The organism is Butyricimonas muris, assembly GCF_046365375.1.
GTDB lineage: Bacteria > Bacteroidota > Bacteroidia > Bacteroidales > Marinifilaceae > Butyricimonas > Butyricimonas muris.
Map to the genome: position 1 here is coordinate 57,672 of NZ_JBKEIT010000004.1, position 57,671 is coordinate 115,342.

The following is a 57,671-nucleotide window of genomic DNA, read 5'->3' on the forward strand; positions in this document are numbered from 1 at the left end:
TCTTGGGTTGATCCTCGTAATAGTGAAGTGGTGAATGCTTCCGTGTTGATCTACCATGACGTGATTAAATTAGTGAATAACATGCGTTTCGTGCAGACCGCTCAAGTGGATGAGCGGGTACGTACGACTAAATTGCCGGAGGATGTTTTGTTCGAGAGTATGCGATATATCGTGGCTCACGAGGTCGGGCATACCTTGGGATTGATGCACAACATGGCTTCGTCGGCTTCGATTCCGGTAGAATCTTACCGGGATGCGGAATTCATGAAAAAATACGGGACTACCCCTTCTATTATGGATTATGCCCGCTTTAATTATATCGCGCAGCCGGAAGATAAAGGGGTTGCGTTGACTCCACCCGAATTGGGCGTGTATGACTATTATGCTATCGAATGGGGATACAAGCCTCTGTTGGACGCTCGTACGCCGGAAGAAGAATTGCCGGTTCTGCGGAAAATGATTTCGGATAAAATCGGAGATCCGATGTATCGTTACGGGAAACAGCAAATCGGGTACGGGACTTTTGATCCGTCGTCGTTGACGGAGGATTTGGGTGATGATGCCGTGAAAGCGGGTGAATATGGTATCCGGAATTTGAAATATATTCTCAAAAATCTCAATAACTGGATGGATAGTCAGGATAAAGATTACACTTACAGGGATAATATTTACCGTGAAATCTGTAACCAGTATTCTCAATATATCTATACCGCTCTGGTGAATGTCGGAGGATTCTATATTAATGAACATTATGTCGGTGATCCTTATAAAACTTATCAAGTTGTTCCTAAAGAGGTGCAAAGACGGGCTTTACGTTTCGTTATTAACGAGTTGAAAGACATGGAGTGGCTGGATAGTCCCGACGTGGTGAAGAATTTGGAGTTCGACGGTTCGAATGCCCGTTTATTACTGAAAGCTTTTGCCGGTTCGTTGGTAACAACCAAACGTCTGGCGCTGGGTGTGTATCGGGACCCGAAAGCGTATTCCCCGAAAGAATACTTGGATGATCTTTACAATATGATATGGGCATCGACAATCAGGGGAAAGGACCCAACCGAATCGGAACGTATCCTGCAAACTGAAATCGTGAATTCCTTGATTAGTGACGTGAATCCGGCATCGGGAAGGAAGACTATGGCAGATATGGTATTGGCTAAATCCCGTCCGGCATACAGTTGTTCTTGTGGCGGTCACGCCGGGTTGCCGGACTACCGGATTCGGGAAATGATCGAGGGGGTGTCAGAGAGGAAAGCAATGAGTATGAAAACTGCGAATTTTGATCGCTTCTCGAACGAGATGGAATTTCAACAAAACTTGAATGGCAGGTTCGGGTATGACTTTATCCAGTACGTGGCGAATGTATCGAATGATAATAATCAGCATCTTTTACATCAGATGTTATTGAAAATACAAAATCTGATGAAAGAGAACAAAAACAACGGGACTTATGAGACTCGGGGACATTATGCTTATTTGTTGTCACAGATCGAGGGATTTTTAAAGAATAAGTGATGCATTCTAAAACAAGATATATGAATAAGAATTTCCTTTTAGTTCTATTCTGTTTGTTTTCTTTTCTGTTGACGGATGTTGTGGAGGTACAAGCCGAAAGACGGAAAAAGAAAGGGAAGGATGAGTGTGTGGAGCAGAAGAAGGAGAGCAAATATGACCAGCTTTTTGAAGGGAAAAAGTACGTGACTCGCGAGGGAATGATCACGCTTCACAAATTTGAAGATAAGGTCTATTTTGAATTTCCTTTGACTCTGCTGAAAAGAGAATTTCTGTTGGGTTCGACCGTGGTGGAGATTAGTGACAACGGAAATGCCATTATCGGTCAGAAACCCACGGAGCCTTTGCATATAGCGTTTCAAAAGAGGGATAAGAAGATTGAATTGGTACAGATAAGTCTGCCGTCCGTACTTCAAGTATATAGTGATACAGATCAGGAATCGTACAATCGGGCGATTCGGAACAGTAATATTCCACCTGTGCTTAAAGCGATGGAAATCATGGCTTACAATGCGGACAGTACGGCAGTCGTGTTTGATATGACTTGGTTATTTCTAGCTGATGATGCTCGTTTGACTCCTTTTGATCCGTATAGTCGCTCTACCGGTTACGGGAAGTTGAAGCGAAGGGCTACTTTTAACCGGGAAGTTTCTTATATTGATGACATCAAGGCTTTTGAGGATAATATTGCCGTGATATCTTCACTTTCTTATGATCAAAGCCTAATGTCACCGGTAACGGGGAAGAGTGTAAAAACTGCCGTAACGGTAAAAATGAACCGTTCGATGATCCTGCTCCCGGAGAAAGATCTTATGCGCGGGCGATTGGCCGATCCAAGGGTAGGGCTTTTCTATTCCGTGAAAGAAAATATGACAACGGAAACAGACGGTTCCAGATATACTTTTTTGATGAACCGTTGGCGTGTGGAGCCTGAAGATATGGAAGCCTACAAGCGGGGTGAATTGGTGGAGCCTGTAAAACCGATCGTGTTTTACGTGGACAACGGGTTTCCGGAAGATTGGAAAGCTGCCGTGCATGCCGGGATTCGGGAATGGAACAAGGCATTTGAAGAAATCGGTTTGAAAAACGTGATGGTTAGTCGTGATTTCCCGACAGACGACCCCGAATTTGATCCGGATAACTTGAAATACAGTTGTATCCGCTATGCCCCGATCAGTATCGCTAACGGGATGGGACCCTCGTGGACAGATCCGAGAACAGGTGAGATAATTAACGCTTCTGTTTATATTTATCATGATGTCATCCGGTTGATAAACGATATGCGTTTCGTGCAGACTGCACAGGTGGACGAACGGGTAAGAACCGTGAAACTGCCTGATGACGTGCTGTATGAAAGTATGCGTTACATCGTGGCTCATGAAGTGGGACATTGTTTGGGATTGATGCACAATATGGCATCTTCTTTTTCCATTCCGGTAGATTCGCTTCGTTCTGCTACTTTTACGGCAAAATACGGGACTACACCTTCTATCATGGATTATGCCCGGTATAATTATGTGGCGCAACCGGGGGATAAAGGAGTGCGTTTAACACCGCCGGAACTGGGCGTGTATGATTATTACGCGATTAAGGTTAATTACCAGCCGGTGCCCGACGCTACGACGATGGAAGAAGAAAATAAAGTTGTACAAGACTGGATTGCTGAAAAAGCGGGTGATCCGATGTATCGTTACGGGAAACAACAAATTCGCGGTGTCTATGATCCCAGTGCTTTGACGGAAGATCTGGGTGACGATGCCGTGAAAGCGGGTGATTATGGAATGGCTAATCTAAAATATATTCTGAATCATTTGAATGAGTGGATGCAGCCGCGGGATAAGGATTATTCTTACCGGATGCATATCTATGACGAGATAGTCTACCAATGTCGGGGATATTTGTACAACGCTTACATGAATGTCGGGGGTGTTTACCTGACGGAACGTTTCGTGGGTGATCCTATGCCGAGTTTTCAAGTTGTGCCGAAAGATATTCAGAAACGTAACTTTCTTTTTCTGTTGAAACATTTGAAGAACTTGGAGTGGTTGGATGATTTCTCGTATACTGGCAATCTGCACGTGGGAGCACCAAAATCACAGGATGTTATTAATTTTTTCGCGGGGGCATTATTAAATACCAAACGGGTATCTCTTTGTGCTTATCGGGAACCGGATGCCTATACCCCGAAAGAATATTTGGATGACCTTTATGCCGGGGTGTGGGAATCGACGTTAAAGGGAAGAAAACCAAAACAATCCGAACGTTATCTGCAACAAGTTGTACTAAACGGGTTGTTTGCCCGATTGGCTCCTGCTTACAAGGCAGAGTCGGAGCGGCAGTCCCGAGAACCGATGTTTGCAGGCGAAAGGATATGTATGTCGGGCGAAAGATGCCGACATATGGAGGACGTTGCCGGATTCGGTCTGCATTATGGTGTGTATAACGTGGCTCATGATAATTCGCAACATCTCTATTACCTGTTGTTACAACGTGTTGAGAACCTGTTAAGGCAAAAAGTCGGGACAGCTGACAGGGAAACGAATCTTCATTATTCTTATCTGCTCGAGATGATTGAAGATTTTAGAAATGCCCGGTAATGAAGTTTTAATGAACGATATAATTTATAAATAGAAGATATGAATAAAGGTTTTATACTATCAATAATCCTATTGGCATTCTTTATTCAGGTGAATCCGGCGGATATAGTCGCGAAGAACCGGAAGAAGAAAGCGACGAAAGAGAACGTGCAACAAGAGCCGGAAACGAAGTACGAGAAATTGTTTAAAGGAAAGAAAATAAAAACGGTAAAAGGATTGATCACGCTTCATCAAGTCGGGGGGAAACTATATTTCGAGTATCCTTTATCCCTGTTGGGACGGGAATACTTGTTGGGAACGACTTTCGTCGAAACCAGTGACAATGGTAACGGGGCTGTCGGGCAGATGATCAACGATCCCTTGCATATCGCTTTCACGCTGCGAGATTCTACCCTGCAAATGCATGAGATTACGCGTAAGTGGGGAACGAATCCGATGCTTACCGATTCGCCCGAGGAAGGTATGCGGGAAGCTGTTCGTAAAAGTACTCAACCACCGATTCGGTATGCTTTTAAAGTAGAGGCTTATAGTCCGGACAGTACTGCCGTAGTGGTGGATATGACGGATTTTTTCTTGAAACAGAATAATGATTTGACTCCTTTTGCTGACGAGGGGAAACGTGTGGATGAACTGGGGGACGGTCAGAGAGATGTGAAGTTGAAAGAAGAGTTGACTCGTTTGGATGATATCAAGGCTTTCGAGGATAATATTTCGATTATTTCAACTGAAACCTATACTCAGAATTTGTTGGTAGACGGTCAATATCTGGTCGTGCAGGATGAACCGGTGACGGTGAAGTTAAACCGGACATTACTTATTTTACCGGGAGAGGAACAGTTGATGAGACCCCGTTTAGGGGATCCTCGCGTAAACGTGACGACGACCGAACGGGAGAATATGACGACTAAAGTCGATGGTTCCCGGGTTACGCACTATATGACACGTTGGGATATACAACCGAAAGATGTGGCGAAATATAAAAGTGGAGAATTAGTGGAACCGGAGAAGCCGATTGTGTTCTACGTGGATAATAATTTCCCCGAAGGTTGGAGCGAATATATCAAAGCCGGAATTGAAGAATGGAATAAGGCTTTCGCGGCGATCGGTTTTAAAAATGTGCTTCAAGTGAAGGCTTTCCCGGTTAATGATACGACTTTTGATCCGGATAACATGAAATTCTTGTGTATTCGTTATGCCCCGATCGGGGTGGAAAGTTTCAAGACGGCTCCTCGTTGGGTAGATCCGCGGTCGGGGCAAGTGATGAACGCGTCTATCGAGATATTCCATGATATGTTGAGGCGGGTGAACTTAAAACGTTTTGTTCAGACAGCTTCATGTGATGAGGCCGTCCGCACGATGAAATTGCCGTTGGAGAAATATGGAGAAGGTTTGAAGGGGATGATTGTACATGAAGTAGGACATATTCTGGGTTTCGCTCATAACTTGCCGGCATCTCATGCTTACCCGACCGATTCCCTGCGTTCTGCTTCTTTTACTCGGAAATACGGTATAACCCCTTCTATCATGGATAACATGGGCTATAATTATGTGGCTCAACCGGGAGACAAAGATGTTGTCTTGATTCCGGAAAGACTGGGGGTGGCAGACTATCATGCCGTGAAAGTGGCATATCAACCCGTGTTTGACGTAAAGACACTTGAAGACGAACAAAAGGTGGTAGAAAAGTGGATCGCGGAAAAGGTGGGAGATCCGATGTATCGTTTTGACCCGGAACCTTACACGTTGACGATGTTCGATCCGACTTCCTTGCCTGAAGATTTGGGTGATGACGCCATTAAAGCAAGTACTTACGGGATTCGGAATCTGAAATACCTGATGGAGAATATGAACCAATGGTTGGACAAAGAAGATATCGATTACACGTATCGTAATATGGTATATCGTTACGTGGGTTATTATTATAAGCGCTATATCTTTAACGTGTTCATGAATTTGGGAGGGTTTTATCTGAATCAGCATTATGTCGGTGATCCGGTTTCAACTTTTGTTGCTGTTCCGAAAGAGGTACAGAAGAATTCGTTGAAATTCGTGATCGGGCAATTGAAAGATATAGATTGGATAGATCGTCCGGAAGTGGTGGAGAATTTGGAATTCGACGGTTCCCGGGCTCGTCAGATACTGAAAGATTTCTTGAGTAAGGCGGATGAAGAAACAGATTTGTTCAGTACTCGCCGTATTTCACTGGTGGCTTACCGGGACAAGGGTAATTATACCCCGGAAGAGTATTTGGAAGATTTGTACAAGATGATTTGGGAGCCGACCATAAAGGGACGCAATTTGACAGAAACCGAAAGAATTTTGCAAGTGGCTTTCTTGACCAATGTGCGGAATACTGTTGATATCAATGGTAATCGTGAAAATGCTTCCCGTTATTATGCGAAGTCTCAGAACGTGTTGCATGAATCTGTCGAATCGTTGAATGGTAAACAAAGTAACCGGATGCCGGAAGTTGCCGGATTCGGAAGTCGCTGGCTGGTGGAGAATATGGCTGTCGATAATCCGAATCATTTGTGGTATAATCTTTATTTGAAAGTAATAGAACAGGTAAAAAAACGCCAAGGGTCCGGTAATGCGGATACGAAGGCTCATTACGATTATTTGATGTTTTTAATCAATCGTTCGTTGAAAGGTTGATAGTGTTAATTAGTTTGTGGTAGATTAATTCGTTTCGGGAAATTCCGGAATGGTTCTGAAGGCCGCCTAAAAAGTAAAATTTTTGGGCGGCAATCTTTTTATTTAATGATTGGATTTCTGAGCGTGTTTTGGGAAAATATTCGAGAACCCGTGGTAATCCTAACGTAATACTACCTCTACTTGCTTATAAGGCGGTTATTCTATCCTTGTGTCATCGTTAGACACCGGGGATATAAGAGTGGTGTAAGTTTTCTGTAAGTAGGTAGAGGTAGTATTACCTTGGGATTACAGTAGGTTTTAGGCGATTTGTGAGGAAACGACATGCTCTTGAAAAGTCTTTTCGGATTTTTAATTGAAAATAGAGAATTGAAAGTTAAAAATGAAGGAATTTCAGGTAGTGAATGATTGAAGAATGAGTAATGTTTCCTATATTTGTAATAGATATAATAGTATATATTAAATATCAAATTGAGATATAAAAGTTATAATAATGAAAGTTATATATGATTTTGATTTGGTTTCGATAGAAGAACTTTTGCAAATTTTAGCGCGGAATATGAAGAAGAGGCGGTTAGAGAAGAATTATTCCCGCAAACTGCTTTCGGAGATGAGTGGGGTGCCATTAGCTACAATTGTGAAATTTGAGAATGTGCATAAAATTTCATTGGAATCTTATGTAGCACTTTGTAAAGCGCTTGGATACACGGAAGAGATTAAGGCTCTGCTTGGGGAACCGAAATACAGCACGATGCAGGAACTTGATACGATAAATCAGAATAGAAACAGAAAAAGGGGACGAGATGAAATTAGTTGACAAGCTCACGGTTATGTATCGCGACAGGAAAGTAGGCGAATTGACTTTGACTCCTGACAGGAGACGTTGTGCTTTTCAATATGATAAAAATTGGTTGGTATCCGGTTTCTCCATATCTCCTTTGGACTTGCCTTTAAAGCCGGATTTATTTATCGCGTCACCTGAGCCTTTTTATGGGAATTTCGGGATATTTGAAGATAGTTTGCCTGATGGTTATGGTCGATATTTGTTAAATCGTATTCTGAGAAAAGAAAAGATTGATGATTCAACTTTAACGCCATTACAAAGATTAAGTATTGTCGGACGTACGGGCATGGGAGCCTTGTCTTATGTTCCTGAATCTTATATTGGTGAGGATAAAACATTGCCGGAATTAGATGAGTTACAAGAATTGGCGTTGGCTGTTTTAGGTGAAAAGACAGACGAGGGGGAAGAGGTTCTCTATTTTAATAGTGGTAATTCCGGGGGATGTAGACCTAAATGCTTGTATCGGGATGCGGATGGGGTTTGGCTTGTCAAATTCAGGCATATCTACGATCCCGCGGACATGGGGAAAACGGAATATAAATATAATTTGGCAGCAAGGCGATGTGGTATTGAAATACCTGATTTTAAACTTTTAGAGGGAAAGTATTTTGCATCCATGCGTTTTGATATTGAGAATGGGGAACGCTTGCACGTTGCTACGGCAGGTGCTTTATTGAATGAATCTATTTTGTTACCGAAATTGGATTACAAAATATTATTACATCTTACGGGGTATTTAACGCAAGACTCAAAAGCGGTTGATGAGATGTTTCGTCGTATGGTTTTTAATGTATTGACCTCAAATAAGGATGATCATGCGAAGAATTTTAGTTTTATATGTAGGGATGGGATTTGGACATTGGCTCCGGCATATGATTTAACTCTTTGCCGTGCAGGGTATAACGGGGAACATGCAACTTCCGTGAATAATAGCGGGAATCCGTCGTTGGAAGATATGATTGCCGTGGGAAAAAGTATCCGGATAAACGAGGAGAAGGGAATTCATATTATTCGTTCGGTCTACGAACATTGTCAAGATATTTTATCTCCTTGTTGGCAAGGTGTCATTCATGATGGAAATTGTTAACTTTTGGGAGTTTCTAAAAACTTAAAGACCGTCCTCGATAATTTAGACGGTCTTTAAGTTTCTTATTGAGCGTAGGAAGCTACGCAACTTTCTCGTGTTCCCGTGATGTCGAAAATGACTTGCAGGTGTAGAAGTTCGAATATCTTCAAAACATCCGGGGATAGGTTGCAAAGTTTCAAGTTGGAACCGACACTTTTAGCTGTTTTGAAAAGAGCGATGACCGTGCCGATACCGCTACTATCCACAAATTCAATGTGATTGAAATCGAATATCATCCGACAGTCGGGATTATTCAAATAAGGTCTTAGTTCAGACTTAACTTCTTCTGACAGCGCGAGAGTGAAACGAGTCACTTCTTCTGTAAATTCGGCGAAGGTGATACCGTTGTGTTCTGTTACTTTGATTATCATGGTTTTTCTAGTATCTAAATTAATGGGTTATTTAGCAAAAGTAATCATTTTTGCTGACAATGCAAATAAATCATCAAATGATTCGTTAAGGTATCTGTGGAAAAAAATAATATTAAATCGTTTGCAAAATTTGTTTACTTCGCTTGGATACGGGATATAAGTTTTTGGAAGAAAGGATAATATGTGTGGTTATGCATAACTTTTTTCATAAGAAGTAATATTTTTAAAGAAAGGGTGGGCGGGATGAATAAAAGTTATAACTTTGCGGAGCGTTATAGTTAATAGTATAATAATATAATGAATATTTAAGCGATAAATAATGATGAAGACTACTCCATTTACACATTTTCATGAGGCGTTGGGAGCAAGAATGGCTCCGTTTGCCGGTTACAATATGCCGATAGAATACACGGGTATCAAGGACGAGCATAATACCGTACGCGAGAAATTGGGCGTGTTCGATGTTTCTCACATGGGAGAATTTTGGGTAAAAGGTCCGAAGGCTTTCGAGTTGGTGCAGAAACTTACGTCCAATGATGTGGCCGCTCTTTCTGACGGTAAAGTGCAATACAGTTGCTTCCCGAACGAAACGGGTGGTATCGTGGACGATTTGCTGGTGTATCGTTTCAGTGCTGAAAAGTATTTGTTGGTGGTGAATGCCGCGAATATCGATAAGGATTGGGCATGGTGCACCAAATGGGCGAAAGAGTTAGGTATGAACTTGGATACGGATTTGGAGAACGCTTCCGAAAATATCTGTCAACTTGCCGTTCAAGGACCGTTAGCATTGAAAGCAATGCAAAAATTGACTTCCGCTGACGTGGTGGATATGGAATATTATACTTTCCAAGAAATTCCGTTTGCCGGGGTAGACAAAGTAATTTTTTCCACGACCGGATATACCGGAGCAGGCGGTTGTGAGATTTATGCTTACGTGAAAGACGCCGAGAAAATCTGGAATGCCGTATTCGAGGCAGGCGCAGAGTTCGGTATTAAGCCTTGTGGTTTAGGTTCTCGCGACACGTTGCGTTTGGAAGCCGGTTTCTGCTTGTACGGGCATGAAATTGATGACGAACACTCTCCGATTGAAGCCGGATTAGGTTGGATCACGAAGTTTGTACCGGGAAATGATTTCATCAACCGCGCGTATCATGAAAAAATGAAAAATGACAAGCCTGCCCGCTACATGAAACCGTTCGAGGTGCTGGATAAGGGTATCGCTCGTCAGGGATACGTGATCGAGGACGCGGAAGGAAACGAGATCGGGGTGGTTTGCTCGGGTACTGTTTCCCCGTTGACAGGCAAGTCAATCGGTACGGGATACGTGAAGAGCGGTTTCCACAAGCTGGATACCGAGATTTTCATCCGTGTAAGAAATAAAGCTTTAAAAGCGAAAATCGTCAAAACCCCGTTCTTTTAGTCGGGTGCTTTTGAGCTGAACGATAACAAAGCACCCGCAAACGGGTGCTTTTGTCTTTGAAGGTATAAAAACGTTTTCGAAAAGGCGGAAGTTGTTGATATCAAGCGAATAACGAACGCGAATAAAAATTACGGAAAAAAGTCTTTTATACCGACTTATTTTGCATCTTTGCAACGTGATTATAAACAAGATTTTAGTATTAATTATCTATTAAATATTTTAGAGATGAGAAAACACATTTTTAATGCCGGACCTTGTAAATTGCCGGATTCTACATTGGAAAATGTATCAAAAGCTGTGCTTGAGTTTGGTAACACGGGACAATCTATTTTGGAAGTGTCTCACCGTTCTTCTGATTTTCAAGCTGTGTATGACGAAGCTGTAGCTTTATTCAAAGAAGTATTGAGCATCCCGGAAGGATATTCCGTAATTTTCTTGGGTGGTGGCGCCAGCATGCAATTCTGCATGATCCCGTTCAACTTCTTCAAGAAGAAAGCTGCTTATGTGAACACCGGTACTTGGTCAACCGCTGCTATTAAGGAGGCTAAAATGTGGGGAGATGTAGAAATTGTTGCTTCTTCTGAGGCAGATGGATTTACTTATTATCCCGAATTCACGATCCCTTCAGACGTGGATTACATGCACATCACTTCCAACAACACGATCCGCGGTACGGAAATTTTCTATGATCCGACTTCTCCGGTGCCTTTAATCTGTGATATGTCATCAGACATCTGCAGCCGTCCGGTTGATGTGTCTAAATATGCTATGATCTATGGCGGTTGCCAGAAGAACCTCGGACCTGCCGGAGTTACTTTCGTGATCATCAACAATGATTTCTTGGCTAACAACGTTGTTGCAGACAGAATGATCCCGACCATGTTGAGATACAAAACTCACGTGGATAAAGAATCTATGTACAACACTCCTCCTTGCGTGAACATTTTCGGGGTAAAAGAAACCTTGAAATGGGTTAAAGAAATGGGTGGCGTGAAAGCTATGGAGAAATTGGCTATCGAGAGAGCTGATATGATCTATAACGAATTGGAAAGAAGCAAGATGTTCCGTCCGGTTGTGAAAGAAGGTTCTCGTTCAAGAATGAACATTCCTTTCTTGTTGAGAGAAGGATACGAGTCATTGGAGAAAGAATTCTTGGATTTCACTAAATCAAAGAATATCGTGGGAATCAAGGGACACCGTTCAGTAGGCGGATTCCGTGCTTCTACTTACAACGCTTGTACTATCGAGGACGTGAAAGCTTTGGTTGCTGCAATGCAAGAATTTGAAGCTGCTCACATTAAATAATTTATTGATTTACGATTTCGGATTTACGAGCATTGCTTTCGCTGTGCTCGAAATCTAAAATCGTAAATCTTTTTTTTACATCAAAAATTGAAATATCATGACTAAAGTATTAATTGCAACAGATAAACCGTTTGCTCCGGTTGCTGTAAATGGGATTCGTGAGATCGTAGAGGCTCAGGGATACGAATTGGTATTATTAGAAAAATATACTTCTCAAGACGAGTTGATCGCTGCCGTGGCTGACGTTGACGCTATGATCATCCGTTCGGACAAAGCTACAAAAGAAGTTATCGAGGCTGCCAAGAAATTGAAAGTGATCGTTCGTGCAGGTGCCGGATTTGACAATATCGACTTGGCTGCTTGTACCGCTCATAACGTGGTAGCTATGAATACCCCGGGACAAAACTCAAACGCAGTGGCTGAGTTGGCTTTCGGTATGATGGTTTACATGGCTCGTAACTTCTTCAACGGTAAATCAGGTTCTGAGTTGAAGGGGAAGAAAATCGGTATCCACGCTTATGGAAACGTGGGACAGAATGTTGGTCGTATCGCTCGCGGTTTCGGCATGGAAGTGTACGCTTTCGACCCGTTCATGACGGACGAACAAATCAAGGCTGCCGGTGCTACCCCGTTACATTCGGCTGAAGAAATGTATGGTATGTGCCAATATATCTCTTTGCATATCCCGGCAACGGAACAAACCAAGAAATCTATCAACTATGATTTGTTGAAGAATATGCCGAAGGGTGCCGTGTTGGTAAACACCGCTCGTAAAGAGGTTATCGATGAGGAAGGTTTGGGTAAATTGATGGAAGAAAGAGCTGATTTCCACTATATCACCGATATCGCTCCGGATTGCGATTGCTTCAACAAGTTTGAAGGTCGTTTCTTCGCTACCCCGAAAAAGATGGGTGCTCAGACCGAAGAGGCTAATGTGAATGCCGGATTGGCTGCCGCTCGCCAAATCGTGAACTTCATCGAGAAAGGCGACGAGAAATTCAGAGTAAACAAATAGAATTGTAAATTGTAAATTTTAGATTTTAAATTGGAACACAGCAAATTTAAAATCTAAAATCTAAAATCTAAAATCTAAAATTGTATATGGCAATAGTAAAACCATTTAAAGGATTGCGTACTCCCTCTCAAGAAATTTGCGAGGAGTTGGCTTGTCTGCCTTATGACGTGATGAACTCGGAAGAAGCAGCACAAATGGCAGCCGGTAAACCTCGTTCATTATTACATGTGACCAGAGCCGAAATCGACTGTCCCGCTGGAACGGATATTCATTCCGAAACAGTTTATAACAAGAGTGTTGAGAACTTCAATATGTTCCAAGACAAGGGATGGTTGGTACAAGATGAGGACGCAAAATTCTATATCTACGCCCAAACCATGGACGGAAGAACACAATACGGTATCGTGGGATGTGCTGCTTGCGAGGATTACGTGAACGGTATTATCAAGAAACACGAGTTGACTCGTCCCGACAAGGAAGAGGATCGTATGATTCTGACCCGTTACGTGAAAGCTAATTTGGAGCCTGTGTTCTTCGCTTACAAGGCTGTACCGGAAATCGATGCTATCGTTGAGGATATCGTGAAGAGCCGGAAAGCTGACTACGATTTCGTGGCAGAAGACGGTTTCGGTCATCATTTCTGGGCTATCAACTGCCCGGATACGAACAAACGTCTGGAAGAATTGTTCGCCACCAAAGTGCCTTACACTTATGTTGCGGACGGACACCACAGAACGGCTGCTGCCGCTCGTATCGGTGCCGAATTCAGCGCTAAGAACCCGAACCACAACGGAACAGAAGAGTATAACTTCTTCATGGCTGTTCATTTCCCGGATCATCAATTGAAAATTATCGATTACAACCGCGTGGTGAAAGATCTGAACGGTTTGACCGAGGAGCAGTTGATGGCTAAATTGGGTGAACATTTCACGGTTGAAGATATGGGTACGGAGATTTACCACCCGGCTAAATTGCATGAATTCAGCATGTATTTGGGTGGAAGATGGTATAAATTGACCGCTAAACCCGGAAGCTACGATGATAACGATCCGATCGGAGTATTGGACGTAACGATTCTTTCTAATCACGTGTTGGCTGACATCCTTGACATTCAGGATTTGCGTACTTCCAAACGGATTGATTTCGTTGGTGGTATCCGTGGGTTGGGTGAATTGAAGCGTCGTGTTGACAATGGAGAGATGAAAGTGGCTTTCGCTTTATATCCTGTGTCTATGGAGCAATTGATTAATATTGCCGATACCGGAAATATTATGCCCCCGAAGACAACTTGGTTTGAGCCGAAGTTGCGTTCAGGAATGGTAATCCATAAGATTTGATAAAATAAAAAAAAAGCGGCGGGAGCCGCTTTTTTTATGCCTTGTATTTAAGCCATTTGTAAAGTTCTTTCCACGTGACCTTTTTCCCGTACATCAGGATACCTACCCGGTATATCTTGCCCGATAGCCATGTGAAGAACAGGAAGGAAGCAACCAGTAATCCCATGGAAGTAGCGATCTCCCATGCCGGGACCCCGAACGGGATGCGCACGAGCATCACTACCGGGGAAGTGAACGGGATAAGAGAACTCCAGAATACCATGGGCGATTCGGGGCTTTTCATGGCAGCGACACCGATATAAAGGGCTACTACCAATATGATAGAGAGCGGTGTCATGAATTGTTGGGAATCGGTTTCGTTATCCACTGCTGCACCGATCGCAGCGAAGAGTGACGCGTAGAGTAAGTATCCCCCGATAAAATAGAAAAGGAATGCTGCAAGGAATTTCATGATAAATGCGGGATCGATCGTCTTTGCCAGATTCTGAATCACGGCTAACTGTTCCGTGTTTATCTCGGAACTCTGTGCGAACATCGTGAGGTCACTTGCGTTTTTCAATGCTTCCAAGTCCAAGTTGGGCATAAACAACGCTTGAAATGCGATCATAATTATTCCGCCGAGAACAATCCAGATCAGAAATTGCACAAGTCCCACGGCGGCAACACCGATGATTTTTCCCAACAAGAATTGGAATGGTTTCACGGAAGAAACGAGAACTTCAATGATACGGTTCGTCTTTTCTTCAATGACGCCTTTCATGACTTGGGAAGCGTACATGAAGACAAAGAAATAGATAATCATTCCTGCCACTAACCCGATAATGGAAGTGATTTCCGAAGAACCCTCTTTCGTATCTCCTTTATCCGTGACTAACAAGGTTCTGACTAATACAGGTGTCTTTGCCGCGTCCAATTCTTGTTCAAGGTTAGGTACCTGACTTTTGGCTATGACTTCGGCTCGCTTGATACTCTCGATATTCTGTCGTAGCTGTGCGGCCAGTTCATTTTTTAATTCCATGGGTACCTGTGATGTCGAGAATACCGGAATTTCGGCATGAGTCATAACGTTTGCCGGCACTCTGGTAATGGCGTAATAGTCATTCTTTTTCAGAAACTCGGCATAATCGCTTTCCGGTATGTCATGGTCAATGTATTGGAAAGTCGTGTTATTAATCTTCTGAAATGGGGTTTCGAGACTCGATTCGTTGATCACGGCTATCGTTCTCTTTTGCGTGTCGTCACGCAATAGCATCCACATCAGGAACGCGTAAAACAACGCGAACAGGATCGGGACGAAAATGGTAACGACCAGAAATGTTTTTTTACGTACCCTTGTGGAGAACTCCCGGCTTATGATGATGAATATCTTGTTCATTTTAATTGAAAATTGAAAATTGAAAATGAAGAATCATTCACAAGCTTCAATTTGAATTATTATAGCTTAATATTCTATTGTTCTTTAACCAGTTTGATGAAAATATCGTTCATGCTGGGAATAATCTTCTGGTAAGAGATTATGTCCGCTTTCGGCAGCACTCTGGACAGGAGAGTATTTGCCGAACAATACGTGTTCTGTTGTAAGATAATATCTTGGCGTTCATCTTCGACACGTTGGGATACTACCTCGAACTCCGAGCCGACAACGAGTTCCGGGTTAAATTCCGGGTTGTAGCGACAACTTAATTGATAGGTATTGCTGGCATATTTTTCCCGAATCTGGTTAATCGGGCCTTCGATGATTTTCCGGGATTTGTTAATGAGAGCGATATGGCTGCAAATCTCTTCGACTGATCCCATGTTGTGAGTGGAAAAGATGATTGTCGTTCCTTTTTTGCGAAGTTCCAATATCTCCTTTTTCAATAATTCCACGTTGATCGGGTCAAACCCGCTGAAAGGCTCGTCGAATATCAGCAACTCCGGTTCATGTAACACGGTTGTGATAAACTGCACCTTCTGCGCCATTCCTTTGGAGAGTTCTTCTACCTTTTTGTCCCACCAAGCCTCTATGCCGAATTTCTCGAACCACATTTTCAATCGGGTAATGGAATCACTTTTGCTGATTCCTTTTAAACGAGCCAGATAGACGGCTTGTTCTCCGACTTTCATCTTCTTGTAGAGTCCTCGCTCTTCCGGAAGATAACCGATGCGATTGACGTCAGATGGTTTCAGATGTTCACCCCGGAAATAGATTTCGCCCGAATCAGGAGCGGTGATTTGATTGATGATACGGATTAATGAGGTTTTCCCGGCTCCGTTCGGACCTAGTAATCCGTAAATCGAGCCTTCCGGGATATTGATGGAAACATCATCCAGTGCCTTGTGATTGGCATACGTCTTGACGATGTTTATAGCTTTAAAGAAACTCATATTCGTTTAGTAAGCAAAGGCTGCCGAAGGGGCAGCCTTTGAAGGTTATTTTATTTCAAACATTAAAGCGTCTTTGGGAATTTTGTCGCCTTTATTTACATGGATTTTAACGACAGTTCCGCTTATAGGGGCCAGGATTTTGTTATGCATTTTCATGGCTTGCAGGAGGCATAATAAGTCTCCGGCTTTTACTTCCTGACCTTCTTTCACGTACATGTCGATAATAGAACCGGGTATGTACGTGAGGACGGCTCCCGGATCGGGTTTTTCCCATTTCTTGCGGTTGATAAATTTCTCCGTGAATTGGGTTTTGTATTGTAAGCCGTCAATTTCTAATAAGTCATATTTTGGTGTACTCATTCGTGGTATAATTTAAGATTAAAATGGAGGAATACCATGTTTTTTTGCCGGGGTTAGTACCGACTTGTTGCTGGATACCTCGATAGAGTGTTTCAAAATTTTCCGGGTTTCCTCGGGTTCGATGACAGAATCAATGTACCCTTTGGATGCAGCCACATAGGGGTTAGCGAATTTCTCGCGATATTCGGCAACTTTGATCTTGCGCATTTCGTCCGGGTTCTCTGCTGACATGATCTCTTTCTTGAAGATAATGTTAGCGGCTCCTTCCGGTCCCATTACGGCAATCTCTGCTGTCGGCCAAGCGAACATGAAGTCTGCTTTCAAGTGACGCGAGTTCATGGCGATGTAACCTCCGCCGTACGCTTTCCGCAGGATCACGGTGATCTTGGGCACGGTCGCCTCGCTATATGCGTAAAGTACTTTTGCCCCATGACGGATAACACCCATGTGTTCTTGTTCCACGCCCGGCAAGTAACCCGGCATATCTTCGAAGGTCACGATCGGGATATTGAATGCGTCACAGAAGCGGATGAAACGTCCTGCTTTATCCGATGAATCGCAATCCAGCACTCCCGCTAACACGGAAGGTTGATTTGCCACGAAACCGATAGTTTCTCCGTCGATACGTCCGAATCCGACCACGATATTTTTGGCAAATTCCTGTTGTATTTCAAGGAAGTCCGAGTCATCGGCAACCGCCCGGATAATATCTCTCACGTCGTAAGGTTGAGTGGGATCGGCGGGAACAATCTTTTCGATTTTGTACTCCGGTTTCGGCGGTTTGGAGGGGAACGGTTTGGCTTTCGCCTCGTTACTCCACGGGATAAAGGTCAATAGTTTTTTGATCTGTTCGAAACATTCGTACTCCGAGTGTGCGAAGAAATGGGCGTTACCGCTGACTTCACTGTGCACTCTGGCACCCCCGAGTTCTTCCATCGTTACCACTTCACCGAGTACGGTTTTCACCACTTCCGGTCCCGTGATAAACATTTTCGAGATGTTGTCCACCACGAACACGAAGTCAGTCAAAGCGGGTGAATACACGGCACCTCCTGCGCAAGGACCGAGAATGACGGATAATTGAGGAATAACTCCGGATGCCTGCGTGTTACGGAAGAAGATTTCCCCGTATCCTGCCAGAGAGTCAACTCCTTCTTGAATACGAGCACCTCCCGAGTCGTTGATCCCGATCAAGGGCACTCTCATTTTCAGAGCGTGGTCCATGATTTTGGTGATCTTGCGGGCATGCATCAAGCCTAATGAACCACCGGCAACAGTGAAGTCTTGGGCATAGATACACACGGGTTCTCCATAAATAGTACCGGTTCCGATGATAACACCATCACCATGCAGAACCTTTTTATCCATATCAAAATCTTTTGACTGATGCTCAACGAACATGTCGTACTCGTGGAAAGAATCTTTGTCGAGTATTGCTTCAATACGCTCCCGGGCTGTCAACTTTCCCATTGCAGCTTGCTTCTTAATAGCCTCTTCGCCACCACCTTGAAGAACAATCTCTTTTCTCTTCCTTAAATCAAGAACATTTCTTTTAAGTGACATAAGTAATAATTTATGTTTGTAAATGATAGGTTTCAACTCAATACAAAATCCTACCTACCCAGTCTGCAAAATTACGAAAAAAAACGGAGAAAAAAACACCTGTTCGGGGGTGTTTGAGATAATGTATTGATACATTGTGCATTGGAGTGGTAAAATGTTTTTTTGCCCCCTATCGTGTTTTTGTTCTGTTTTCGTAACACGAAACAAGTTTCATGCGTAAAATTTACATTCTGTTTTGCGGGAGTGGTGGGGGCATGTGGAAGGAGTTTTCCGTGTTACCCGTGGGATTTGAAGAAATAATTGTAGTTTTGCAATTGGTTTACAACCTTCGAAATGAAGATAGAATGAAGATTTTACGTAGGATATTAAAATATATATTCAGGGTTATACTGGGGCTTTTCACCTTGGTAGTGCTTGTTATGATTCTTTTATACATTCCCGGTATACAGAATTTCGTGACGGGAAAGGCGGAGCAATACGTGGAGCGTAACATGGGTATGAAACTTTCCGTGGGGCGTGTACTGTTGAAATTCCCGTTAGACTTGGCAGTGGAAAGAATTTATTTTGGAAAGACGGAGCGGGACACGATGCTGAGTGCTGACCTGATTCAAGTAAATGTCGCTTTATCGAAATTGTTGAAGAAGGAGATTGAAGTGCGACGGTTGGTGATAGAGAATGCGGCAGTGAACTTCGGGGATACGCTTTCGGGAATGAAAATGAAAGTGGCACTCCATGAACTGAATCTTCGTATGGACAGGTTGAATCTGGCAAAGCAAGAGGCTGACATTCCTACGGTTTCCTTGCATGGCGGAACGGTTTTCATGAACTTGGGTGAAAGTGAGCCGGACACCACACAGCCGGGAGAGCCGGCACGTTGGAAGTTCCGGGTGGGCGAGTTGCTGTTGGATAGTGTCGACTGCGTGATGAACGGGTTGCCCATGGGACAAATCCGCGCGGGAGTGGGCGAAGGACGCTTGAGGGAAGCGGAGATACATCTTGGGGAACAGACGGTAAATCTGGATTCCATACTATTGGTACGGGGATATTGTGAGGTGCTGACGCTTGCGGATGCCACTTCGGGCGGGGAGGACGCGGTACAGGATTCCACGGGGAGTATGCCGTGGGTAATACATGCCGGGAAGGTCGAGTTGGCGGATAGTCGTTTTTTAATGAAGCCTCGCGGAATGAGTGTGGCAGAGGAAAGATTTCCGGAAGCGATACGGGTATCGGCTCTTTCATTGCAAGTGGACAGCGTGTTTAACCGGGGAACGGAGATAGCGGCTATCGTGCAGCGATTGCAGTTGAAAGAAGGGAACGGGCTTGATTTGCGGAATTTATCCTGTCGGGTAAATGTCGGGAGCGATAAGTCTAACGTTTCCAATCTGTCATTGAAAACGGCTTATAGCCGGTTAGGGATGAACGTGCAAGCGGCTAGCGGGCTTACCGGATTCGGGATGAATACTCCTTTGCGCTTGTCGATAAACGGTACGATAGGGGGGAAGGATATACTTTTGTTTATGCCGGACACGAATAAATTAATGGAATCTTTTTTACAGGATAAAACGTTTTCGCTTGCCGGATTATTGAATGGGGAGATCGAGCGATTGAATATCGAACACCTGAACGTGGGTGCCGGAAATGATTTTTTGTTGGAAAGTAGCGGAAAAGTTTCTTCTATTACCGATATGGAACAGATGGTCGCGGATTACCGGGTATCGTTGACTGTTCGGAACGGGCGTTTTTTCGCGCCGTTCTTGGGCGACGGGGAGGAGGCAGGCGTGGTTGTGCCGGATAATTTGAAGTTGAATGCCGATTTACATATGGCGGATCAGACCGCGAGAGTCAAAGTGGGAGTTAGCCCCCGACAAGGAAGTCTGAATATGGTTGCCGGTTACGGGATGAAAGATAATTCCTATTACGCGGGAGTTCGTTTGCGGGAGTTCGCGTTGAATGAATTTATGCCGAAGGATTCATTGGGAATGGTTTCCGCCACGCTTTCCGCCTCGGGGAAAGGATTGGATTTGAAAACGGCGGCGGGCAAAGTGAATTTAGCTTTGGCATTATTGCAATACAATGGTTACGATTATAAAGATATCACGTTGAATGCCGTGTTGAAAGAGGGTGTGCTGAACGGGGCTTTGGCAAGTGGTAATAAAGAGTTGGATATGGATATGAAATTCCAGCTTACCGCCGGCGACAAGGGATACGAGGCAAAGATTGAAAGTGATATCCGGAACGCGGACTTGAAAGGATTGCATTTTATGCCGGAAGAACTGGCGTTCTCTCTGGGATTGACGTTGCAGGGAGAATTGAACGCGGACAGTACTTCCGCTCTAAAAGCCGATTTCACGGATATCGTTTTGAAAGATGTCGGAACCCGGCAGTTGGGGGATTTAAATATATCGTTCGCCGGGGAGGACAATCGTACCCGATTGAACGTGAACGCTGGAGATTTGAGCGTGAAGTTTAACGGGAAAGGGAACGGCTATTTGTTGGCTCGGCAATTTGCCAAAGCGGGAGAACTGCTTGCCGGACAACTGGAAATACACGATTTTAATATGGAACAATTGGGGGAGGTGTTGCCGGATTTCAGTTTGACGATCGATGCTGCCCAAAAGAACATATTAAACAGTTACCTGAAGAATAACGGGATGCGCTTCAAGCGTGTAGGCATAGAACTGGGGACGGATACCGAGTCCCACTTCAAGATGGATGCCGGGGTTTTCGGGCTGGACATCGAGGGTTTCGTGATCGATAGCGTGTTCATGAACGCTCACGGTCAAGGCGTGGCTTTGCGCTACGGGGTGAACGTGTTCGGGGCAAAAAATCAATTGGAAGCATTGTCGCAATTGACCGCGGAAGGCTCGGTGGAACACGATCAGGTAAACGTGAGATTGCGGGAACGGGAGAATAAAGACGGAGAGATCTTTAACATCGGGGCGAATATCGCTTTTCAGGACAGTGCTGTCAGCGTGAGTATATCCCCGGACCCGTTGGTGTTGGGATACGTGTCTTGGCAAGTGAACCGGGGAAACTTTGTTCGTCTGAAACAAGGCGAAATTCCGGCGGCAAACTTGCAGTTGTTGAACGGGGACAAGCGTATCCGGTTGGTGTCGGAGGAAGGAGCGAACCGGGAACCGGAATCATTGGTTGTTGATATAAAAGGTATTGATCTGGGGCATATCTCCGATGTGTTGAGTTTTATCCCGGATATGTCCGGTATGCTGGGCGTTGATTTACAGATGCACAGTAAAAACAAGGTGATCGACGTGGGTGGAAATATCACGATAAATGAATTTAATTATCAACAGGAGCGGATCGGGAACTTGGATATGGGTATAAAATACCGCTTGTCGCGACAGACCGAGCATGATGTCGATTTTACCCTTGCCGTGGACGGGCAACAGGCTCTATTGGCGCGGGGCAAGATGATGACCGGACCGGATGATCAGAACATGGATTTGAATATAGGGATACCGAAATTACCGCTACGGGTGGCAGGAGCCTTCACGCCGCCGGGGATGATTCGTCTGGGCGGGGATATGGTCGGAGCGTTCCGTATCAAGGGGAATATGAGCCAACCTTTGATTGACGGCAATTTGAGTTTCAGAGAGGGAGAAGTGGAAGCGCTTCCGGTGGGAACGACCTTCAAGATAGATACCTCTACCATCACGATTCGGAATAATTTATTGAAATTTAATCATTTCGGGCTGATTGCTCCGAATAAGCAACGACTGGAATTGCAGGGGGACGTGAACTTTGCTTCATTCTCCAGTATCGAGATGGATGCATCCGTCACGGCTCGTAATTTCCAAGCGATGAAGGTGCAGGAAAACGACGAAACAATGGTTTACGGGAAATTGTTTGTCGACGTGTCGGCAACCTTGAAAGGAATGTTAGACGCGTTGAAGATTCGGGGAAATATTAATCTGTTGGATAACAGCGAAGTGTACTACACGTTGAAGTCCGCTCCTTTGTCCGTGACCGACCGGAGTGTTGATCTCGTGCGTTTCGTGTCTTTCCGGGATAGTACGGAAGTGGCGGAGGATGACCAACTGAAGCAAATCCGCGCGGTCAGTCTAGACTTGTTGATGTCCGTGAATATCGCCCCGCTGGTAAGTTTGAACGTGTTGTTGTCCGCTAACGGGCAGAACCGGGTTTCCATCAACGGGGGAGGGAGTTTGACCTACACGCTGAGTCCGGTGGGAGAGAGTCGCCTCGTGGGGCGCTACGTGCTGTCTAGCGGAATCGTGTCTTACGGCTTGCCGGTGATCGGGCAGAAAGATTTCAAGATACAGGATGGCAATTACGTGGAATGGACAGGAGATATTGCCAACCCGACACTGAATATTATGGCGGCAGAAACGATCTCCGCGAGTGTCACGGATGATAGCCAGAAATCCCGTCTGGTGAATTTCAAGGCGATAATACGGATTACCAACACGTTGGAGAAGCCGGATATCACTTTCGACCTTGCCGCCGAGGGGGATATCACGATACAGAACCAGTTGGCGGCGATGACTCCCGAAGAAAGATCCAGAGAGGCGATGAATATGATGATATACGGGTCTTACTCGGGACCCGGTACGGTAGCCAAATCAAACGCTTCCGATAACGCGATCAATAATTTCGTGGAACGGGAGTTGAATCAATGGTCGAGAAAACATTTGAAGAACATGGATTTGACTTTCGGCATCAATACATACAATCAGGTATCGGAGGCGGGCGAGTCGAAGAAGACGGATTACTCCTACCAATTCTCGAAACGGCTGTTCAATAACCGGGTTCGGGTGAAAGTCGGGGGACGTATATCCACGGATAATGATCCGGCAGCCGGGGGCGTGGAGGAGAATCTGGTCGATGATATTGCGGTGGAATACCTGTTCGGGAAGAATCCCAATTTCTTCCTTAAAATATTCCGGCACACGGGTTACGAGAGCGTGTTGGAGGGCGAAGTCACCCAAACCGGTATCGGTGTGGTGTTACGGAAGAATTACCAGAAATTCCGGGATATATTCCGGCGAAAGAAGAAAACGAAAGTGGAAAAGAAAGAAACACGGCGAATAGAAAATGAAAAGTCTGATAAATAGAATATATATACCCGTGACGGTAGCTTTGCTACTGTTGGGCGCATCTTGTTCGCAGACCAAAAAACTGACGGAAGGTGAAGTGTTGTACACCGGGGTGAAAAAAATGAAAATAGAAACGGCGGAAGGAGTCAAGTTGCAAGGGGCGCAGAGTTCCGCGATTTCCAACCCGATGTCCTATCCCCCCAACAACCCGTTGTTCGCCCCGTACGTGCGTTCGCCTTTCCCCATCGGTCTGTGGGTGTACAATTGGAACATCAAAAAAGAGAAAGGTCTGAAACACTGGTTGTACAAGAAGTTGGCGAAGAAACCGGTATTGATTAGCGACGTGCAACCGGAATTGCGCTTGAAAGCGGTGGAGAACGCTGCCCGGGATTACGGGTATTTCGGGGTGGAAACGAGTTACGAGATCATCCCCAACAAGCGCAATCCCAAGAAAGCGAAAATCAGCTATCACGTGCGTGTACCCGAACCGTATATGTTTGGCAATATCGAGTTCTGGGGATGGAAAGGACGCATGGATAGTTTGTTGCAGAGGAGGAAACAGCGTTGCCTTTTGACAAAAGGGGCTGAATACAGTGTTTACTCGATGGAAGACGAGCGGGAGCGTATCACCCAATTGTTGAGGAACAACGGTTACTATTATTTCCAATTGGACTATATCGAGTTTCTTGCCGACACGACACGGGAAAAGCGGGTGGCTGATGTTCGTATCGCCTTGAAACATGGTGTTCCGGCTGTCGCGTTGCAACCTTACAAGATTGGGAGTGTAGAACTGGTGCTGGAGGAACCCGATGAGTCGGAAACGACCGATTCGCTAGCTTACAAAGAGATAAATGTAAAATACACGAAACCGTTGGGTGTAAAACCCAAAGTGCTGGCTCGTTCGATGTATTTATTGCCGGGAGATATTTACTCTTTCCGGCGGCAGAATCGTACGCAGACAAGCCTTGCCCGTTTGGGGATTTTTAAATACACGAATCTGAACGTCACCCGTGCGGACACGGCAAGGACGGACGGATTCGGCAAATTGAATTTTGGAATTAACGCGGTGTACGATTTACCGATCGAAACCGAGGTAGAGGTGGATGTATCCTCGAAATCCAACAACTTGCTGGGACCGGGACTGACTCTCGGTATCACCAACAAAAACCTGTTCCGGGGAGGAGAGAACCTGTCTTTCAAGTTGAACGGGGCATACGAGTGGGAGGTCGGTAACAAGCAAGGCAACTCGAAATCCGGATTAATCAATTCCTACGAGTTGGGCGTGAATGTCGGTTTGTCGGTACCTCGCTTGTTGGTTCCCAATTTCTTGAAAAGCACGAAAGATTTTCCCGAACGTACGCATTTCCAAATCGGAGTGGATTTCCTGAACCGTCATACATTTTTCCGGATGATTTCATTCACGGGATCATTCAGTTATGATTTCCAGTCTTCCTACCGGAAGTATCACACGATCACCCCGTTGAAGCTCAGTTATACCCATTTGTTGCGGACTTCAAAGGAATTTGACGAAACGATGGATAATAATCCGGCAATAGCGATGAGTTTCAAGAATCAGTTTATACCCTCGATGGCATACACCTACACGTATGACCGACAGGGGACTTCCCGTAACCCGAACCGGTTGTACTGGCAAAATATGATCATGTCGGCGGGAAACTTGTTGTCCGCGATACAGTACTTGTCGGGGAATCACAAGGGAGAGGGGAAAACGATATTCGGTAACACCTATTCCCAGTTTCTGAAAGGTACTTCCGAGATTATTGTTTACCGAAAACTGACCGAAAATTCGTTGATCGCCACTCGTTTCATGGGAGGGCTCGGGTACGCTTACGGCAATTCAAGCGTGATGCCGTATAGCGAGCAATTTTATATCGGGGGAGCCAACAGCATCCGGGCTTTCACGATTCGTTCCATCGGGCCGGGTAGCTATCACCAGAAAAGTGATAACAAGACGGCATATCTCGACCAGACCGGGGATATAAAACTGGAAGGAAATATCGAGTTGCGCTTTAAAATAGCGGGAAGCCTGAACGGGGCAATTTTCTTGGATGCCGGTAACGTGTGGTTGTTGCGGAATGACCCCAAGCGTCCGGGGGGAGAATTCAAGCTGGCGGGCTTGCTGAACGAGATTGCACTGGGAACAGGTTGCGGGTTGCGCTATGACATCGGTTTTATCGTTATTCGCGGGGATTTAGGTGTTGCTTTGCATACCCCTTACAAGAATCCCGATAAACCGGGATATTACAATATTTCCAAATTTAAGGACGGGTTGGCGTTCCATCTGGCTATCGGCTACCCGTTCTAGAATAACAGCAGGAATCATCTATGTATTTGTCGTATTCTTTCCGATATACGGTGTTTATATTTTTGTACCCTTGCTAAGTAGAGGCGGGTGAAATGTGTTGGAAGGAAAGTGGTTTTTCTGTTAATGAAAGTTATATGATTATAATATTAGAATAATGTGATTTGTACTTTCTTTATATCATCTCCCATTCAACTCCTATTCAACTCCCATTCATCTCCTATTATAAAGGTGTAAAAATAGAAAATTAATTGGAATTAAATAAAATTTGATAATACTGAACTATATGGTATGATTATAATTAATTCTTAGAAGATAACTGAACAGGGCAGAAATTGATCTCGAAAAAGAGAGGAAGACAGGACCGGCGTAAAAAAAAGAAGACTGCCCGAGCGTGTCGGACAGTCTCCCGTTGTTTGAAATTATTGAACCCGAAAACTATTTTACTTTTTCGTAGATGTAAAGTTCGTGAATTTCTCCGGTGTAACCTTCATCTTTGAACGGACCTTGTGACATACCGAGAACGATCAGGGTACCACGGTTGTTCAATACCACGAGGTCGTCATTTACCGGGTCGATAGAAAGACCTTCGATCTCTCCGGCGCGGCGGAAATCACTCATCTCGCGGAATAATTCAACTCTTCCGGCTTTCGCTCCGCCGGCAATTTTGCCTGTACGCATTACGGGTTTCCCTTTTTTGTCAAGTTTCACGCTGAAAGGGGTGTCCTTAACAACTTCAGTTCCGTCCTGCAATCCGGTGAAGTGTACTTCAGAGATGTCGGCAATGTAAATGTTGTCAGGAATATTGTATAATGATTCACCGTCATCTGAAGTGAAAAGCATTTTACCGTCAGCGATGAAAATACCTTGACACCAGTACGGGGTCGGGCGGCATTGCATCTTGGTATAGTATTGTCCTGTTTCAAGGCTGTAGCAATACACGTAACGGCTATCCACCCAGTCAGACATCCAAACCATGTTTTTCTCGCGGTCAACGGCAAGACCTGATACCTCTACTTGTCCCGATTCCGGTGACCAAGGCAGGTCGCGTTTCCATTTCAACGTTTCCGCGTCATAGATAGATACGGCGATGTTGTAACCGCGTCCGTATTCGAATTTCTCGATACCGCAATAGATTTCCCCGTTATAAATGTCGATATCACCGAAGTGGTTGGCGATTTCGGGATTCTGGAACGGTTGATCGTTCTTCATGATAAGATTACCATGCTTATCGTATTTGTAAAGAACTTTAGTATCGGATACATAGTAATAGTTGCTGTCGATAGCAATTCCTTGACGTCCTGCCACGGGAATAACTTTTTTCAAGCGATACTCGGAGCCAAGATGTTGAGCGTTTACGGCCATACTTGCTAAAAGCAATGCCACAACAAATAATAACTTATTCATAATCAAAAATATTTAGGTTATTAATAAAGGTTTACTTTATATTAGAATTTAAGCAAACACATGATTTGCAAACTGTTGCCCGTGCCTTTGTCAACTTTATCCGTGTAGTCGGACAAGATGTAATTCACTTGGAATTTAACATCCTTGATAGGCTCGTAAGTACAACCGATCAGGTAATTGTCCTTGTTGTTGGCAGAAGTCTTGTTCGTTTTGTCGCGATACATGTCAAAACGGGCTACCGGCAAGAATTTACCGATCTTGTAAGCGGCGAGGAAGTAGAAACCGTCTTCGTCAACATCGGCATCGTCACTCTTGATATGACCGTATTCTGCACGAAGGTCAAGACCGTTCGGATCATAATACCAAGCACCGGTGATAACGCGGTTCATGGCTTGATAATTTCCTACTACTTGTCCTGCATTGAGTTGTTTGTATTCACCCCAGTTGTAGCAACCGATGATACGCAATTTCTCGATGGGACGAACGGTAATACGACCAATGATATCTTTAGATTTGTTGTCGTCGTTCAACGTGGGAAGATAACCGTTGCTCAAAGATACTTGATAGCTCAAGTAGTTGAATTTCTTGTCTTTGCTCGGTAGGAAATCTCCATAAGCCATGATACCGAGGTCACGACCGTAGTCGATAAGGTTGGGAGTTGAAACAGCATTACGGCATACCATGCGGTAGCAAATATTAGAGAAATCTACTGTCTCCAATGTTGCGGGGGAAATGTCATAGTTCTCGAAGCCAAGCGGCAAATAGTATTGACCCGCGCGGAAGTGTAGTCCTTTCGTGATATGCGCGTTAATGAACGCATCCATAACCGTGATTACTTTCTTCGAGTAAGCGGTTCCGTCGGTAGAACCGGAGAAACATTCCAATTGTGCGCGGAAGTCAAATGTTTTTGACACTTGCTTGTCGATGATCAAACGCATACGTTTCAATTGGAAAGATGATCTGTTGTCGCCGTTTTTGTCACCCCAGTTGTAACCGGTTTGGATGTAACCGGAAAATTTCGGTAGTAGTGAAAGGAGTTTATTTACTTTTTGAGTAAGATCCCCGTCATTTGTTTGGGCAGTCCCTTCAGTTGTGGCAGGGGTTTGGTCGTTCTCGGCCTTAGCCCATGTAGATGTGCATACGAAAAGGGCACAACACAGCATTAACACGTTCAATAAATAACTTTTTTTCATAACAATGTTAAATTAAGTTCATACAAATTATATTCTTCTCGGAATTACTTTTTCGGATTAGCCACGTTCTCTCTTATTCCCCATTCTCCCGTGTGGAAGCGTACTTTCGGATCTCTGGTGTCGTTGCAGTTCACGATAAGCGCCCCCTCTTTTTCCCAGTATCCTTTCACCGTGTAACCGTGCATCGGACCGTCTTCCTCGCCGCGGACGGTTTTGTCATCCGGGTTGATCACTATTTTTAAACCGCAGGATTGATTCAGCATGTCCATGTCCCCGCGGCTATTGCCACCCACTACCAGCGGGCGGGTTTTGATAAATGTCGGGATGACATTGGCTTTCCCGTCGTCTTGCGGGATCGGCAGCACGATTTCGTTTGTCAGCACCCCGTCGACAACGACAGACTTCATCCCGAGAATATTCACGTCAGGGATTCCCAATTCCTCTGATAAGAATTTTTGGTATAAAAACTCGGGAGAAGCTGTCAATATCCATACTTCAAATCCGTATTCTTTCAAATTTGCGATAAGCTGTTTCATTTCCGGGTAGAATTTTCCTTGGTATGATTCCACGTAACAATCGTAACCCAAGGTTGCCACGGCTTCGGGAGTCATTCCCGCGAGAAAATGGGCACGGTCTTCAACGTACACTTTACCCACGTTGTCGCCGTTTTTCACCATGCGGTTCAAAATAGCCATTTTTTCCTTTGACACTTTGTCATTCTTGCCCTTGTAATATTTGTCGGCGTAACGATACAGTGCTTCGTCTGCCAGATAATGAGGAACTTGCCCGAACACGGTGCCGTCCCCGTCGAACACGGCAACTTTGCGGGTATTCATGGTTAAGGTCGTGTTCAAGAATGTTTCAATGCGATCGTTAATCTCTTTTGACCATCCCTTGATCTCGCGATAGGTTTGCGCGGAGATATAAGGGGTGAAGAATAACATTACCAGAATGATAACGCTACTCGTTACGAGCTTCTTTTTCATGTTTGTTATTACTTTTTGTTGTTAACCAAATATTGTTCTTCCTTGTAAGTAAAGCTGACAAATACTATTGATAAAGCGCACGCTATCAGCAATAATATAAATGTTCCATCCCAGCCGAACGAACTTTCAGAGACGTAACCCAGCACGACGTTTGCCAGAATCGCGGTTCCGAAGAAATACCCGAAGAAACCCGTTAACCCGGCAGATGTTCCCGCCGCGTTCTTGGGAGCAAGGTCAAGAGCCTGCACCCCGATAAGCATCACCGGTCCGTAGATGAAGAACCCGATGGCAATCAGAGAGAGAGTCACGATTGTATAGTTGTCGGAGAAATGCCAATAGAAGAAAATGAATACCGCTACAAGCGCCATGAAGATGATCGTTGTGATCGCCCGACGCCCCTTGAACACGTAGTCACTCAACCAACCGCAAACAAGCGTGCCCGGTATAGCGGCAAACTCGTAAGCGAAATATGCCCATCCGGCTTCTTTGATATCGTAGCCTTGTGCTTCCTTCAAATAGGTGGGAGCCCAGTCGAGACAACCGTAGCGAACCATGTAAACGAAAGCGTTAGCGATGGCGATGAACCATAACATTTTGTTATTAAGCACGTATTTGAAGAAGATTTCTTTCGTGGTGAGGACTTCTTCCTGTTTCTCGCTATAATTTTTCGGGTAATCGTTACGCCATTTCTCGATGGTGGGCAACCCGCAGGATTGTGGCGTGTCGCGAATCATAACGTAAGCGATTAGGGCGATTAGCAAAGCTACTGCCGCGGGGAATATGTAAGTACCTATAATGAAGTATTTTGTGCTGTCAGCCCCGTAGAACCAAGAACCGAACCACATGGCTCCGTACACGGCCATCGGGCCGACAAGAGCGCCACCCACGTTATGGGCGCAATTCCAGATAGACATCTTCGTGCCCCGTTCCTTCACGGAAAACCAGTGTGTCATCACGCGTCCGCAAGGAGGCCATCCCATTCCGTTGAACCACCCCACGAGGAAGTTTAGTACCGCCATAATCACGATGGAGATGGTACCCGCCCCGAATAGTTCAATCGGGACTGCCATGAACATCATGGATAACGCGGCTAGAACCAATCCTAAAGGTAGGAATACGCGCGCGTTGCTTCGGTCGGAAACACTACCCATCAAGAACTTGGATAAGGCGTAAGCAACAGCGTTTAGAGCTAACACGATACTTAACGAGCCTTTCTCGAAGCCGTAAGGACCGTCAGGATCTGTCAAAAATGGCATCGCCATTGAAAAGTTCTTTCGCACAATGTAATAGCCGGCATATCCAACGAAAATACCGATGAATACCTGCCAACGCATGCGCTTGTACGTAGAATCAATCTCACCCTCGGGTAACTGGGTTTTGAATGGCGCTGGTTTCAAAAAGTTCCACATGTTATTAGATTTTATGTTATAATTATTAATTTAGACACACCTTTATACGTAATAAATCTTAAAAAGTTTCATCGCAACCCTAAATAGGGCATTTTAGTATGTTTTTTCTTTGATTCATTGCAATTGTATTTAATTCTCAATGTTTTTTTTATCGAATGTATTCGAAAACGTTTTCTTTCTATTTCGCAACTAATCTCTTTCAATTCACAACAAAATTAGGGATATTGATTTTTAAATCAAAATAATTTTCAATAAAATTACGTTTCTCTTTTGATTTTATTTTTATTTCTTTTTGAAAAAGATTAGTTTACCCCGCTGGTGATAATATTTATATCATTCTAAAGCATTGGCTAATATTGATATAGGATGTTCGCACCGCTTGGTCGTGGACATTTCGATTTGCCATTTGCAAGTTTCGCAATCGGTAGCAACGATATCGATACCGCAACTTTCGATTTGATTGAACAAGGAAGCACCGATATCTTGTGAGGTCTTGTAATTCTCTTTCTTGAAGCCGTAAGTTCCTGCTATCCCGCAACATTGTGAATCGAGAATGGTTAATTCGATGTTGGGGATAAGTTTTAACAGTTCTATCGAATAATAAGACCAACCCAGTTTCTCCATGTGGCAAGGAGTGTGGTAAGCTACTTTGAGTTTTTCTCCTTGCTTGAAATTCAATTTCAAATCTTTTTGGCCAAGTAACCGATAGATGTAGCGTGTGGCTAATTCTATCCGGTCTCTGACATCGTCGTTTTTGACGTCCAATAGATGGGGATACTCGTCCCTGATGGTGAACGTGCAGGTTGACGAGGTGGCTATCACCGGAATGTTTTTATCGATGACGGACTTTCGAATCGAAGCTATGTTTGTTTTGGCTTGTTTTTTTGCCTGATTGATAAAGCCGTTAGAAATTAACGCGACCCCGCAGCATTTTTCTTTCTCGAGCAATTGTACCCCGATGCCGAGAGCGTTCATTACTTTCACGAGGTCTTTTCCCAGTTGCGGGTTGTTGTAGTTCGCGTAACAACCGTGGAAGTAGCTGACCTGCTTCGGGTAGGCGGCTTGCTTTTCAGCCTGTTTTTTGTACCACCCCTCGAATGTGCCGAACGAGTATTTCGGGAACGTGCGGCGGTGGTCGATCTTCATCACGCCGTCAAGGATGGCTTTCACGGGTTTTAATCCCAGCGTGGTGTTTACAATCGGGGCGAACGGGGTTGATAGCGTCCCCACCAGATCCGTGTTCGCTAGGATGAAGTCGCGTAGCGTGGGTTTCTTCTCGCTGTACTTGATGCGCGCGGACTGTATGATGTCGCCTATTCTCACGTTCGAGGGGCATGCCACCTCGCATCGCTTGCAATTAATGCAATATTTCAGAGATTCGTCATAGAAATTGAATTTCTTCAAACGCAGGCGTTCTCCGTCCGGTCCCGCTTGCTTGGGACCCGGGTAATCCGGGTTGACGGCTGCCACCGGGCAGTAAACGGTACACACGGTACATTTGATACATTGCTCGAAATTATTGTCGCTTATATTGTGTTGTTGTAGATTCATAACATCTCTTGTTTACTTGAAATTCTGTCTGCTACATACAATGCGCTTAAAATGGAGACTCCCGCCCCGCATCCTTCTTTTATCGCGTTGAAGCCTTCCAGTATGGCTCCGGACACGTAAAGGTTCTCTATCGGTTTGCCATTTTGCACCCCCCGGAAATCTTTGTCGGTTTTTACCCCGAAAGTTTGATAGGGTTGAGCCTCGAATGCATCCCGGCTGTACCATTGTTCACGATTTCGGGAGTAAGTGATGTCCAGATTGAAGATTGGTTCGTAAACCCGTTCCGGATCGGCAATCAATCCTTGGCTGAAATAACTTCCTGTCGCCAGAATCACGTTTTTGCCCGTGAACGGGATATCCCCGTGATTGTTCGTGTAAACCCGGGAGATCCGGTCACCCTCTTTCTCTGCCCGCAGGACAATGTCGCCCAGCATGAAAACGCCGCCGGCTTCTTGGAAGCGGGCGCGCAGCTGTTGTTGTACTTGGATGCCCGGCACGGAAGGAGGGAGGGTCGGCAGTAAATAAACCGGCTTCCCGATCTCTTTTTGAAGATAGGCTAAAGCGTCTTTCCGGCTTAATCCCACGATCGCGGGTAACGCGATGATTTCGCAATCTCCGCGTTCCGCCTTGATCTGGCGAACTAATTCGTTCAGGTTGTCTTGGTTGTCAAACACTCTGGCGATATTCACGGAACGCATTTCTGTCGGGTTTTTCCGTAAACGCTCCAAGGCGGGAAAATTAATCAAGTGGGTGGTACATGTCGTGCCTATTTTTGCCAGTTCGTCAACAATGAACTGGGTATAGAAATCAAGAAATCCCGTCACGTTGAAAATCCCGACTTTCTTCCATTGAATCCGGTTCGCGTTTTCGCCTTGCAAATGATCTTCCAAGGTTAGCCATGTCGGTTTTAACGTACCCATCGGGGTTACTCGGTAGTGATTCTGTTCTGCTTTTCCTTTTGTCGGGATGCCCGTGTCTTGCAGGAAGGTTTCCGCTTCTGCGGTCAATTGCGCGAACTTGCTTGTTCCCAGCTTCGCGTAAGGATGCGCGGGTGCTTGCTCGATCAATTCTCCGATTGCTTCCAGCGGTTTGTTCACGCTTTTCCCGTCCGGTAGTGCGTTTAGTAAATCAAAAGAACCGGAAGAGAAATGCAAGGCGCTTTGCCCGGAAGAAATAATGACACAGCGTTGTCCTTGCTTGGACAATTGTATCCCGGAAATTAAGCCGGACAGACCGCCACCGATGATAATGGTATCGAATTTCATAATTATTCTTTTGAAGATGATGTTAGCCCGCATACGGCTTCGTATATCCACGCGGTGTATTCACTTTCACGTAATGTATCGCCCCACGCGATGGGTGCCATGCCTTTCCATCTCTCGTTCAAGAAAGAGGTAAGGTCTGATTTCGCTCTTTTCGTGCAGGCTTTTTTCATGTTGCTCATTAATCCGGCGGCTCGGCAGGCACAGAGTTCTCCTTGGCAAGTGCCCATTCCCACGCGGGTTCTTCTTCGCAAGTCAACCAGATTGTTTACATCCAACTCGTTCAAGGCGTACTTCGCTTCTCCCACGGATACTTCTTCGCATTCGCAGATCAAGCTGTTGTCCAAGGCGGTATTCCCTGAGAACTTGTCTGCCATCTCCCCGTGGCGGTTGATTGTGGCGTTGCGTTGCGCGAGCGGAACGGATATGATTTTTTTACTTGTTTCTTCGGCATTTCCTCTGGAGCCGGGTAATTTTTCCGTGGCGGTGGTGCAAGGGGTTGAAACGTTTAGTTTCTTGCAAACCAAGTCGGTCGTCCATTCGGACATCAACCGGTAGGTCATGAGCTTTCCGCCCGTGATGGTGATAAGGCCTTCCAGCCCGTCTCTCTTCGCGTGGTCCAGTAGCACGATACCCCGGCTTACGTTTCTTCCGCTGGGATCATCGTCTGATGCAACTAGCGGTCGGACTCCCGCGTACGCTCTTAGGATGCGGGTTTGTGCCAGTAGCGGGGATAATTTTTCTCCTTCCCGCAATAGTAAGTCCACTTCTTCCGGGGTGACGTACATGTTGTCCACTTCCTCGTAAGGTACTTTGCTGGAAGTTGTTCCGATAAGGCAGATGGTATCGCCCGGCACGAGAATATCGGCGTCGGCGGGCTTGCGGCATCTGTTCAGCACGATGTTGTTTACCCGGTGCCCGAAAATCAACAAGGCTCCCTTGGCGGGTAGCATGTTGATATTGATTCCGGCCAGTTTGGCTATATTGTGTCCCCATATACCCCCGGCGTTGACAACGACGGAGCCGTAATAGGATTTTGTTTCTTTCGTTTTGTGGTCAAGGACTTTGATGCCCGTGATGCAGTCTTGCTCGCGGATGAGTTCCGTGACCTCGTGATAAGTCAGCACGGTGGCACCGTGTAGTTTCGCGTCCATGATATTGGATGCTGTCAGGCGGAACGGGTCGACCGCTCCGTCCGGAACTCTTACCGCTCCAATGATATCGGGATTGGCGGAAGGTTCCATCTTTAAAGCTTCTTTCGGATCGATCACGTCAGCCCGAATACCTGCTTGCCTACAGGCGTCAACAAATTTGGACTGGTAATTTATGTCATCTTCGGGAAGGGTGAGGAAGAGGCCGTCGGTTTCTTCCACGCAGTGGCTGGCGATTTTACGAAGAATCATATTTTCTTTGATACATTCTTCCGCGGATTCTTTGTCGGTTACCGCGTAGCGAGCGCCGCTATGCAACAGCCCGTGATTGCGTCCCGTGGCTCCGGTGGAAATATCGAATCTTTCAACCAAAAGCACCCGCAGTCCCCTGCGGGAACAATCTCTGGCAGTGCCGGCTCCTGTCGCGCCGCCGCCGATGATGATTACATCAAATGGTTTTGTTGTCTCGTGCTGTGTCATGTCCAAAAGATTTTATTATCGCAAAGGAAAGAATAAAACGAAAGAAAACAAAATAATATCGCAATAAAATCACCTAAAAACGAAAGTAAATGAAAGAGTAAGTTCCGTTTCGTGTTTTGAATAGCTTTCAAATACTCTTGAATGAGGAAAAATGAAATCTCTTTTACTATATATATAAGGTATGGGAAAAATAAATTATTGTTGGTAAATACTAGATGTGAATTAAAGGTGGTAGAAAACTGTGGTTAGATCAAGTAAAATTTATCTTGTATGATTTGTGTGGCAAGTGTTGAATAAGTGATGTGCTAGTAGTGACAAGAGTGTCGGTATTTAATCTACAATAGGGGTGTGTTCGAGAGGGGGTATTGATTTACTTATGTTGTTGAATTGATGTTGTGCCGTTTCGGAACGGTTGTAGAAAAAGAGAACAACGATTCAACAACGGTAGAACAAGCCGACTTGAAACTGACTTTATCTGATTGTTTGTGGGAGTCTGTGAGGAGCGGGCTTGATAAATAAAAGGAGAAGACAAAGAACATTAACGGGATAAATATCTTTGTCTTCTCACATCACCAACCGATTAACATACCCCAATTGCTTGGGGATTTCACCAATAATCGCTATATTTGTAACAAACGATACACAAAGGTAATACAAATTTGGAAGAATGCAAAATCAAATTGGATTATTTTTTGGTAATAGATAAAATTTAAATTAATTCTAAATAAAAGGGTATGTCATTTTCCGAGAGATTGCAAGAGGTGATGAACGAAAAAGGTTACACGAAATACCGTGTGGCGAAGGCATTAAACATGTCGGCTACTACCATTTCAAACTACCTGAATAACAAGACGAAGCCTGATACCACAAAATTGGAGGTGCTGAGTCACTTGCTGGGAGTAAACCGGAATTGGCTTGTAAGTGGCGAGGGCGAGAAATACCGTAAAGTTGTTGCGGTTGATGATGATTCTTTAGGGGGTGATTCAGTCGGCGAGGATGATAGTGTAATGACACGTCATCTGGTGGCGATTGTTGATAAACAAGCTTCTTCTTTAAAGGCTAAGGATGAGCAGATGACTATGTTGCTTGCGACAAATGAACTGTTGTTAAGGAAACTTGCTTCTCTTCTGGAGAAGTTGCTCGAGAAATTTTGAGATAGTATAATATTGGAATAATACTTCACGAGTGCCACAAGGATTTGAAATCGTTTTTTTGGGCATTCGTGAAGTATTTTTTTTGTCTTTTCTCGGGAAAATTCTCTTTGATATATATTTTTTTTGAAAAATATTTCAAATAGTAATCTCCCGTTTTTTAATTCGTTTTTTCAAAGTATTTTTCCATGACAAATAGAGAAATTAGTTTTTCTCTTTTTTTATTCCGGAATTGTGCCACGTACTCGTGAGCGTGTTTTATAATTTCGAGAGCCTCATTCTCGTGCTTGATGTAATAATTAACTTTCTCGATCAGGTCGGAATAATCTTCCTTGATTTCAATATAGTGATAATCGGGGATTAATTTACCTTCCATGAACCAAGTTTCACAAGTAGGTTTGGGCATTACAGCGATGGAGTTGGAATACATTACCCATTTCAAGTTGCTTGCCACGTCATTCCCCTCGAGTGCCATGATGAATTTGTACTCGAGATGATCGCGTAGTGTTATTTTGGGTTTTCTCCATTCCGCGGGTATGTTGGGACTACTGCCAACTTCTCCGACATCGCACATGGGATGATCGATAAACTTTGAAATGAACTGTTGTCTGCGAGGTTTCGAGCCTGCCTTGCCTCTAAAAATGATTTTATTCTTTTTTCCGGAGAAAGGTATCGTGTCTTTGAGAAAAACGAAATGGCGTATCTTGTCGAGATTCAATAGAACCGAATTTTTATTATCGGGATGAAGGGGACGGCTTTTCACGATAGCCGGATAGTCGGGAACGTGAACGATATCACCGGGCAAATGTTGCCATTTTAGAGATTTCGGGAACCAGCGGGTGAATTCGTAGGTATCAAAGAAGTAAACGGATTGTTTTTCCCTTTTGGTGAACTTGTGATTTGCCAGACGGGGAGAAGTGTCCGGTAATTTCACGGGTTCTGACAGTTTGTTATAATACTCGACACGTTCTTGTATGTAAGGGAAATCCGGTCGTTTCATGGCTTTTTTCAATATTTTTTCACGACGGTTGCGGAGTATGATTTGCGGGATTGCGTAACGAGTCATGTTTTGAATATAGTAAATCCATTTCGGATTTTTTCCACTACGAAGACGATAGATTAATTGCATGTCTGATATCATGTTTCTACCTCTATCTCCAAAAGGTAATTATAACCGTTAAAAGCGTGGAGATACTTGTTTTATCTATCTTTTATATCTCGCGGAATGTTCTGTTGCAAACAATTCATTCGCCTTTTAATGTATATTATACACGACATACAATATCATGTCCACCAAACAGAACATTGTAGTAATTAAGATTCTAAAGATAAGAATCCAAACAAACGCCTTTAAAATATCTTCTATCTGAAACGCTCAGATGACAATGTAAAAATAGATATTTTTTGGTATTTGACAAATAGTAGGCTAAATAAATCGGACTTCGGCGGAAAACCGGAGTTTACATCATGGTGTTTCTTAAATCTTTGCATATTGCAAAGATTTAAGAAGTGAATGACAGACTATCCGGTATTATTCTATATTGATTTCGATGTCAGTGTATATAGTGACGGATTTTTGTAGATGTTTTATTAAGGCAACCAGAGCATCGTGCGCTTCGAATGGCAAATGCGAGAACTTGTCCAGCCAAGAGAGAATGTAGTGTTGTTGGCGAGTAATTTCATAGATCGTGGCTTTCAGAAAATTTCGTTCCCAAAGAATTTTTTGTCGGGATACAAAATTTTTAAGATTTGTGGTTATGCAATATCCCGTGTCATCTTGTCGTATCGAGATAGCGGGATTGATTTTTATGATTTGAACGGAACGTCTTTGTTCATCTTTTTCATTGTAGACGTGAGGATGTCCCGCGAGAAGAATTATCTTGTCTTCTTTGGAAAGATTCGGGTAGGCTAATTCACAGTCCCAATCGGTCATGTCGGGGACGGAGCCTTCGAAGAGTCTTGGTGCGGCTATAGGCATGCCGGATGTCCATGTGATTCCATCCTTTGTTTTCTGTAGCTTGGGGACAATCATCCACTGTTGTTTGCCCCATGTGCGTATAAAGTACGCGATCCGGAATGTGTTTGTTCGTGTGGCCAAGAGTTCTTTCGTCCTATCTTTTTGAATGATTGGTGTGAATGTCTGTTCCACGAGAGGTGCAAATGTTTTTTCCCATTTTCCCGTTAGTATGGTATTTTGTTTAAAAGATACTGAGTTTTCTCTCGATGAGCATTTGTTTATTAAAGACGGAATGTCCCAACCTAGTTTAGCGGCTTGATGTTCGAGGAATGTTAAAGAACCATCGACGGCTAGTCCGAGGTATTGTTTCATGCTGTTCAGTAGATATTGGGACAAGGGGGGAAGAGAGCCTTCTGCCGGTAGTAAGCGAGTGATTTCTTCCGGGCTTTTGTTCATTTTGTTTGCCCACGCGAGCCGTTCGAAAATGTCGTCGGGAGGGAGAATGTTTAGCGGGGAATTGATATCGATAGATGTTTTAGAATCTAGCAGGTAAGCCATGGCTTTACCGAATAGGAATATGGGGTATTGGATGGGGCGATAGTCGTCGAATATCGTTTTATTTGATTCTCCTTCTGAAAAATATCGAAAGGCACGCGAGTAATCACCTTGATAAAGGTAGTACATTCCCAATAAGGATGCTCCCTCTCTGGTAGCGGGATTTACGTTGTCGGGAATTTGATCTGATTTGCCGGGAAGCAAGAGTGTTAGGATTGCCCGTGTATCTTGCAAGGTGGCATGAAAGAGGGGGGAGTTTTTGTGTATAACGGTAAATCGGTCATACCAACAAGCGATGGACGGGTTAGGATGAATCTGTTCGATTTGTAGCCGGACAATGTCCCGGAAGTGGCGTATAAGGTATTTTTCGGGAAATGTTGTTTCGAGATGAAAGGATGATTTTATCTTTGAGGCTGTGTTGAGAAGTTGCTGTTCATAAAAATGCGGGATCGGGAAATGGTCGTGATCCGGTAATTTTACATCAAAGAATATAGCTAGTATCCTCTCTCTCGTGGGGCGTCCTGTTCGATTTACTTTTTCCCAGAATTGTGGAGTGCTGACTTCTTGCTCGATATCGCGCCCCTCTTTTACCTGTTGCAGGAATAGTAGAATGGTTAATTCCAGAGCTAACATAGACGTGTAGTAATCATCAGTACTTCCGCCTTCCATGCAATACCAAACAATTTTAGCCTGTTGGAGCCTTTTGAAGGTCGCGTGTAATTCGGAACGGGGGGAAGTGACGTCAGGGAATAAACTTTCCATATCCTTCCTGTTGATAGGGCAACAAGAGTGTGCTAACATGTCTACGATAAGTTTTGCCTGACCGGATAATGATCGATAGACTTCCAATTGAGATTCGAATGATATATCCATAAGTAATAAATATAGGTTTTTACAAATTTAAGAAAATAATTCCGGAAATATATCTATGTAGGTGTAATGTGTGTTGTTTTTGGTTGTTTGATTACCTGCATTATTTTGTGATAGATTATATTATTTATAAAGGATTATTATTACTTTTAGAGCGTGTTTGAAGAAGAAGGAATATAATCAGTGTTTAAATATTAAAGTGTTGTTGTATGAAAAGAGTAATGAAGACCTTATTATTTGCTATGGCAATTTTTTCGGGCGGACTATTTTGCTCGTGTTCTTGTAAAGTGGACAAGAAGGCGGCTCAAAAAGTGATGCCTATCGAGGTGCCTGTGCCGGAACGTCCGGTGGGACAGAAAGATGTGCTGGGGTTGGTGACTCCCAAGTTGGATACCGTGCGTGTCGGGTTTATCGGGTTGGGGATGCGGGGACCGGGAGCGGTAGAAAGATTCACGCATATACCGGGTACAAAAGTCGTGGCTCTCTGTGATATCGTTCCCGAACGGGTGGATAAGACGCAAGGGATATTGAGACGTGCCGGATTGCCGGAGGCGGCGGGTTATTCGGGAAGTGAAGACGCATGGAAGCAACTTTGCGAACGGGATGACATTGACTTGGTGTATATCGCCACGGATTGGCTGCATCACGCGCCGATGGCTCTTTACGCGATGGAACACGGTAAACACGTGGCAATAGAGGTTCCTGCCGCCATGAATATGGAGGAGATTTGGGCGTTGATTAACATGGCGGAGAAAAAGCAATTGCATTGCATGATGTTGGAAAATTGCGTGTATGATTTCTTCGAGTTGACCACGTTGAACATGGCGCAACATGATGTCTTCGGGGAAATACTTTACGTCGAGGGTGCTTACATTCATAATCTTGACGAGTTCTGGGCTTATTACTGGAATAACTGGCGTATGGACTACAACCGGAAACACCGGGGGGATATTTACGCCACTCACGGCATGGGGCCTGCTTGTCAATTGCTGGATATCCACCGCGGCGATAAGATGAATTATCTTGTTTGCATGGACACGAAAGCTGTTTCTGCACCGGAGTATATCAAAAACAAAACGGGTGAAGAGGTGAAGGATTTCAAGAACGGGCAACACACGGTGACGTTAATTCACACGGAGAACGGTAAGACGATACAGATGCAGCATAACGTGACATCGCCCCGTCCGTACAGTCGGATGTACCAGTTGACAGGTACGAAAGGTTTTGCCAATAAATACCCGATACAAGGCTACGCCCTGCAACCCTCGCAGGTATCCTCGGACGTGATGCCGGATCACGAGAATCTGAACGCTCACGGTTTCGTGCCGCAAGAAGTGAAGAAAGCCTTGATGGAAAAATACAAACATCCCATTCAAAAGGAATTGGAAGAACAAGCCAAGAAGGTCGGCGGACACGGCGGCATGGATTTTATCATGGATTATCGCCTCGTGTATTGCTTGCAGAACGGTTTGCCGTTGGATATGGACGTGTATGACTTGGCGGAATGGTGTTGTCTCGGTGAATTGACTGCACTTTCACTGGAAAACAACAGTGCTCCCGTGGCAATTCCGGATTTCACCCGCGGCGGTTGGAATAAGATCAAGGGGTATCGTCACGCTTTCATGAAATGAAAGATGATGGAATAGCTTGGGATTAAGAGCTTATATATAAGAGGAGGTGTCAAAATAAGACATTTCCTCTTTTTTTATTATAAAATTAAATTGGAAATAGACGAGTAATTGTTTTTTCTCTACTTTTGGAGAAACAAAGAGCGTGGAGTTGGTGTATGATATCTAAAAATAAGGGGTATACTATTGATAGATTGGTAAAAAAGGATCCAATGGCTTTTCGTGCTTTTCATCAGGAGCACGTGAAGTTGTTTTACCAGTTTTGTACACGGTTTGTCGACGATTCGGAAATCGTGAGGGATATTGTGCAGGAGGCGTTTATCGCCATGTGGGAGCGAATTACTACTTTTCGGGAAGAGGCTCACGTGAAGGCTTTCCTTTATGCCGCCGTACGAAACCGGGCGATAAATTATTTGCGGGATCGGCAAGTAGAGATTCGGGGGCGGGAGAAATTGTTTCAGTTACAGAACGAGACGGAGTTTCGGGATATTGTCGTTGAGGAAGAAATGTATGATTTCCTTTGTAAAAAGATAGAAATGCTGTCGGAAATGCAACGTGAGGTACTATGGATGCATGTCGACGGTTTGTCGAACGAGGAGATCGCGAGAAAATTGAATATTTCGGTGAATACGGTACTTACCCATAAACAACGGGCAAAGAGTATATTAAGGGAATATTTGAAGGACTTCTCTGTTTTTTTACTCATTTTTATGTGATTTTTTTTATTTGCTTGTAGTCGTTTTCACGAGGTTTCGTGTGTTAGTATAAAATACTTGAAAGAAATCGTATGAACGACGGGTTGGCATTTGAAAAAATAGATGAATATACTTCTTTATTAAAGAAATATTTCGACGGGCAGTTGAACAAGGAGGAACGGGTTCGATTGGCAAGGTGGTTGAGACAGGATAGGAAGAATCGTGAATTGTTCATGAATGTACGGTCGATAAGTCTGTTGAAAGAGCATTACGAGAGGAGGAGCGAAATAGATACACGGCAGGAGTTCGATTTATTGGTATGGCGGTATCCCCGTGTGCGAGGGGGACGGAGAGTATACGCATGGTGTTATGTCGCTGCTGCGGTAGTACTTTTGTTGATTATCGGCGGGGGGATATTTTTCAGTACCCGGACAGTCCCGGAGAATACCCCGGGGAAAACTGTATCCGCTGGAAAATTATATGCTTTATTAACAACGGCCGACGGTAAGGTCGTGCCGATTTGTCAAGGGAGCGAATCGGGCGATAATGCAGGCTTCCGTATCAAGGATTCGATAAAGCAATTAGTATGCGGGGGTGGGGAAATGCGCGGGGATACGGTTTGTTATCATCGATTGGATATTCCTCGGGGAGGAGAGTACAGTGTGGTATTGGAAGATGGAACTTTAGTCCGTTTGAATTCCGAATCGAGTATTCGTTTTCCCGAATTTTTCAGTGATTCGACTCGTGGAATAGAAGTGAGGGGCGAGGTCTATTTGGAAGTGGCTAAAGATGTATCAAGACCTTTTATCGTGGAATCGGGTAGGTTGAGGACAGAAGTGTTGGGTACGCGTTTCGGAATGTCGGTTTATCCTGCCGAGGATTTGTGGATGACGACATTGGCAGAAGGATGCGTGCGTGTGACGTTGGATGGGGAGGACAAGCTTGTATTGAATTCGGGACAACAAGCGTATGTCGTTGGCAGTCGGTTGGAAAAGAGAGAGGTGAATGTTGATAAGGAATTAGCGTGGGTACAGGGATTTTTCGTGTTTGAGCATGACGAGTTGGTACATGTCGTAAATCGTTTATCGCGTTGGTATGATGTCACTTTTGTGTTTGATGACGAAAATCTGAAAGCTTATCAGTTCACGGGGACGGTAAGTAGGGATTATGGTCTGGATAGAATACTGGATTTGATAGAGAGGATGAATATCGTAACTTTTGAGAAATCAGAAAGGAGTATTGTAATAAAAACAAACGGCAAAGCCGGAAAGTATAATTAAGGCCTATAATTACCGTCTTTGCCATTCTAAATTTAATAAAACAAAACTATGAAAAAAAATCGAGAATTTCGATCTTTAAGAGATCGTATTTTGCTCAAAAAGCGAGCGTGTTTGAGCTTGTTCCTTGGGGTGATTTTCTTCTTTCCCGTTTACGCTCAGGATAAACAGCCTTTGGTTTCAGTCTCGGTGGAACAGCAGACCGTGATCGAGATTTTTAAACTACTGGAACGACAGGTGGTTTATAAATTTATGTATCACGATGCGGATATATTGAAATTGGGGCGCAAGAGTTTGAATTTGAAAAAAGTGCCATTACGTGTCGCGTTGGATTCTTGTGTCAGGGGAAACCAGATTGCTTATGAGTTCGTGGGGGATCAGATCGTGTTTAAACGGGAAGCCGAAAAAACGAGGTTGGTAAAGGGAACCATTAAAAGTGTCCAAGGTGATTTGTTACCGGGTGTGACTGTCTTGTTGAAAGGTACTTCCACGGGGGTAACGACTGATTCCAAGGGACAGTTTATCTTATCGGTTCCTCCTTCAAATTCTATTGTTTTGCAGTTCTCTTTCGTGGGAATGAAGGGAAAGGAAGTGAAGGTAACGAACAACCAACCGTTGTCGGTGGTCTTGGAAGAGGATAATGAGAAGTTGGATGAGGTTGTTGTAACCGGGTATCAGAATGTGCGTTCCCGTGATATGGTGGGGTCTTATTCGAAAGTTAACGCGGCGGATATCATGATGCCGGCTTACACGTCTATCGACCAGATGTTGCAGGGGAAAATAGCCGGATTGATGGTGATGAACACGAGTTCCCGCATGGGGACGAGTCCGGAGATACGCATTCGCGGGACTTCCACGATTTTGGGAAACAAGGCTCCGCTGTGGGTTGTTGACGGTGTGATTCAGCCTGACCCGATTCCTTTTGATCGGAATGATGCCATGACGGAAGATCTTAAGAATATTGTCGGCAGTCAGATTTCATGGTTGAACCCGGCGGATATAGAGACGATCACGGTATTGAAAGACGCTTCCGCCACGGCAATTTACGGCTCAAAAGCTTCCAACGGTGTGATCGTGATTACCACTAAACGAGGATTTAACGAGAGTAGGAGTATCAAGTACTCGATGAATCTTTCTTTCCGGAGACGTCCCACTTACGGACTGTTTAATTTGATGGATTCCAAAGAGAGAATCCAATTTACACGAGAGGTATTTGATGCCGGGGGAAGTTATGATGCGTCATATCCTCCTATCAAGCAACTGGATACCTACGAGGGGCTGTATCGTATGTATATGGATCAGGATATTTTCAAGGATGATTTCGTGACGGAACTGGCAAAATTGGAAACGACAAATACGGATTGGTTGGATCTTTTGACTAGAAATGCCGTGAGTCACAATCATAATTTGAGTATATCGGGTGGCTCGGAAAAGATCACGTATAGCGCCTCGGTTTCTTATGCCAACAATAAGGGCGTGGAGTTGAAGAATAGTCAGGAACAAATGAGCGGACGCTTGAATTTGGGGGTGAAATTGCACCCGAAATTACGGGTAGATTTGACCTTGATAGGATCGCTGGATAAGGTGAACGGGTACGGTCCCGGAGTAAATCCGATGAGTTACGCTACTTCTACGAGTCGGGCGATACGGGCTTATGACGATGAAGGAGACCGTTTGTTTTACCAATTACCCGCTAGTTACCAGTATCGTACGGGTATAACCCCACTGAAATATAATATTCTAAACGAGATTGACAACACGTATTCCCGTTCGAAGACAACACGGGTTAATGCTACGATAGACTTGAACTGGGATATTCTTTCTTGGTTGAAATATCAATTGGTTGCCGGAGTTTCCAAGGATGAGAAGAATGGAGAGTCATACGCGGGAGAGCGTTCATATTATGTCGCGGGTAAATATCGCGGTTATGACTACGGGGCAGCGATAAAGGGAGATCCAGATTATGCTGCTGCCGTGTTGCCCTTTGGTGGTGAATTTTTTACCTCGAACGCATCAACACATAATTATAACGTGCAAAATAAATTATTGGTCGATAAGACGTTTAAGGAAGAGCATCGCTTGAACGTCATGTTAGGATTTGAAGTCCGGTCGACCGCGAACAAAAGTCTGCAGAACAAGGTTTGGGGATACGTGCCCGACCGGGGGAAAAAAGTGATTAGTCCTACTTTGCCGAGCGAATTTGTTTCACAGAGTCCCTCTCGACTGGAAGAGTTCAGTGTCTACAAAGATTTGTATAGCGGGGCTTGGAGGCATACCACGGGTACGGATAATTTCTTGTCTTATTTTGCCACGTTGGTATATTCTTATAGAGATCGTTACGTGTTGAATGCCAGTATCCGGAATGACGAGTCGAATCGTTTCGGACAAGACGTGAACAAGCGTTTTGACCCGTCTTATTCTGTGGGATTGTCGTGGGATGTGTCAGAAGAAGAACTTGTCAGGAGGTGTCTTCCGTGGTTGGATCAGTTAAGATTTAGAGTGTCTTACGGTATACAGGGAAACGTGGTGGAAACTATTAGTCCGGATATTATCGTGGCACAACAGGGTGTTGTCGAGCCTTTTGCGACGTACGGAGTTTCTATCGCCAGTTTGCCGAATCCCGATCTGAGTTGGGAAAGTACGAAAACGTGGAACGTGGGAATGGATTTGCAATTCCTGAAATGGGTAACCATGTGTCTGGAATATTACAGGCGAGCTTCAGATGCGATTATATACCAGCCGATACCAAAGGAATACGGGGTGCCGGATATGGCGTTGAACGGGGGAAGAGTTTATAATCATGGGGTTGAGTTCACGATGAATATTACTCCCGTGCGCACGAAAGATTTTGGCTGGACGATCGGTTTGAATACATCCAAGAATTGGAATAAAGCGAAGCGAATTGATTCCGGGATGACATCAGTGGATGCTTTTCTGAACGGTGTCAGTGATCGGGTATTGAAGAAAGGATATCCGTTGTCTGCTTTCTGGTCTTTCTCTTTTAAGGGATTGGACCCGGAAAACGGCATGCCTCAGTTTAACTTGATGGATGTGGAGGCTGGAAATGATATTGATCCGACCTCGTTTTTGGTTTATTCCGGGGAAAGTGAACCGTATTTCACGGGAGGTTTGAACACCCGGTTGCGCTTTAAAGATTTTACGATAGGCGGAGATTTCTCTCTCTTGCTGGGAGCGAAGAGACGTTTGCCGAATTTGTACCCGAATCAGGAGCGTCTTCCAAGTCCTTACGCTAATATGGACAAGGATTTGCTTAAACGATGGAAACAACCGGGTGACGAGGAACGCACGGATATCCCGGCTTATTATTCCGGTGGAGTTAGTTCGTGGATGAATTTGCCTAACGGAAGGCAGTTTTCGCTATACGAGATGTGGAGGCAATCTGATATTCGAGTTGTGAACGCTTCCTTCTTGCGTTGTAATCAGCTTTCGTTGACGTGGAATATGAACGAGGATTGGTGTAAGAAACTTGGGATATTGAATTTGTCGGTTAATCTGGTAATGAATAACGCATTCGTGATCGCGAGCAAGCGTTTGAACGGTTTCGATCCTGAGTTAGATAATAGTATTATGCCCAAGACGTATTCTTTAGGTTTTAGCGTGGGATTTTAAATGAATTGAGATTATGAAAAGTAAATTGTTATATTTATCTCTGTTGATCTGGCTTTTATTTTCGTGTAGCGATTTTTTGGAGCCCAAATCAGAGAACGAGTTCGTGCCGACAAAAGTATCTTCACTGGAAGAATTACTGACGTTTGAAACTTACAGTGCCAGTTTTGGGTTGTATGGATTACTCCCGATGTTTGAAGACGATATTGCACAAAACCCTAAATTTAATTCAGACGAGGATTACTTGGGAATGTCTTCCGGGGCTATATTTGCCGCTTACACGTGGCAATCGAATATGTATGATGAATTTGATAAAGAGTACGTGGGTGATTACGATATATGGACGGTAGCGTATGAGGCGATTCTAGGAACGAATGCCGTGCTGGATTATATTGACGGGGTGGAAGGAACGGAGAAAGAGAAAAATAGTGTGATCGCCCAAGCATGTGCTTTGAGAGCTTACTATTATTTTTATCTCGTGAATTGTTTCGGGTTGCCTTATAATTATGACAAAAATGCACCCGGGGTTCCTTTGAAGTTGACAGCCGGTGTAAAGAATTCGAGTATGCCAAGGAATACGGTGGGAGAGGTATATGAACAGGTGTTGAAAGATTTGCTAAGAGCCGAGAAACTTTATTTGGCGATGTCAACGGAGGAACAATGGAAACCGGATTACAAAGTAAGTCTGCCTTTCGTACAATTGCTATTATCCCGGGTTTATTTGTACATGGAAGAATGGCAAAAGGCTTCGGACTATGCGGGAAAGGTGATTGGGAATCCCGTTTTTCGATTGGTCACGTTGGATGAATTTCCTCCCAATGCGGAAGAATATGAGATTCAAGAGTATTACGTGATGCATAATTATAAGTGTCCGGAAGCTATTTGGGTGTATTCAAGGTTAGGTGATATATGTAAGTTTATAAATACAATTCAATTTACCGAGTATTATGAACTGGTTGGGGTGATGCGTACTTCTCAAGATCTTTTTGATTCATACTCGATGATGGATAAGCGAGGTGCTCAATACTTGGTTCAAGAGTATTCCGGACCTTGGAAGAAACCTTATGGAAAATTCGCAATAGATGATGGTTATAATCCTACTTCCGGGTATGGAAATAGTGATTATAACGCCAGAAGTTTCCGGTTATCGGAAGCCTATCTGAATCAGGCGGAGGCAGAAGCCATGTTATATAAATTGGAAAATTCGGGCGAACATAAGACGAAAGCAATGGAACTGTTGAATACATTGCGACAGAATCGTTTGCCTGTCGGTGCCGAATTGGGAGAGCCGGCCACGTCTGATCGGTTGGTTCAGATGGCCCGGAATGAACGGCGTCGGGAATTGTGTTTCGAGGGACACCGTTGGTTCGATTTGCGTCGTTACGGGATGCCGGAGATTAAACACGTGTGGTACACGGATGCCACGAATAGCGTGACTTACACGCTCCGGGAAAAGGATCCCGCTTACGTGCTGCCGATACCCACGGACGTATTGTTACTTAATAAAGAATTGGTACAAAATCCGTTGGCCCCGGAGAGGAATGATTGATGTATGTTGTACTTTTTAAGAGAAAGATTATGAAACAAAGAAATTGTATATTGCAGATGTGGAAGTTAGCCATAGTGGGATGTCTCTTTTTCATGGTAGGTTGTGACGATGAGAAAGCCTTGGAAGCCACGCCTTACACGGAGGAAATGCCTTTCGAATTTCCACAAGGGAAAAACCAGTGGGATCGGGAGATTCAGAAAATTCAAGAGGATATGGGGGTTTATATCGTGTACAAGGATTTTCAGACAAAGGATTTGAACCGGGGATGGGTTATTCCCCGTCCTCAAGATATATTTGTCGGGGAAGGATTGACAGATGCTCAGGTACCTTTCTATTTTAATTTCGTGAGGGATAACTTGTTCCGTTTTCTCAATAAGGATTTTGTCCGTCCTATTTTACCTAAGTATTTTTACCTTGTGAATGATTTACACGTGGAGAGTAACAAGGAGAGAAAATATGACGTGTCGGATAAATTTGACGGCTTGGATTTCTGGGCAATTAGCTTCACGGACGAGAAGATTGAAAAACTAAAAGATGAGGATATTAAGCAGAGAAGAAATCGTATGGTATATGCCGTTATCCTGAAAGGATTGGAAGATGGTTTTGTTGCTGAACCGGCGGGTTTTACGGATGGAGTGGATTATCGTAAAGCGTTGAGTTATTACCCCACGAATGCCGATTATTTTTTGAACCGAGGGTTCGTGCATTACGTGAAAGAGGATTTTACCGTGGAGAGTCCGATTAATGATATCGGAGTACTCACGAATAAGAATGCTGATTTTTTGTGCTATGTGCGGCAGATTCTGTTCGAGACGCCGGAGAAATTCAAAGCAAAATATCCTCAAGCAGATTACGCATTAATCAATCGTCGCTATCAGATGGTGTTGAATCATTTTAAAAAGAATTACCATTTGGATTTGAGTGCTATCGCGTTGGGAGAACCCGTTGAATGATATGTTGTTTTTATGGTAGAGGAATATAAAAAAATGGTTATGAAAACGAGTATGTTTTTATGGGGAGTAGGGGTGCTGATTTTGTTCGTGTTCGGGTGCAGCAAAGACAATTCAGGCGATCCTGTCACTTCCCGGGAAGTCTTAAACGTTTCCGACACGGTGATTTATTTGAGTGCGGATGCGGGAGAAAAGGTGATATCCCTGACCTCTGACCAAGCATGGCAGATTACCGGGATAGGTGATTGGTGTAGTGTCAAGCCGGAACGAGGAGAGGTGGGGACAATGGAAGTACTCGTGAAATCGAAATTTTACGAGGAGTATGACGATCGTGAAATGGAGTTAATCGTGAAAGCGGGATTGGTCGAACAGAAAATAAAAGTAGTACAGAAAAGTAAGAAAGCGATTATTCTTAGTCCTAACCGGCAAAATATATCTGCCGGGGGGGGCAGGTTCTCCGTGGAATTAAAGAGTAGCGTGAAACACGAGGTATATATAGCCCCGGAATACTCGTGGATTACAGAAATACAATCTAGGGCTCTGGTTACCGCAACTTTGACATTCAATGTGGCAAAGAATACCGGTGGAGACCGGAAAGGAAACATTGTCATAAAAGATACGGAAAGTAGTTTGGCGGATACGATTGTTGTTTTTCAGGTCGGGATACCGGCTTTTCAAGATCGGAATATTTTGATCGCATTATATGAAGCGACCGGGGGAATGGAATGGACAAATCATACGAATTGGACAACGGATGCTCCCACGAGCGAGTGGTACGGGATAACGACCGATCGGGAAGGGCGGGTTATTGGGATCGAGTTGCCCGATAATGATTTGAAAGGTGTGTTACCTGCTGATTTGAATGGTTTATCTGAATTGCAGCGATTCGTGTTAAATGGTAATCAACTGTCCGGTAAATTTCCGGAAGAGTTGAGGTTACATGCTAATTGGCAGAATTGGGACGCTTTCATGAATATATACCCGCAACAGGAAGGATACGGTTTCACGGTAGAAGACGGAGAAGTGGAAACTTATCAGTTAGCGACACGAGGTCTGGGAATTAATTTGGTATTTATGGGGGATGGTTACGTGCAGTCTGATGTAGTCGTCGGTGGTAAATATGAACAGGATATAACGGAAGCGATTCGGTTGTTTTTTGCGATAGAACCTTATAAATCTTATCGTGATTATTTTAACGTGCATGTGGTGACGGCAGTATCAAACGAACGTGGAATAACAGTAGGGAGTAAGGTGAAAGATACGAAATTTGGTACGATGTTCGTGGGACTTGTGGGAGCCGATATGAGAACTAATAGTGACGATTGTTTTGCTTATGCCAAGAAAGCGCCTATTCCTAATTTAAGTTCGACAACGATTGTGTTGGTTGCCAATAGCGGACGCTACGGTGGAACTACGTTGAATTGGGATGACGGGTCATGTATTGCAATTTGTCCGGTATCGACCTTGCCTGCGCCTCAGGATTTTCGGGCGATCGTGCAACACGAGGCGGGAGGTCATGCTTTTGCCAAGTTGGATGAAGAATATGTCAATAATCCTGCTGCTATCTCTGGTTTGGCACTGGACAATTTTCAAAAGCAAGTAAGAAACGGTTTTTATGCTAACGTGGACCTCACGAATGATTTATCTAAAGTGAAGTGGGCTCATTTTATCGGGTTGGAAAAATATGCAGATGTGTCTGCTTTTGAGGGGGGAAGCTGTTTCCTGTATGGTGTTTGGCGTCCGGAAAATAATAGTTGTATGCGGGATGCTTCTGCTTACTATAACGCTCCTAGCCGGGAAGCCATTGTTAAAAGGATTATGACTTTGGCAGGGGAAACGTATAGTTTTGATGAGTTCGTGGAAAAAGATATTATCGAAAAACCGTATGCCCGTTCCCGGGTTTACGTGGAGCAAATTCAACCTTTTGAGCCATTGGGAAGAATGGTTTTATTGGAAGGAGCTCCGTAGTGATGATTCTCTTCTTTCTTGTGTTTGTGTAAAAAAAGAGTGCCCCGAAAGGGGCACTTGCTTTTGAATGAATATTTTCTTATTTATCCAACGCCTTCTTTATCTGCCGTTTTGCCAGCGTCAGCGGGGCTAGAGAACAAGGACCGTTCACGCAACCGCCGTCACAAGCCATGACTTCCACGAATTGGGCTTCGGGTTTCTTCGGCATCATTTTCAGCAAGGTTTGGTTCTTTTTATCTAATCCTTCGATCGAGAGGGTGGTATAACCGTTACCTACCGCTTGAACGATAGCGTCACGAACACCTCCGGCTTGGGCGTATCCGCGGGCGTATTTCGTTACTTCCGGGTTTAACGGTAATTCTTCGCATTTCTCTACATCAATGTCGTAAGCGACCATAAACGCACCGAGTTCCTCGAAACTCATCACGTAATCCACTTCCGGAACGTACATTTCTGCCTCGTAGCGCTTTGCCAGACAGGGACCAATAAATACAACGTCAGCGTCAGGATATTGTTCTTTTACGCGTCGGGCAGCGTATACCATGGGACTACGGGTGTCCGAAACGAACGGTTTCACCATGGGAGCGTGTTTGTCTACCCAGCCCACGTATGCCGGGCAGCATGAGGTGGTCATGAAAGGTTTGCCCTCGTGCATGCGTTCCATGAATTCGGCAGCCTCGTTGCGGGAAGTGTCTTCCGCACCAAGAGCTACTTCAACTACTTCGTCGAATCCGATAGCTTTAATGGCTGCAAGAATCTGTCCCGGGGTAGCGTTAAACTGCCCATAGATAGCCGGGGCAGGTATGGCAATAATCTTTTTATCCGGGTTCGTGATGCCTTTGTACACGTCGATGATTTTGGAGCGTTCCATGATGGCACCGTACGGGCAGGTTTGCATACACTTTCCGCAATAGATACATTTATCTTTGTCAATATGTTCCGTGCCGTCTTCTCCTTTGGAGATTGCTTTTACCGGACATACTTCCTCGCAAGGTACGGGAGTGTACACGATTGCGTGGTAGGGGCACACTTTGGAGCAAAGTCCGCAGCTCACGCAGTCTTCCTGTGTGATAGATGCTTTGCCGCCTTTGAAGGAGATGGCTGCTTTCGGGCAGTTCATCAAACAAGGACGTCCCTCGCACCCCCGGCACATGTTGGTCACGAAATACTGTGATTGCATACACGCGCTACAAGCTTCGTGTACCACGGAAAGAATATTCTCTTTCGTGTTCTTGTTGTCCAAGGCTTTCTGCGCGAATTCAGCTAACGGGATTAAGTCGATTTCCTCGTCCGTGATCTCGAAACCCAAAATTGAAATAATCTTGTGTTTCAAGATATAACGATCCTTATGCACGCAGCATTTTATCGGTCGCTTATTTTTTGGACGCATTTCCACCGGGATGTACTTCACGCCGTCTACTAAATTCTTTTCTTTTAAAAGTTTTACAATTCTAATCAGTAGCTCACGTTTCGTGAGCATTGCAAAATTGTCATACAACATCTCTAAGTTCCTCTTTTATAATTCGTATTAAACTATTTTTACTAACGCCGGCGACTCGTTTGCCGTTTATCTCTATAAACGGGGGTGCTTCTTCGCCTTTACTGCACCCGAGGCATGGAGAATAGCTAACGTTCAGATGTTCGGTGATATTCTGGGGAAGAGATTCAATAACATCTCTCAATTCAGCGCCGCCCATAACATAACACATGGTGCCTACGCATATTTTTAAATTTACTTTTTCCATAATGTGAGCCAGTTTTTGAATTTTGCCCCTAAATATACATAATCTCTACATCTTTCAGATACTTTGTCTCCAATAAAAATTTTATTTTTTTGACCACGTTTCTCCGGATCTCTAATTCTACAGGTAGATTGGGATCTTGGTGCGCCGTGTTGATACGGGTTCCCACGAGTAGCGTGATCTTATCGCTATTCAACAACATTTTTACCACCATTTCGGCCGGTCCGGCTTCACGGCGTTTGTCTATATCCCCGGCGGTCAGGATGCGTTCCACTTTCCCGAGCGTGAGGATACCTTCCGTGACCAAATCAATTCCTTCCATTTTGGAAATGGGAGGGAGTTCCTTGTCCACGATATTCATATCTACTTCCATGCTTGCCCCTAGTTCCCGTGAAAGGATGGTAGCTGTCGTTCCCCCGCAGAGAATTTTCTTACCTTGAAATTCCCGTACCCGGTTGGCAAGGTATTTGTCATTTTTCTCGTCGTAGGGAGGACCTGTACATACAAGTAGGTTCCGGGGTTTCCGCATGTAGATGACACAACAACTCGTGTCGTCTTTCAGTGAATACCCGTCGTTTTTTTCTGCCTGACTCACGATTTTATGCGCGAGTTCCTTGGCTGATATATCATTATAGTGTTCTATTAAACCGGCAACATAATCTTTAACGCCGTCTTCCCACCCGAAAGGCATTTTGTGGGAACCCATTCCGGATTGCGAGACTCCGTCACTGAAGAAGATGATTCGATCCTCTTTTTCCAGTGTAAATTCGGAAATCCACAGGCATGTGTTTTCTAAATCTTCGCGTTCCACGGGGATCTTTTCCTTGTGTATGTTCACGAATGAGCCGTTACGGTAAAGGTAGTACGAGGGAGTCTCGTACTCGATGATCTTCACGCTTCCGAAACAGTCGATATCACAGATACAGAACGTGGAGTAACTGATCTTGCGCACCATATCCTTGGGCAAGGTGTTCATGATAGAAGTCGAAGTACGCAGGATGCTTTCGTTCATGGCGGTGAAATTCATGGCCATGGTAGCGGTCATCGTGGATAGCACGCAGGCTTTGATCCCGCTGCCCAACCCGTCGGACAACACGCTGATTACGCGTCCTTCGCCTTTTAACTTCTGCGACATGAAACAATCCCCGCAAACAACATTGCCTGCTTTGTTCTTCTGGAAGAAGTCAACCTCGATGAAATTACCGTTATTTCTCAAAACAAATGAAATTAAAGTGGTTTCTTGTCATCCTTTTTGTAAGCATCCATAACGGTACGTAGCATGGCATCGGTAAATGCCGCGTTTTCTCCCAGTAAGCAAGCCACTTGTTGAACGGTCTCCATGTGTTTCTTGATTACTTCCTGAGTTTTTTCAAGCATCCATTCCTTGCGCACGTAAGGTTCCCGCAGGTCTTGCAGTAACCCGAATACCAAATGATGAGGTTGTATATTGTAAATTGAAATAATCCACGTGTGATCTTCTTCACGCACTTGCCGCTCGATAATTTCTTTGCCGGTTGTCAACACGGCACGGAACAAGTCTTCGAAGGAACAGATGTTTTTCAACGGAACTCCGTTCAATCCGGGGGTAACCTCGTATATGGCGGCTATGTCTTCGCCCATGATCGTGGCACAGGATTGATTCATATCCATGATCTTCAACTCCGAGTTGACCAATACCACACCGGCGGGTATCTTTTGCAGGAGAACCGTCGCTTTATCGTGCGCGATTTTCCGCATATAGGATACGCACATGTTTTCCTCGGCTCTTCCTTCCAGCATGGCGATGGCGAAATCCCGGCAAGAGTCGTACCCGCAACCGCTGCAATTCAATTCGTCTTCCGGTCCGGTTTTCCCGACTACTGCCATGGCTTGTTTAATTTCCTCTTCCGTGTAGATATGGTCTTGGATATGCGGGTCCTTGCAGAATAGTATCTGAAGGTCTATATCTTTAAAATCATCCTTGGGATTGCCCAGTTCCGATTGATGTATAATCTCGTATCTTTTTAACGCCGGGGAAATATGGCTTAATTTTGCGGGACCGTTGATACAACCGCCTTTGCATGCCAATAGTTCTAGAAATATGGAATCGTTTTCCCGGTGTGTGTCCAGAGATTTCAGCACGTCTTTTACCGTCGATAATTCGGAAAAGGCCATGTTGTGTATTTGTTTTCCCCCTTCATGCAAGCCTTTCAACATTCCGCCCTCGATAGGATAGTACGCGCCCAATCCCGAACGATAAGGGATAAAATGCGCGTTCGGTTGTCCCGGTGCGATTTGATGAAGGTTTATTTCGGTCTGCTCGAACCATTTCTTTAAATCCTTGAACGTGATCACCACGTCGATCAAGTGATTGAACGTGTCTGCCTCCAGTTTCTTGCAGATGCAGGGACCGGCGAACACGATCTTGACATCATCCCCGTATAATTGTTTCAATATTTTGGCATGAGCCAGCATCGGGGAAATGATCGGCGTAATGTTATGCACGTGTTCCGGCGAGTATTTCCGGATATATTCCACCACGACCGGGCAGGCTGAAGAGATATAAACTCCGTTTTCCGCTTCTTGCAGGAATTTGTCCGTCCGGTCTGAAACGATTTCCGCCCCGAGTGCGGTTTCCGACACGTCGGCAAATCCTAATCTTTTGATAGCGGCAATCAACACGCTGGAATGGATTCCCTCGAATTCGCTCACGTACGAGGGGGCGAGGGAGAGCAATACTTTCGGGTTTTGCGCCAATGTCAGTTTCGCCCGGGTCAGTCCGTCGCGAATCTTTTTAGCTCCAGTCGGGCATATCTGCGTGCAATGTCCGCAATAGATACAACGGTCTTCTATAATGGAGGCTTGGTTGTTTTCCATTCGGATTGCTTTCACGGGACATTCCCGTATGCACTTGTAACAATCCTGACAATTGTCCGATTCCGTGTAGATAGGTCTTAGTTGCATGGGAACTCTTCTTGTAAGATTTTATATAAACGAGAGAGATTCACTTCTTCGTACACTTTATCATCAATCCGAATAATCGGACCTTTGCTGCACAATTCTTCACACAAATGTCCACAAAAATCGATCTCTGCTTCCAAGTTGTTTTCACTCAGGTATTTCTTGATTGCCCCGAGGTTCGTGTTATTTCCCCGGGAGAAGCAGGAACTTCCTAAACAGATTCTGATTTGGCGCTTTGACATACTTGTACTTCTTCGATTTTCAGGTTGATACTTTCTGCGTTGCAAAAATAAGACATTTATCGCAATAAACCCAAGTAAATTGCAACTTTAATATTATTTGCCGTTTTTTGCTTTCAATTTGTAAGTGAAATAAAGATTTTGGTATAAAAAAACCGCCTCGACCGAGGCGGTTTTTTCTATATAGTAAAATAGTACTATTTTTTCTCTTCTGATTTCTTCCCGAATCTTCTGCTTAAGTCGAAAGAGATCGGAGTCGCGATAAACAGTGACGAGTATGTACCGACCACGATACCGACTAACAAGGCGAAAATGAATCCCTTGATAGATGCCCCACCGAAGATAAATATCGCTAACAACACGACGATTGTTGATAATGATGTACTGAACGTACGACGTAGCGTGGAGTTCAACGCGTCATTCACCACCTGCCCGTCATCCCGTTTCGGGTACAGTTTGCGATATTCACGGATACGGTCAAATACAACCACGGTATCGTTGATTGAGTAACCCACAACAGTCAACACGGCAGCGATAAACGCTTGGTCTACTTCCAACGAGAACGGTAACAAGCCTGCAAACAGAGAGAAGGCTCCGATTACGATAATCGTGTTATGTGCCAAACCGACAACGGCTCCGGCTCCGTATTGCCATTTGGAGAATCTCACCATGATGTAGATGAAGATACCGAGTAACGCGAACAATACCGACCAGATAGCGGCTCTCGTCATGTCTTCAGCCACGGCGGGTCCGATCTTTTGAGTCTGTTGCAAGTTCACGGAACGGAATGTTTCATAATCAGTTCCGGCAGGGAGAATATTCTGTAATCCCACGTATAATAAGGAGTCTACATTAGCGTCAACATCAGCGCCGCTTTCTTCGATCCTGTATTTAGTCGTGATTTTGACATTATTCGCTGTTCCCACGGTTTTTACCTCGGGTGCGCTTCCGTAAACTTCAGCCAATTGTTCTGCGACGTCTCCAACTTGTACGTCTTGGGCGAAAGTCACGGTATAAGTTCTACCTCCGACGAAGTCGATACCTTTATCCAGACCTCTCGTGAACAGAGATACGAAACAGATGATGATAGCGATACCTGAAATCGTGTAACTGATCTTGCGTTTTTGCAAGAACGGGAATTTGGTATTTCTCAGCCAGTTTGCGGTCAACGGTGTAGTGAATGTCACGTTATCACTCTTCTTGGCTGCTCTCTCGAGGATCAA

Annotated in this window: 39 protein-coding genes (2 of these 39 cut by a window edge); 19 read left to right on the plus strand and 20 right to left on the minus strand. The window is 44.5% G+C overall.

Annotation, left to right across the window (positions count from 1 at the left end; translation table 11 throughout):
- From ACK8P8_RS08095 to ACK8P8_RS08115, 5 genes are all read left to right on the plus strand, one after another.
- On the plus strand, positions 1-1,512 hold the 3' portion of the coding sequence (locus ACK8P8_RS08095; protein ID WP_369859056.1) for a zinc-dependent metalloprotease. 1,176 nt of this gene lie to the left of the window's left edge; 1,512 of the gene's 2,688 nt are visible here — the last part of the coding sequence; the start codon falls outside the window, past its left edge; the stop codon is at positions 1,510-1,512.
- Positions 1,513-1,532: 20 nt separating this feature from the next.
- The gene (locus ACK8P8_RS08100; protein WP_369859055.1) at positions 1,533-4,106 is read left to right on the plus strand and encodes a zinc-dependent metalloprotease; all 2,574 of its coding nucleotides are present in this window, start codon (positions 1,533-1,535) and stop codon (positions 4,104-4,106) included.
- Between the two features lie 39 nt (positions 4,107-4,145).
- Positions 4,146-6,761 (plus strand): zinc-dependent metalloprotease, encoded by a 2,616-nt coding sequence (locus ACK8P8_RS08105; protein ID WP_369859054.1) that lies wholly within the window; start codon positions 4,146-4,148, stop codon positions 6,759-6,761.
- Positions 6,762-7,251: 490 nt separating this feature from the next.
- Positions 7,252-7,575, plus strand: coding sequence for a helix-turn-helix domain-containing protein (locus tag ACK8P8_RS08110; RefSeq protein WP_099294344.1), 324 nt, complete (start codon positions 7,252-7,254; stop codon positions 7,573-7,575).
- Positions 7,562-8,689 (plus strand): type II toxin-antitoxin system HipA family toxin, encoded by a 1,128-nt coding sequence (locus tag ACK8P8_RS08115; RefSeq protein ID WP_303179843.1) that lies wholly within the window; start codon positions 7,562-7,564, stop codon positions 8,687-8,689. The genes ACK8P8_RS08110 and ACK8P8_RS08115 overlap by 14 nt, the downstream gene beginning before the upstream one ends.
- A 62-nt stretch (positions 8,690-8,751) precedes the next feature.
- Here ACK8P8_RS08115 and ACK8P8_RS08120 read toward each other — a convergent pair whose 3' ends face one another.
- Complete coding sequence (locus ACK8P8_RS08120) at positions 8,752-9,099, minus strand: STAS domain-containing protein (protein ID WP_099294340.1); 348 nt, start codon at positions 9,097-9,099, stop codon at positions 8,752-8,754.
- 322 nt (positions 9,100-9,421) lie between these two features.
- Between ACK8P8_RS08120 and gcvT the strand changes: the two genes are divergently transcribed.
- The 4 genes from gcvT (at position 9,422) to ACK8P8_RS08140 (ending at position 14,176) form a co-directional block, all read left to right on the plus strand.
- A complete protein-coding gene (gene gcvT / locus ACK8P8_RS08125) occupies positions 9,422-10,519 on the plus strand; it encodes a glycine cleavage system aminomethyltransferase GcvT (RefSeq protein ID WP_369859080.1) in 1,098 nt (365 codons plus the stop codon).
- Positions 10,520-10,744: 225 nt separating this feature from the next.
- Positions 10,745-11,824: a 3-phosphoserine/phosphohydroxythreonine transaminase gene (gene serC, locus ACK8P8_RS08130; RefSeq protein ID WP_303179845.1), complete on the plus strand. Its 1,080-nt coding sequence runs from the start codon at positions 10,745-10,747 to the stop codon at positions 11,822-11,824.
- 97 nt (positions 11,825-11,921) lie between these two features.
- The gene (locus tag ACK8P8_RS08135) at positions 11,922-12,839 is read left to right on the plus strand and encodes an NAD(P)-dependent oxidoreductase (RefSeq protein ID WP_099294337.1); all 918 of its coding nucleotides are present in this window, start codon (positions 11,922-11,924) and stop codon (positions 12,837-12,839) included.
- A gap of 86 nt (positions 12,840-12,925) precedes the next feature.
- A complete protein-coding gene (locus tag ACK8P8_RS08140; RefSeq protein WP_186978346.1) occupies positions 12,926-14,176 on the plus strand; it encodes a DUF1015 domain-containing protein in 1,251 nt (416 codons plus the stop codon).
- Between the two features lie 34 nt (positions 14,177-14,210).
- On the opposite strand, the gene ACK8P8_RS08145 is transcribed toward ACK8P8_RS08140, so the two are convergent.
- From ACK8P8_RS08145 to ACK8P8_RS08160, 4 genes are all read right to left on the minus strand, one after another.
- Entirely contained in the window at positions 14,211-15,551 is a 1,341-nt protein-coding gene (locus ACK8P8_RS08145) for an ABC transporter permease (protein ID WP_099294334.1), read from the minus strand.
- A gap of 74 nt (positions 15,552-15,625) precedes the next feature.
- On the minus strand, positions 15,626-16,543 hold the full coding sequence (locus ACK8P8_RS08150; protein ID WP_099294332.1) for an ABC transporter ATP-binding protein: 918 nt from the start codon (positions 16,541-16,543) through the stop codon (positions 15,626-15,628).
- 45 nt (positions 16,544-16,588) lie between these two features.
- Positions 16,589-16,903: a biotin/lipoyl-containing protein gene (locus ACK8P8_RS08155; RefSeq protein WP_099294330.1), complete on the minus strand. Its 315-nt coding sequence runs from the start codon at positions 16,901-16,903 to the stop codon at positions 16,589-16,591.
- A gap of 18 nt (positions 16,904-16,921) precedes the next feature.
- Entirely contained in the window at positions 16,922-18,466 is a 1,545-nt protein-coding gene (locus tag ACK8P8_RS08160) for an acyl-CoA carboxylase subunit beta (protein WP_099294328.1), read from the minus strand.
- A gap of 212 nt (positions 18,467-18,678) precedes the next feature.
- Here ACK8P8_RS08160 and ACK8P8_RS08165 point away from each other — a divergent pair, with 212 nt between their 5' ends.
- Positions 18,679-23,556, plus strand: a complete 4,878-nt coding sequence (locus ACK8P8_RS08165) for a translocation/assembly module TamB domain-containing protein (RefSeq protein WP_369859053.1) — start codon at positions 18,679-18,681, stop codon at positions 23,554-23,556.
- Positions 23,537-25,864, plus strand: coding sequence for a translocation and assembly module lipoprotein TamL (tamL, locus tag ACK8P8_RS08170; protein WP_369859052.1), 2,328 nt, complete (start codon positions 23,537-23,539; stop codon positions 25,862-25,864). The genes ACK8P8_RS08165 and tamL overlap by 20 nt, the downstream gene beginning before the upstream one ends.
- Positions 25,865-26,299: 435 nt before the next feature.
- Here tamL and ACK8P8_RS08175 read toward each other — a convergent pair whose 3' ends face one another.
- From ACK8P8_RS08175 to glpA, 7 genes are all read right to left on the minus strand, one after another.
- The gene (locus tag ACK8P8_RS08175; protein ID WP_099294324.1) at positions 26,300-27,268 is read right to left on the minus strand and encodes a hypothetical protein; all 969 of its coding nucleotides are present in this window, start codon (positions 27,266-27,268) and stop codon (positions 26,300-26,302) included.
- A gap of 41 nt (positions 27,269-27,309) precedes the next feature.
- Positions 27,310-28,461: a porin gene (locus tag ACK8P8_RS08180; protein WP_099294322.1), complete on the minus strand. Its 1,152-nt coding sequence runs from the start codon at positions 28,459-28,461 to the stop codon at positions 27,310-27,312.
- A 44-nt stretch (positions 28,462-28,505) separates the two neighbouring features.
- A complete protein-coding gene (locus tag ACK8P8_RS08185; RefSeq protein ID WP_099294320.1) occupies positions 28,506-29,447 on the minus strand; it encodes an HAD family hydrolase in 942 nt (313 codons plus the stop codon).
- A gap of 8 nt (positions 29,448-29,455) precedes the next feature.
- On the minus strand, positions 29,456-30,856 hold the full coding sequence (gene pgtP, locus ACK8P8_RS08190) for a phosphoglycerate transporter protein PgtP (RefSeq protein ID WP_369859051.1): 1,401 nt from the start codon (positions 30,854-30,856) through the stop codon (positions 29,456-29,458).
- 333 nt (positions 30,857-31,189) lie between these two features.
- Complete coding sequence (glpC, locus tag ACK8P8_RS08195; RefSeq protein WP_227216788.1) at positions 31,190-32,407, minus strand: anaerobic glycerol-3-phosphate dehydrogenase subunit GlpC; 1,218 nt, start codon at positions 32,405-32,407, stop codon at positions 31,190-31,192.
- Positions 32,404-33,672 (minus strand): glycerol-3-phosphate dehydrogenase subunit GlpB, encoded by a 1,269-nt coding sequence (gene glpB / locus ACK8P8_RS08200; RefSeq protein ID WP_369859050.1) that lies wholly within the window; start codon positions 33,670-33,672, stop codon positions 32,404-32,406. Before glpB ends, glpC begins: the two co-directional genes overlap by 4 nt.
- Before the next feature lie 2 nt (positions 33,673-33,674).
- Entirely contained in the window at positions 33,675-35,300 is a 1,626-nt protein-coding gene (glpA, locus tag ACK8P8_RS08205; protein WP_369859049.1) for an anaerobic glycerol-3-phosphate dehydrogenase subunit A, read from the minus strand.
- 734 nt (positions 35,301-36,034) lie between these two features.
- On the opposite strand from glpA, the gene ACK8P8_RS08210 reads away from it, so the two are divergent.
- On the plus strand, positions 36,035-36,454 hold the full coding sequence (locus ACK8P8_RS08210) for a helix-turn-helix domain-containing protein (RefSeq protein ID WP_369859048.1): 420 nt from the start codon (positions 36,035-36,037) through the stop codon (positions 36,452-36,454).
- Positions 36,455-36,611: 157 nt separating this feature from the next.
- On the opposite strand, the gene ACK8P8_RS08215 is transcribed toward ACK8P8_RS08210, so the two are convergent.
- Positions 36,612-37,580, minus strand: a complete 969-nt coding sequence (locus ACK8P8_RS08215) for a glycosyl transferase family 90 (protein WP_369859047.1) — start codon at positions 37,578-37,580, stop codon at positions 36,612-36,614.
- Positions 37,581-37,982: 402 nt separating this feature from the next.
- Positions 37,983-39,725, minus strand: coding sequence for a hypothetical protein (locus ACK8P8_RS08220; RefSeq protein WP_369859046.1), 1,743 nt, complete (start codon positions 39,723-39,725; stop codon positions 37,983-37,985).
- 350 nt (positions 39,726-40,075) lie between these two features.
- Here ACK8P8_RS08220 and ACK8P8_RS08225 point away from each other — a divergent pair, with 350 nt between their 5' ends.
- The 7 genes from ACK8P8_RS08225 (at position 40,076) to ACK8P8_RS08255 (ending at position 51,527) form a co-directional block, all read left to right on the plus strand.
- The gene (locus tag ACK8P8_RS08225) at positions 40,076-41,464 is read left to right on the plus strand and encodes a Gfo/Idh/MocA family protein (protein WP_303179865.1); all 1,389 of its coding nucleotides are present in this window, start codon (positions 40,076-40,078) and stop codon (positions 41,462-41,464) included.
- A gap of 209 nt (positions 41,465-41,673) precedes the next feature.
- Positions 41,674-42,177 carry an RNA polymerase sigma factor gene (locus tag ACK8P8_RS08230; RefSeq protein WP_176555160.1) on the plus strand — a complete coding sequence of 168 codons (504 nt, stop codon included), beginning with the start codon at positions 41,674-41,676 and terminating at the stop codon, positions 42,175-42,177.
- 71 nt (positions 42,178-42,248) lie between these two features.
- Positions 42,249-43,436: a FecR domain-containing protein gene (locus ACK8P8_RS08235; protein WP_099294305.1), complete on the plus strand. Its 1,188-nt coding sequence runs from the start codon at positions 42,249-42,251 to the stop codon at positions 43,434-43,436.
- Between the two features lie 48 nt (positions 43,437-43,484).
- On the plus strand, positions 43,485-47,063 hold the full coding sequence (locus ACK8P8_RS08240; protein ID WP_292269449.1) for a SusC/RagA family TonB-linked outer membrane protein: 3,579 nt from the start codon (positions 43,485-43,487) through the stop codon (positions 47,061-47,063).
- Positions 47,064-47,076: 13 nt separating this feature from the next.
- Positions 47,077-48,609, plus strand: a complete 1,533-nt coding sequence (locus ACK8P8_RS08245) for a RagB/SusD family nutrient uptake outer membrane protein (protein ID WP_292269452.1) — start codon at positions 47,077-47,079, stop codon at positions 48,607-48,609.
- Positions 48,610-48,638: 29 nt separating this feature from the next.
- Positions 48,639-49,562, plus strand: a complete 924-nt coding sequence (locus ACK8P8_RS08250; protein ID WP_292269455.1) for a hypothetical protein — start codon at positions 48,639-48,641, stop codon at positions 49,560-49,562.
- Between the two features lie 39 nt (positions 49,563-49,601).
- Positions 49,602-51,527, plus strand: a complete 1,926-nt coding sequence (locus tag ACK8P8_RS08255; protein ID WP_292269458.1) for a M64 family metallopeptidase — start codon at positions 49,602-49,604, stop codon at positions 51,525-51,527.
- Positions 51,528-51,606: 79 nt separating this feature from the next.
- On the opposite strand, the gene ACK8P8_RS08260 is transcribed toward ACK8P8_RS08255, so the two are convergent.
- The 6 genes from ACK8P8_RS08260 to secDF all read right to left on the minus strand — a co-directional run.
- Entirely contained in the window at positions 51,607-53,028 is a 1,422-nt protein-coding gene (locus ACK8P8_RS08260) for a monomeric [FeFe] hydrogenase (protein WP_292269461.1), read from the minus strand.
- Positions 53,018-53,272 carry an NADH-quinone oxidoreductase subunit NuoE family protein gene (locus tag ACK8P8_RS08265; protein WP_099294295.1) on the minus strand — a complete coding sequence of 85 codons (255 nt, stop codon included), beginning with the start codon at positions 53,270-53,272 and terminating at the stop codon, positions 53,018-53,020. Before ACK8P8_RS08265 ends, ACK8P8_RS08260 begins: the two co-directional genes overlap by 11 nt.
- 28 nt (positions 53,273-53,300) lie before the next feature.
- A complete protein-coding gene (locus tag ACK8P8_RS08270) occupies positions 53,301-54,485 on the minus strand; it encodes a SpoIIE family protein phosphatase (RefSeq protein WP_099294293.1) in 1,185 nt (394 codons plus the stop codon).
- Positions 54,486-54,496: 11 nt separating this feature from the next.
- Complete coding sequence (locus ACK8P8_RS08275; RefSeq protein WP_186978304.1) at positions 54,497-56,212, minus strand: [Fe-Fe] hydrogenase large subunit C-terminal domain-containing protein; 1,716 nt, start codon at positions 56,210-56,212, stop codon at positions 54,497-54,499.
- Entirely contained in the window at positions 56,203-56,451 is a 249-nt protein-coding gene (locus ACK8P8_RS08280) for a (2Fe-2S) ferredoxin domain-containing protein (protein WP_018338306.1), read from the minus strand. The genes ACK8P8_RS08275 and ACK8P8_RS08280 overlap by 10 nt, the downstream gene beginning before the upstream one ends.
- 194 nt (positions 56,452-56,645) lie before the next feature.
- Positions 56,646-57,671, minus strand: partial view of a protein translocase subunit SecDF gene (secDF, locus tag ACK8P8_RS08285; RefSeq protein WP_369859045.1) — the final stretch only. 1,974 nt of this gene lie beyond the right edge of the window; the window shows 1,026 of its 3,000 coding nt (coding positions 1,975-3,000); the start codon falls outside the window, past its right edge — the gene reads right to left on this strand; it ends in the stop codon at positions 56,646-56,648.

Excerpts from the sequence above, each read along its gene's own strand:
- glpB (WP_369859050.1), bottom strand. The coding sequence starts at position 33,672 with ATGAAATTCGATACCATTATCATCGGTGGCGGTCTGTCCGGCTTAATT.
- ACK8P8_RS08280 (WP_018338306.1), bottom strand. The coding sequence starts at position 56,451 with ATGTCAAAGCGCCAAATCAGAATCTGTTTAGGAAGTTCCTGCTTCTCC.
- ACK8P8_RS08110 (WP_099294344.1), top strand. The coding sequence starts at position 7,252 with ATGAAAGTTATATATGATTTTGATTTGGTTTCGATAGAAGAACTTTTG.
- ACK8P8_RS08265 (WP_099294295.1), bottom strand. The coding sequence starts at position 53,272 with ATGGAAAAAGTAAATTTAAAAATATGCGTAGGCACCATGTGTTATGTT.
- ACK8P8_RS08140 (WP_186978346.1), top strand. The coding sequence starts at position 12,926 with ATGGCAATAGTAAAACCATTTAAAGGATTGCGTACTCCCTCTCAAGAA.
- pgtP (WP_369859051.1), bottom strand. The coding sequence starts at position 30,856 with ATGTGGAACTTTTTGAAACCAGCGCCATTCAAAACCCAGTTACCCGAG.
- ACK8P8_RS08275 (WP_186978304.1), bottom strand. The coding sequence starts at position 56,212 with ATGCAACTAAGACCTATCTACACGGAATCGGACAATTGTCAGGATTGT.
- ACK8P8_RS08255 (WP_292269458.1), top strand. The coding sequence starts at position 49,602 with ATGAAAACGAGTATGTTTTTATGGGGAGTAGGGGTGCTGATTTTGTTC.
- glpC (WP_227216788.1), bottom strand. The coding sequence starts at position 32,407 with ATGAATCTACAACAACACAATATAAGCGACAATAATTTCGAGCAATGT.
- serC (WP_303179845.1), top strand. The coding sequence starts at position 10,745 with ATGAGAAAACACATTTTTAATGCCGGACCTTGTAAATTGCCGGATTCT.
- ACK8P8_RS08180 (WP_099294322.1), bottom strand. The coding sequence starts at position 28,461 with ATGAAAAAAAGTTATTTATTGAACGTGTTAATGCTGTGTTGTGCCCTT.
- ACK8P8_RS08220 (WP_369859046.1), bottom strand. The coding sequence starts at position 39,725 with ATGGAAAGTTTATTCCCTGACGTCACTTCCCCCCGTTCCGAATTACAC.
- ACK8P8_RS08240 (WP_292269449.1), top strand. The coding sequence starts at position 43,485 with ATGAAAAAAAATCGAGAATTTCGATCTTTAAGAGATCGTATTTTGCTC.
- ACK8P8_RS08210 (WP_369859048.1), top strand. The coding sequence starts at position 36,035 with ATGTCATTTTCCGAGAGATTGCAAGAGGTGATGAACGAAAAAGGTTAC.
- ACK8P8_RS08100 (WP_369859055.1), top strand. The coding sequence starts at position 1,533 with ATGAATAAGAATTTCCTTTTAGTTCTATTCTGTTTGTTTTCTTTTCTG.
- gcvT (WP_369859080.1), top strand. The coding sequence starts at position 9,422 with ATGAAGACTACTCCATTTACACATTTTCATGAGGCGTTGGGAGCAAGA.
- glpA (WP_369859049.1), bottom strand. The coding sequence starts at position 35,300 with ATGACACAGCACGAGACAACAAAACCATTTGATGTAATCATCATCGGC.
- ACK8P8_RS08175 (WP_099294324.1), bottom strand. The coding sequence starts at position 27,268 with ATGAATAAGTTATTATTTGTTGTGGCATTGCTTTTAGCAAGTATGGCC.
- ACK8P8_RS08120 (WP_099294340.1), bottom strand. The coding sequence starts at position 9,099 with ATGATAATCAAAGTAACAGAACACAACGGTATCACCTTCGCCGAATTT.
- ACK8P8_RS08135 (WP_099294337.1), top strand. The coding sequence starts at position 11,922 with ATGACTAAAGTATTAATTGCAACAGATAAACCGTTTGCTCCGGTTGCT.
- ACK8P8_RS08260 (WP_292269461.1), bottom strand. The coding sequence starts at position 53,028 with ATGTTGTATGACAATTTTGCAATGCTCACGAAACGTGAGCTACTGATT.
- ACK8P8_RS08215 (WP_369859047.1), bottom strand. The coding sequence starts at position 37,580 with ATGCAATTAATCTATCGTCTTCGTAGTGGAAAAAATCCGAAATGGATT.
- tamL (WP_369859052.1), top strand. The coding sequence starts at position 23,537 with ATGAAAAGTCTGATAAATAGAATATATATACCCGTGACGGTAGCTTTG.
- ACK8P8_RS08245 (WP_292269452.1), top strand. The coding sequence starts at position 47,077 with ATGAAAAGTAAATTGTTATATTTATCTCTGTTGATCTGGCTTTTATTT.
- ACK8P8_RS08230 (WP_176555160.1), top strand. The coding sequence starts at position 41,674 with ATGGCTTTTCGTGCTTTTCATCAGGAGCACGTGAAGTTGTTTTACCAG.
- ACK8P8_RS08225 (WP_303179865.1), top strand. The coding sequence starts at position 40,076 with ATGGCAATTTTTTCGGGCGGACTATTTTGCTCGTGTTCTTGTAAAGTG.
- ACK8P8_RS08185 (WP_099294320.1), bottom strand. The coding sequence starts at position 29,447 with ATGAAAAAGAAGCTCGTAACGAGTAGCGTTATCATTCTGGTAATGTTA.
- ACK8P8_RS08105 (WP_369859054.1), top strand. The coding sequence starts at position 4,146 with ATGAATAAAGGTTTTATACTATCAATAATCCTATTGGCATTCTTTATT.
- ACK8P8_RS08115 (WP_303179843.1), top strand. The coding sequence starts at position 7,562 with ATGAAATTAGTTGACAAGCTCACGGTTATGTATCGCGACAGGAAAGTA.
- ACK8P8_RS08250 (WP_292269455.1), top strand. The coding sequence starts at position 48,639 with ATGAAACAAAGAAATTGTATATTGCAGATGTGGAAGTTAGCCATAGTG.
- ACK8P8_RS08160 (WP_099294328.1), bottom strand. The coding sequence starts at position 18,466 with ATGTCACTTAAAAGAAATGTTCTTGATTTAAGGAAGAGAAAAGAGATT.
- ACK8P8_RS08155 (WP_099294330.1), bottom strand. The coding sequence starts at position 16,903 with ATGAGTACACCAAAATATGACTTATTAGAAATTGACGGCTTACAATAC.
- ACK8P8_RS08235 (WP_099294305.1), top strand. The coding sequence starts at position 42,249 with ATGAACGACGGGTTGGCATTTGAAAAAATAGATGAATATACTTCTTTA.
- ACK8P8_RS08165 (WP_369859053.1), top strand. The coding sequence starts at position 18,679 with ATGCGTAAAATTTACATTCTGTTTTGCGGGAGTGGTGGGGGCATGTGG.
- ACK8P8_RS08150 (WP_099294332.1), bottom strand. The coding sequence starts at position 16,543 with ATGAGTTTCTTTAAAGCTATAAACATCGTCAAGACGTATGCCAATCAC.
- ACK8P8_RS08145 (WP_099294334.1), bottom strand. The coding sequence starts at position 15,551 with ATGAACAAGATATTCATCATCATAAGCCGGGAGTTCTCCACAAGGGTA.